The organism is Streptomyces longwoodensis (assembly GCF_001514125.1).
Taxonomy (GTDB): Bacteria; Actinomycetota; Actinomycetes; order Streptomycetales; family Streptomycetaceae; genus Streptomyces; species Streptomyces longwoodensis.
In genome coordinates, this window is the sequence record NZ_KQ948555.1 from 169571 (window position 1) to 225512 (window position 55942).

Below are 55942 nucleotides of genomic sequence, written 5' to 3' on the forward strand. Positions count from 1 at the left end.
AGGCCACCACCGAGATCCCCGTCCACCTGCTCTTCCGTGACGAGCCCGACCCCCGGCCCGTGCCGCTCGCCCCGACCGTGGTGTCCCGGCGGCAGGGCACCGGTGAGCAGCCCCGCCTGCGTCGCCCGGCACCGGCCGCGCCCCGCCCGCCCGCTCCCGTCGACACCGCCCTGGCCGAGCGGCCGGCGCGGGTGCTGCCGGGGGCGGTGGGGGTGCTGGCCGGGATCTGCGGCGCGGCCGGCTGCGCGGCCGCCTCCTGGTGGGCCGGTGTGCTGCCGGCGCCGGTGGAGGGGGCGCTGCGGCTGCCGGCGTACGCGGGGACCGGGCTCGGTCCGGCGCAGTGGGCGGCGTACGCCGGGTCGGCGGCGCTCGCGCTGTTCGGCTTCGGCGGTCTGGGGCGCGGCCGGACCGGTGGGGCCTCGGTGCTGGGCCTGTTCGGCCGCTACCGGGGGACGGTCCGCCGCACCGGCCTGCTGTGGGTGAACCCGCTGTTGCTGCGCCGCCGGGTGGACGTGCGCTTGCGGCACTGGCGCAGCGAGCCGATGCAGGCCGCCGACGGCAGCGGGGTCCCGCTGCGCGTGGTCGTGCTGGTGGTGTGGCGGGTGCGGGACACCGCGCGGGCGGCGCTGGGCGTCGACGACCACGAGGCGTACCTGCGCGCGTGCGTGGAGGCGGCCGTGGTGCGGGTGCCGGTGGAGGCGCCGGGTCCCGGGCGCGCTTCGGCCGAGGCGGCGGGGGAGCGGCTGACCCGGCTGGTGGCGCGGGACGCGGAGGCGGTCGGCGTGGAGGTGTTCTCGGTGCGGCCGGTGCGGGTGGAGTACGCGCCGGAGGTGGCCGCCGCGATGCACCGCCGCCGGATCGCCGCGCTGGACGCCCAGCAGCGGGCGAGCGTGCTCACCTCGGTCGTGGACTCGGTGGAGGACACGGTGACCCGGCTGACCATGCGGGGGCTGGTGGACCTCGACGACTACGAGCGCAAGGCGCTGGTGAAGGACCTGACGGTGGCGTTCTGCTCCGGGCGCGGTGAGCAGGGACCCTGACGTCGCGTCAGGACGACCGGCGGGACGAGGCGCGAGGTTCCGCGGTTGGTATGGACATGTTCAACCAACGGTCATAACCTCGAACTTGGTCTAGACCTGCACGGCTCACTGCATCTCCCCACGTCTCATCAGGAGCGGCCGTATGCGCACCAGGACCAAGCTGTCCGCCGCCGCGGTGGGACTGGCCGCCACCGGAGCCCTCGTGCTCTCCTCCGGTGGCGCCAGCGGCCACGGCTACACCGATCTCCCCATCAGCAGGCAGAAGCTCTGTCAGAACGGCACCGTCAGCAACTGCGGCGACATCCAGTGGGAACCGCAGAGCGTCGAGGGCCCCAAGGGGTTCCCGGCGGCGGGACCGGCCGACGGACAACTGTGCAGCGGCGGCAACAGCCGCTTCGCGCAGCTCAGTTCACCGCGCACACCGTCGGGCGGGGCCTGGCCCACGACCCGGGTGACGGGTGGTCAGAGCTACACGTTCCGCTGGCAGTTCACCGCCATGCACGCCACGACGGACTTCAAGTACTACGTCACCCGGCAGGGCTGGAACCAGGATCACAACCTGTCCCGCTCCGACCTCAACCTCACCCCGTTCCTGACGGTGCCCTACGGCGGCCAGCGACCGCCGTCCACCCTCTCCCACAGCGGCACCCTGCCGTCCGGGCTGAGCGGGCACCACGTCGTCCTCGCGGTGTGGACGGTCGCCGACACGGGCAACGCGTTCTACGCCTGCTCGGACGTCACGTTCTGAGGTTCCCTTGAGCCGTCCGGGCGGCCGGTGTGGGTAGGTTCCCCCCACGCCGGCCGCCCGGACCGGCGCGGACCACGGGGGAACGCACGATGGACGAGATCTTCTACCTCTTTCCCGGCCTGATCGCGGCAGGTGCCCTGTTCGCCGCGTACCGGGTGGTGCACCGCTCGGCGCAGCTGCGGCGGGCCTGGAACAGCGGACTGACCGCCGAGGGACGCTGCCTGCGGACGTTCACCACCACCCACGGCGGCCACGACACCGCGGTCCGCACGACGCTGCACCACGTCTACGAGTTCCGCACCCCCGACGGCCGCGGCGTCCGCTTCGAGGAGCAGGGCGGTCCCGCGACCGTGGTCGAGGGGGACGTCGTCACCGTGCACTACGCGCCGGGCCCGGACGTCGTCGCCACCGCCCGGCGGCCCGACCCGGCCGGGGCCGCGGCCACGGCGCTGGGCTCACTGGTGCTCCTCGGCGCGGTCGTGGCCTTCTGCGTCGTCTTCGTGGTGACCTACACGACGGAATTCCGCGCCTGAGGGGTGAGGCTGTCCCGGCCCGGGAATGCCGAAGGGCCCCTCGCTCCCACGAGAGGCCCTTTCAGGGTGCGCCGCCAGGGACTCGAACCCCGGACCCGCTGATTAAGAGTCAGCTGCTCTAACCAACTGAGCTAGCGGCGCATGACCCTCGCCTTCCGCTTACCGCGGCCGGCGACGAAGAAAATACTACCTGGTCCGCGCGGGTGCTCGTGACCACCGCGTCCCGCGGTCAGGGGTGGCCGCAGACCCTAGATCGCCAGCGACAGCAGCACCGGTGCCGCGTTCCGGTTGAGGGCCTCGGCCGCCCGGCGGAGCCGGTGCGCGTGGGCCACCGGGAGGGACACGGCGAGGCAGCCCACGGACGACCCGGCGGTGATCGGGACGGCCGCGCACACCGTGCCGACCGCGTACTCCTCGAGGTCGAGCACCGGCACCGTCGGCGGCTGGGCCTCCAGCCGGGACAGCAGCAGCTTGTCGCTGGTGATGGTGCGCGAGGTGAGGCGGGCCATCCGGTGCCGGGACAGGTGGTCGCGCCGGCCGTCGTGGTCCAGCTGGGTCAGCAGGCTCTTGCCGACCGCGGTGGCGTGCGCCGAGCAGCGGAAGTCAACCCACTCGTGGACCGCGGGCGTGGCCGGGCCGTCGGCGTACTGGGTGACCCGGACCTCACCGTCGACGTACCGGCTGATGTAGACGGCGGCGCCCACCGCGTCGCGCAGCCGGTCCAGGGTCTGCTGGAGCTTCTCCCGCAGGGCCTCCTCGCGGCCGCGCGCGGAGCCGAGGCGGGCGAGCGCGTCACCGGTGACGTACGCCCCGTCGGCGGTCTGCTCGACGTACCCCTCGCGGCGCAGCATCAGCAGGAGCGGGGTCAGTCGCTCCTGGCCGAGACCGGTCTCGCGGGCGAGCTCGGCGTGGGTGACGCCGGCGGTGTGCCGTGCCACGCCCTCCAGGACGCGCAGCGCGTCCTGGGCCGAGTGGTAGGGCGCGGTCGGCTCGTTCCTCAGCGCCACGGTGTCCCCCTGCGGTCGCTCGGTGGCCTGGTCCGGGCGGCGGATCACGTCCACGATACGGGCCCGGGGCGGTCTCCGGAGGGGGTGTGGACAAGATTCCTGCCCGGTCGGCACCGCCCCCAACTGGGGCGTTGATCCCTCGGCATATGCCTCAAGCATGACCCGCCATCGGGACCTGGGGTGTTCACGCGCACACGGCGCGTAGTCACCGCACGGCGCTGAGGAATTCCCGGGTCCTGGCCTGTTCCGGATCGCCGAAGATCTGCTCCGGCGGCCCCGCCTCGACGATCCGCCCGGCGTCGAACATCAGCACCTGGTCCGAGATGTCCCGGGCGAAGTTCATCTCGTGGGTCACGCACAGCATGGTGATGTCGGTGCTGCGCGCGATGTCCCGGAGCAGGTCGAGGACGCCCGCGACCAGCTCCGGGTCGAGCGCCGAGGTCACCTCGTCCAGCAGCAGCACCTTCGGCCGCATCGCCAGCGCCCGGGCGATCGCCACCCGCTGCTGCTGCCCGCCGGACAGCCGCGGCGGCCGGACGTCGCACTTGTCGGACAGGCCGACCAGCTCGAGCAGCTCGCGGGCCCGCTCCTCCGCCTCGTCCCGGGACAGGCCGAGCACGGTGACCGGGGCCTCGGTGAGGTTGCGCAGCACGGTCATGTTCGGGAACAGGTTGAACTGCTGGAACACCATCCCGATGTTCTTCCTGGCCTCCCGCACCTGTTTCTCCGGCGCCGGGAACAGCCGCTGCCCGGCCACGGTGATCGTGCCCTCGTCGGGCCGGGTCAGGGTCATCAGCATCCGCAAGATCGTCGTCTTGCCGGAGCCGGACGGCCCGATCAGGGTGACGTGCCGGCCGGCCTCGACGGCGAAGTCGAGCCGGTCGAGGACGGTGTGCTCCCCGAACCGCTTGGTCACCTGCTCCAGGCGGACGAGCGGCTCGGCGGCCGGGGCGGTGCCGGTCGGCCGGTTGCTGGTCTGGGTCTCAACGGACAAGGCGTCGCTCCAGGGTGCGCAGGAGGAGGGAGGCGAGGTAGGACACGACGACGAAGGCCACGCCGATCACCGTGAGGGGCTCGGTGAACTGGAAGCGCTCCTGCGAGAACAGGCGCGCCTGGCCCAGCATCTCCAGCACGGTGATCGCCATGAGCAGCGGCGTGTCCTTGAGCATCGACAGGACGTAGTTGCCGAGGGCCGGCACGACCCGGCGCAAAGCCTGCGGCAGGATCACCGCCCGCCAGGTGCGGCCCCTCGGCAGGTTCAGTGCCGTCGCCGCCTCCCACTGGCCGGCGGGCACCGCCTCGATGCCGGCCCGGTAGACCTGCATCGTGTACGTCGAGTAGTGCAGCCCGATCGCGACCACACCGGTGGCCGGCGCCGAGAAGGCCAGTCCCCACTCGGGCAGCACGTAGAAGAGGAAGAACAGCTGCACCAGCAGCGGGGTGTTGCGGACGAACTCGGTGACCACCCCCACCGGCCACTGCACCCACCGGGTCGGCACGCGGCACAGCAGCGCCCACACCAGGCCGAGGCTGAAGGAGATCAGCGACCCGAGGGCGAGGACCTGGAGGGTGACGAGCAGCCCCTTCCAGAAGTACGGCAGGAAGTCACCGACGGCGGACCAGTCCCAGTTCATCGCACACCCGCTTTCAGGTGGTGTTCGAGCCCGCGCATCAGCCGCGTCAGCAGGAAGGCGATCACGAAGTAGACGAGCAGCACGTACGTGTAGATGTGCGCGCTCTCTTGCAGCGCGAGCCGCACCAGGTTGCCGCTGAACGCCAGGTCGCCCATGCCCATGACCGACACCAGGGCGGTGCCCTTGAGCAGTTCGACCAGCAGGTTGGAGAACGGCGGGACCATCTCCGGCACCGCCTGCGGCAGCAGGATCTTGCGCAGCCGCTGCCCGGGGGTGAAGCCCAGGGCCACCCCGCCCTCCTGCTGGGCCGGGTCGACGGCGGCCAGGGCGCCGCGCACGATCTCCGTGCCGTAGGCGCCGTAGGTCAGGCCGAGGGCCAGGGTGCCCGCCCACAGCGGGACGAGCTGCCAGCCGAACGCGGGCGGCAGCACGAAGAACACCCAGAAGATCATCACCAGCGCGGAGGTCCCGCGGAACACCTCGGTGTACAGACCCGCGAGGAAGCGGACCACCCACAGCCGGTGGGTGCGCGCGATGCCGACGGCGAACGACACGGCCGCCGCGAGCAGCGCGCTCAGGACGAGCAGCTGGATCGTCGTCCAGGTGCCCTTCAGTACGAGTTCCCACAGTCCGGAGGTCATCCGCCGCACAGCTCCTTCGCGGTGAGGTCGGTCATCTCCGCCTCGGTGAACCCGAACGGGCGCAGCACGCGCAGCAGTTCGCCGCTCTCCCTGAGCTTCCGCAGCTCGGCGTCGAAGGCGTCCCGCAGCCGGGTCTCGGTCCGGCGGAACGCGAACGCGCCCCCGTCGACCTGGGGTTTCCCGTCGACGAGCGGGGCGAACGGCGCGGTGGCCTCCGCCGCGCGGGAGGAGCGGACGACGCTGCGGGCGGTGACGGCGGTGGCCGCGAACACGTCGACGCGTCCGGCCTCGACGGCGTTCAGCCCGGCCACCTGGTCCGGCACGATCAGCAGGTCGCTCTCCCGGTACCCCGCCGCGACGGCGTGCTGGATCTGCGCGTACCCCGTCCCGGTCGCGCACCGCGCCTTCTCGCGGACCACGTCCCGGTAGCCGCGCAGGCCCTTCGGGTTGCCCTTGCGCACGACGAAGGCGTCCTTCATCTGGTAATCCGGGTCTGCGAAGATCACCTGCTCGCAGCGGTCGGGCGTCACGTACATCCCGGCGGCCACGACGTCGAACTGCTGGGAGTTCAGTCCCGGGATCAGCGAGCCGAACTCGGTCGGCACGGGCTGCACCCGGTCCACCCCGAGCCGCTTGAAGACCACCCGCGCCAGCTCGGGCGCCTCGCCCGTCAGCTCGCCATTGCGGTCGATGTAGCCGAACGGGATCTCGCCGGCGATGCCGAGGCGCGCCACGCCCTGCGCCCGCAGCCGGTCCAGCAGCTCACCGCCGCCGGTGGACGCGGTGGCCACGCGGGAGCAGCCCGCGGCGCCGAGCGCGCCGGCCGCCGCGAGTCCCGCGAGCAGCGACCGGCGGGTGGTTCCCGGCGCGGGGGTGCGGCGGCCTTCGTGTCTGCTGTGCCTGAGGTGCCTGTTCGGTGGGGCCATGGCGGCGCTGCTACCCGAGCGCCGAAACGGGCATGCCAGGGCGGATGAACAGGGCTCGTGAAGGTCCCCGGTACGCGCTGCGACGGCCACCTGGTGCTTCCGTGAACGGAATTCGGCCGTGCTGACCTGGTGCTTTCCGGCCGACCGGGTGCACGGTGGGGGCGCGACGGCGCCCACGGGGTACCCGGACGACGGGGGCGTCGTCGGGAACGGCCTCCGCACCGCACGCGACCCGTCACGAGCGACAGCAGGAAAGGCTGGCTGATGACCGCACTCGGACTCCTCCACACGGGCCACTCCGCCGAGGACGACTTCCCCCGCATCGAGCAGCTCCTGGGCAGCGACGTCCGGGTCGACCTGGTCCGCGTCGAGCCCGACCCGCACGCGGCCGACCCGGCGGGCCGGCTGGGCGCGCCGGACGCGCTCGCCCGCGCCACCGAGCAACTGCGGCTCTCGGGCGCCGAGGCCGTCGTCTGGGTGTCGACCGGCGGCAGCTTCGCCTACGGCTGGGAGGGCGCCCAGGCCCAGGTCAGCGCCCTGGCCCGGACCGCGGGCCTGCCCGCCTCGTCGACGTCGGTGGCCTTCGCGCACGCCGTACGGGAGCTGGACGTGCGCCGGGTCGCGGTCGCGGCGCCCTACCAGCCCGAGGAGACGGCCCGGTTCGCGGACTTCCTCACGGCGGGCGGCGTACGGGTGGTCGTCACCCACGCGGCGGGCGCACCGCCCGCGACCGCCTGGGACGAGGCCGAACTGCTCGCCCTGGTCCGGGCCGCCGACCACGCCGACGCGCAGGCGGTCCTGGTGCCCGACACCGCGCTGAGCACGGCGGCACACATCCCGGCCCTGGAGAAGCACCTGGGCAAGCCCGTCCTCACCGCCAACCAGGTCACCGTCTGGCAGGCCCTGCGCCTGACCGACCGCCGGGTGAACGCCCCGGCCCTGGGCGCCCTGTTCACCCGGGAGCCGGTGGTACAGGTCTGAGGGGCGCCGGCACGGGCCGGGGCGACCGGGAACGGGGCCGGGACCGGGGGTGCTTGTCCCGGGTTCCCGGCCCGCCGCCCGGGCCCCCGCCCCCGCCGCCGCCCCGAGCCCCGGGCCCCGGGCCGGTCCCCGGGAATAACCGGGGACCGTCTCCTGTTGTGGCCTCGGCAGACGCGACGTACCGCACGAGCAGGAGGCACCCGGTGAGCGGACACCCGGCAGACACCCACCCGGACGACGGGATCCGCGGTCCGGTCCTGGGCAGCGCGCCCGTGCCGCTGTCCGTGCTGGACCTGGTCACCGTGGGCAGCGGCAGCACCGCCACCGACGCCCTGCGCACCAGCGTGGACCTGGCCCGGGCCACCGAGGCACGCGGCTTCCACCGCTACTGGGTGGCCGAGCACCACTCCATGCCGGGCGTGGCCTCGTCGTCCCCCGCCGTGATCCTCGCCCACCTCGCCGCCCACACCGACCGCATCCGGCTCGGCTCGGGCGGCGTGATGCTGCCCAACCACGCACCCCTGGTGATCGCCGAGCAGTTCGGCACCCTGGAGGCCCTCGCCCCGCACCGCGTCGACCTGGGCCTCGGCCGCGCGCCCGGCACCGACGGGGCCACCGCGGCCGCCCTGCGCCGCACCGACACCCTCGACGAGGGCGCCGACGACTTCCCCCAGCAGCTCGCCGAGCTCACCCGGTTCCTCGACGACGACTTCCCCGACGGCCACCCCTACCGCCGCATCCACGCCGTGCCCGGCCCCGTGCAGGCCACCTCGCCGGGCGGGGTGCAGTCCCGGCACCGGCCGCCGGTGTGGCTGCTCGGCTCCTCCGGGTTCAGCGCGCGGCTGGCCGGACTGCTCGGCCTGCCGTTCGCCTTCGCGCACCACTTCTCGGCGCAGAACACGGTCCCGGCGCTCGACCTGTACCGGGAGTCCTTCCGGCCCTCGGCGCTCCTGGACGCCCCGTACGCCCTGATCGGCGTCTCGGCCCTGGCCGCCGACGACCCCGAGGAGGCCCGCCGCCAGGTCCTCGCCACGGGACTCAACATGGTGCGGCTGCGCACCGGACGGCCCGGGCTGTTCCCGGACCCGCGCGAGGCGGAGGCGTACGAGTTCAGCCCGATGGAGCGGGAGTTCCTCACGTCCTGGACCGCGAACATCGTGCACGGCACGGCCGACGAGGTCCGCGCCGGCCTCGACGACCTGCAGAAGCGCACCGGCGCCGACGAGCTGATGCTCACCACGCACGCCCACCGCGGCGAGCTGCGCCTGCGCTCCTACGAACTCATCGCGGACGCCTACGGGCTGCCCACCGCCTGACCCCTCCCGGGCCGCTCAGGTGCAGGCCCGGGTGGTGCGCAGCGCGGCGATGCGCTCCGGTGTCACCGGGCGGGAGTACAGCCAGCCCTGCCCGGTGTCACAGCCGATGCGCCGCAGCCGGTCGGCCTGCGCCGCCGTCTCCACGCACTCGGCGGTGACCGTCAGTCCCAGCCGGTGCGCCAGGTCGATCATCGCCTCGACGATCACCTCGTCCGCCGGGTTGGGCGGCGCGGCCTCGTCGCCGCGGCCCTCGTACTGGAAGCCCCGCACGAACGAGCCGTCCAGCTTCAGCACCGACACCGGGAGCCGGGAGAGGTAGGCGAGGTTGGAGTAGCCGGTGCCGAAGTCGTCGATGGCGATCTGCACGCCCATGTCGCTGAGCGCCTGGAGCGCCTGGAGCGGCCGGCCGGCCGAGCCCATCACCGCGGACTCGGTCAGCTCCAGCTGGAGCAGGTGCGCGGGCAGCCCGGTCTCCGCGAGGATCGCCGCCACGTCCGCCACCAGGTCGGAGTCCCACACCTGGCGCACGGCGACGTTGACGCTCACGAACAGCGGCGGCTCGTCGGGGTTCTCCAGCTGCCAGCGCCGGGCCTGCCGGCACGCGGTGGCCAGGACCCAGCGGCCGAGCGGCACGATCGAGCCGTCCTCCTCGGCCAGCGCGACGAACCGATTCGGCGGCAGCAGCCCGAACCGGGGGTGGTCCCAGCGCACCAGCGCCTCCACGCCCCGCAGCCGCCCGTCCGCCATGCCGACCAGCGGCTGGTACTCCAGCACGAACTCCCCGCGCTCGATCGCGGGCCGCAGCGTCGAGGCGAGCGCCTGACGCGTCATCAGGTGCGCGTTGCGCTCCGGGTCGAACAGCGTCCAGCGGGCCTTGCCGTCCACCTTCGCCCAGTACAGCGTGGTGTCGGCGGCCTGCATCAGCCCGGTCGCCGTCGTCCCGGCCGCGTGCCGCTCGACCACCCCGATCGACGCCGACAGGCTCAGCCGCTGCGCGTCCAGGTCGAACGGCGCCTGGAGCGCCTTCAGCACGGCCTCGGCGAGCTCCGACAGCTGGTCGGTGCCGGTGGAGTCCTCCACCAGCAGGGCGAACTCGTCGCCGCCGAGCCGCGCCACCAGCGGCGTGCCGGGCCGGGACCTGCCGACCTCCTCCGCGCAGGCCGTCAGCCGCTCGGCCACCGCCGCGAGCAGCCGGTCGCCGACGCGGTGCCCCAGGGTGTCGTTGACCGCCTTGAAGCCGTCGACGTCCAGGTAGCACAGGCCGATCCGCCCGGTGCCGCCGTGTTCGAGGGAGTCCGCCTCCAGGGCGGCGGTCAGCCGCTCGAAGAACAGGGTGCGGTTGGGCAGCCGGGTGACCGGGTCGTGCATCTGCAGGTGCCGCAGCCGGGCCTGGAGGTCGCGGCGGGCGCTGATGTCGGCCACCGACAGCAGCACGCCCGGCGTCCGGCCGTCCAGCGGGGCCACGGTCACCTGCGCCCACAGGGAGCGCCCGTCGGGCTGCTTCAGCCGCCGGGTGCAGCGCAGCCGCGCCTGCCGGCCGCGCAGCACCTCGCGGTAGGCGTGCCAGGTCCGCGCGTCCGAGGCCAGGTCGAGCAGGTCGGCGGCCACCCGCCCGACCAGTGCACCGGGCTCGCCCCCGAGCAGCGCGCCCAGGGCGTTGTTGACGCCGACGACCAGGCCCTCGCGGTCCACGACGGCCATGGCCAGCGGGGCGGTTGCGAAGACGGACCGGTAGGGAACGGGATCGCTGATGCCACCAGGGTCACCAGGGCCGTCGGGGTCGTCCGGCTCGCGCGGGACACCCGCGTCGCCCGGCACGACCGGACAGGGGTCGAGGAGCACCGTGGTCCCCGTGTCGATGACCTCCCCGGTACCGGGAGGTGCCGTGCTGTCACGCTCCGTGACGGCGGACCCGTCGAGGTCTGCCGCGGGCGTCGGCCCTTCGGACGTTCCGCTCACCGCTCGCTCCCGCAGTGCACTCGATCTCTGTCCGCGCAGCAAAGTGTGCCGATCATAGAGGCTGGCCGCGGAGTTGCGCAGCCACTGCCCAGTGTCCCCGAAGCGGTGGCCCTTCTGACAGATCGTTTCTGCCCGCACTGGACCGGTTCTGCGGCCCCCCGACCGCTTGTGACGTTCCGTGAGTGGTCCGGGGGTGTCGCGCGATCCGCTCCGGACCTGGCCCTCACTCGTCTGGGGCAGACAAACAGGGCGCAGTATGACAAATAAGCACAGGCTGGGTGGCGGTGTCCCGTGAACCGCTCCCGGAGGTCCTCGTGCCGCGTCGTCCGCTCCCGCGTCCCCGACTGCGCAGCGCGGCGGCCGTGTTCACCACCCTCTCGGCGCTCGCCGCGACCTCGCTGGTCACCGGCCCCTCGGTGGCGGAGCCCTTCTCGCCCGAGCCCTGCGCGCTCCAGCGCACCGCCGCCCACCACTCCGAGGGCCTGGACACCTGGAACGACGCCTACCCCCGGCCCACCCGGTCCCTCGACGCCGTGATGGTGTTCCTGTCGTTCCCGGACTGGACCCCGATGAGCACCCCGGCCGAGCTGACGGCCGACCACTTCCCGGCCACCACCGACTTCTTCCGCCGGGCCTCCTACGGCCGGTTCACCCTGCGCCCGCACCCCCTGCGCCGCTGGATCCGGATGCCGAAGCCGTCCACGGCGTACGCCATACAGCGCGACTGGAGCCCCGGGCGCCGCGCCGCCTACCTGCGCGACGCGCTCGCCGTGGCCGACCCCCAGGTCGACTTCTCCCGCTACGACCTCGTCTACTTCGTCGCCGACCCGGACGCGCCCGGGGTCGACTCCGACGCCACCAAGGTCGTCAACCTGGTGACCCCGCTGCACGCGGACGGCACCGCCATCCGCCGGGTCGTCACCGTCTTCGAGCAGCACCCGCCGGACCGGCTGGTCCTCGCCCACGAGACCGGTCACGTGTTCGACCTGCCCGACCTCTACCACCGGCCCGCCGACGGCAAGGGCGACTGGGACACCTACGTCGGCGACTGGGACCTGATGGGCAGCCAGTTCTCGCTCGCCCCCGACCTGTTCGCCTGGCACAAGTGGAAGCTCGGCTGGCTGCGGCCCCGCCAGGTGGTGTGCGTCCGGGGTCCCGGCACGACCCGGCTTGCGCTGGAGCCCGTCGCCGCCGGCCCGGGCGTGCCGCTCGCCGGTGCGGCGGGGTCCGAGCCGGCCGTCGCGGGGCCGCCGGCGTTCGGCGCGCCGGGCTTCCGCACGCCGGGCCTCGCGCCGGGGGCCGGCGTGAAGCTCGCCGTGGTGCGGACCGGCGCGGACAGTGCCCTCGCCGTGGAGGCGCGTGAGCCCATCGGCAACGACCGCTCCGTGTGCCGCTCCGGCGTCCTCGTCTACCGCGTCCACGGCCGTGCCGAGTCCGGCCGCGGGCCCGTCGAGGTGGTCGACGCCCACCCGCACACGGAGGCCTGCTGGGAGGACTCGGTCTACCCGCCCCTCGCGGACGCGCCGGTCGCGGCGGGGGAGAGCTTCACGGTGCCGGGGGAGGACGGCGGGCACGGGGTCCGGGTGGACGTGGAGGGCCGCACGGCGTCGGGGACGTGGACGGTGCGGATCACGCCGGGGGTGTGACGCCGGGCGTGGGACGGGGGTGCGGCGGGGGGCGCTTTTCGGCCATGCGAAAAGCCCTCCGCTCGCGCGAAGGGCTTTTCCGTCGTGTGCGCCGCCAGGGACTCGAACCCCGGACCCGCTGATTAAGAGTCAGCTGCTCTAACCAACTGAGCTAGCGGCGCCTGCTGACGTCGTAGACCTTAGCATCAGGGTCCGGGGAGGGCGAAATCGATATCCGCACGGCCGAGCGGGCCGCCCGTACGGCCGCCCAGAGCAGCACCTCCGGGCCCGGCAGCCAGGGATGACGCGTGTCCGGGGCGACCAGCCAGCGGGCCCCGGCCGGGGCCGTGGCGGTGAGCGGCGGGACCGTCACGGCGTCGCCGGTGCCGTGGCACAGCAGGGGCGGCACGGCCGCGGTACGGCAGTCGCGGGCGTCCCGTCCGCCCCACTCCTCCCACGCCAGCAGGGACGGCAGGCGCTGGGCCGTGCCGGGGGCGGCGAACAGCAGGACCCGGCCACGGAAGACGGCCACCGGGCCGGTGCCGGCGCCCTCGTCCCACAGCCGGTCCAGCATCCGGCGGCCGAACAGGGCCGGGACGTTGACCACGTCGAAGACCGAGCCACAGGGCAGGACGACCGGGGCGTCCGGCTGCTCCTCCCAGAGGGCGAGCGTGCTGCGCGGGTGTGCGCCGGCCGAGGCCAGCCAGGCGGCGCCGTCCGTGGTGACGCCCGAGATGTCGGAGAACTCGTCCCATACGCTGCTCATGGGTCCTACGTCTACCGCCCGTGAGCGGCCGGTTCCGGTGAGTTGCGGAAACCGGGGACGCGGCGGTGGGTCGGCGGGTATGGTGCCCGCCTGGCATATGCCGGGGTGGCGTGGCCCTGGCGCGCCGGTGCCGTCGGTGGGTGCGGGGGCGTCCGGCCGGTCAGGCCGGGTCGACCGGGCTCCCGCCCTCCCCGCCGCGCATGAGGTCCCGCCCGAACTCCACCATCTTCTTGGCGTAGTCCTCGGTCCACTCCGCCCGCTCGGCGATGTCCGCCGTGGTCAGCCGGTCGAAGCGGCGGGGGTCGGCGAGCTGGGCCGCGGCCATGGCCTGGAACTCCGTCGCCCGGTCGGCCGCCGCCCGGAACGCCACCGTCAGCTCGGTCGCCCGCGCGAGCAGCGCCCGGGGGTCGTCGATGGACTCCAGGTCGAAGAAGTGCTCCGGGTCGCCGGTGGCCTCGGCGGGCTCGAAGAGCAGGGGCGCGGGGCGTAGCCGCGGTTCGTTGCGACGCGGCGTGGGCTCCGCCATGTCGTGACCTCCTCCTAGGGTCGGTGCGGTCCGCCCGGCGCTTCCGCACGGACCGCCCTCCATTGTCTCGCGCCCCCGCAAGGGGGCCCCGCCGCACTCTCAAGCCCCACACGCGCCGCGATGTTCCCCTCCGGATGCCCCCGCACTACGGCTTCCAGGCCACCCGGTGCTCCCCGAGGTGCTCCCGTCAGGGGCGCCAGGCCACCCGGTGCTCCGCCAAGTGCGCCAGCACCGCGTGGTTCGCCTCCCAGCCGTCCGGGAACTTCACGACCGTGCCCAGCTGGACCGGTTCCGTCGAGGGGTAGTCGTCGAGGAGGTCGCCCACGCCCGCACGGCAGACCACGATGCACGCGTGGCGGTGCCGGGAGGCCAGCACGCACAGGCGTCCGGTCTCCAGGTGGAACGCCGTCGCGTCGGGGCGGCCGGACAGCGGGTGCAGGACGACCGTGACGTCGAACTCCATGCCCTGGAGCCGGTTGGCCGTGTCGACCGTGACGTCCCGCACGCCCAGCTCGGCGAGCGCCGCGCGGACCGCGGCCGCCTGGTCCCGGTGCGCCGTGCCGACGGCGACCCGGTCAGCGGTCAGCGGCGTGGGCTCCGGCGAGCGCTCCGACGTCGCCGCCCCGCCCCGGTCCAGCAGCCGCCGTACGACGGCCGCGACCGCGCGGACCGCCTCGGGGTCCGTGCGCGGGGTGTGCCGGGCGGGCAGCTCCAGCAGGCCCCAGCCGGACGCGGCCGCCTCGTCGATCACCCGGTCCGGGCCGGAGCCGTCGGAGGGCACGGCGAAGGACAGGCGGCGGTCGCCGGGGCCGGTGCCGCTGCGGAAGCGGGTGTACGGGTAGAACGCGTCCGACACGAGCCGCGCCGCCGACGCCGGGAGCCGCCAGGACACCGGCAGCCGGTGCTGCGGCAGGTCCGGGTTGTGGGCCAGCAGCGTCGTCACCGCGGAGGCGGAGGGGTCGTACGACAGGCCCGCCCACTGCTCGCTGCCCACGATGGCGAACGGGTCCAGCTGTCCCGGGTCGCCCACGAACAGCGCCCGCTCGAACAGGCCCGCCACGGCCAGCAGCCCGTCCGAGCGCATCTGGTACGCCTCGTCCACGATCGCGTGCCGCCACGGCTCGTCGACCTTCACGTGCGCCCACTTCGCCGCCGTGGAGATCACCACCGGCAGCCCGGCGAGGTCGCCCGCCTTCGCCGACTTGCGCACGTTCGGCAGGTCGTCCAGCGCCTTGTCGTAGGCGTCGGCGTCGCTGCTGTGCAGACGGCCCACCGGCAGCTCGGGGTCCTTCTCGGCCAGGCGCAGCACCAGGTCGTCGACCTGGGCGTTGGTCTGCGCCACCACCATCAGCGGGCGGCCCGCCCCGGCCAGTTCCAGCGCGGTGCGCACCACCAGCGTGGACTTGCCGGCGCCGGGCGGGGAGTCGACGACGACCCCGCGCGCGTCGCCGTGCAGCGTGTCGTGCAGGATCGCCGCGGTGGCCCGCGCGGCGGCCGTACCGGGGTCGACGTCGGCCTCGGTGCTCACAGGACGTCCTCCTGGGTGACGGGATCGGCGGCTTCGAGCGCCGGCTCCCCGGGCGGCCCGCCGTGCGTCCACGGGGTCTGCTCCGGGTCGGGCAGCTTGGCGCCGCCGCGCTGCTCGTGCTCGAACAGCGTGAAGCACACCAGGTCGCCCTTCTCCGGCACCGACCCGGGCTCCGGCTCCTTGCCGCGGCCCATCTTGTCGAGCACGCGCAGCACCACCAGGCCGTCGGCGTCGACGCCCACGCACTCCGCCGACTGCGGCTTGCCGCCCAGCGAGCGGTAGACCTTCGCGCGCTCGCCCAGGTGCGGCCGGTCGTCCGTGCGCACCGTCACCAGCGGGCGCGGGCTGGGCCGCTTGCCCTCGCTGTACGCCATGACGACCTCGGTGACCTCGCCCGCGAACGCCTCCCCGGCCAGCCGCCGGCCCGCCATCACCAGCGGGTCGTCCAGCGCCTCCTGCGCGTCCAGGCGGGCCTGCTCGCGCTCGCGCGTGGCGAGTTTGTTGGCCGCGGTCACCGCGTCGTCGCGGCGCGGCTGCGGGGGCTCGCCCGCCAGGACCCGGTCGCGGTGGCCGGTGAACGACCAGCGGTCGCGCGTCCACCGCTCCTCGACGTGCGCCCCCTCGGGCAGCTCCCGCAGCAGGTCCAGGCCCCGCCACACCGCGTCCCAGGTCGGCCGGGTGCGACTGAGGACCAGCTCGCGGACCTCCCGCTCGGCGGCGGTCAGGATGCCGAGCCGGGTGTCGGCCTCCAGGCCGTCCTCGGCGGCGGCGAACGCGGTGCGCGCCCGGTCGTAGCGCTCGATGGCCGGGGCGAGCAGCTTGTTGTCGAACGCCGGGTCGGTGGCCGGGCCGGCCGGCGGGCACAGGAGCTGCCCCTGCTCGTCCCGCGCCAGCTCCGCGCGCAGCGCCGCCTCGGCGCCCGACTCGCCCTCGGGCGGGTCGATCCAGGCCAGCAGCGCGCCCAGGTGCTGGTCCTCCAGGGTGGACTGCCCGGTGGCCCAGTGCCGGCCCAGCACCTCGGTGAGCGCCAGCAGCAGCGAGGATCCGGGCACCCGGGCCCGCTCGCCGTAGTGGGTCAGCCAGCGGCCGAGCAGCGGCACGCGCGGGGGCGCGGGGTGCGGTGCCTCCGGGTCCTGCTCCGCCGTGCGGCGGAAGCGCATCGAGCGGCCGAGCAGCCGCACGAACTCCACGCCCGCGCGGCTCGGCACGACGAGTTGCGGCGCGTCCGCGCACAGCTCGACCTCGACCTTGACCCGCTTGCCGGTCTCCGGGTCGGTCTCGGTGCGCTCGGCCGCCTCGACGACGTCGGCGTAGGAGTCGACGTACGGCAGGACCACGTCGGCCAGCTCGGCGAGGAACGCGAACCGCAGGTCGCGGTCGCGCGGCTGCGGGACGACCAGCAGGCGCGGCGCGTCCCGGTCGGTGCCGACCAGCGCGCCGAGCGGGGCACCGGCCTCACCGGCGGTGGTCAGCGGCACGAACACCAGCGGCCGCTCGGACAGGCGCCGGTGACGGACCGTCGCGAGGCGCTGCGCCCGGCCGGTGGTGACGGCCTCGAGCCGGGACAGGGTGGCGATCAGCGACACGGCGCGGCCTCCCGGGCGGATCCCGGCGCCCCGGCACCCTGCGCCCGGGCCGGACCGTCGGCCGCCGCGGGCCCGTCCGCCGCGAGCGGCTCCCGGGCGGCCGGGAGCGCCGCGCCGGCCAGTGCCTCGGCGCGCAGCCGGGCCGCCCGGCGCAGGGCGGCGACCGCCGGGTCCCGCGGGTCGCCCGCCTCGCCGCGCGCGGCGGCGAGCACGTCCTCGACCGTCGTCAGCCCGCCCAGCTCCGCGCGGACCGAGCGGCCCAGCGTGGTCACCGCGCCGGCCGAGCGGGAGCGGCCACGGCAGTGGAACGCCAGCTCGCACGCGGCCAGGCACTCGGGCGCGTACGTCGCCGGCACCGATTCGACGGACTCGGCCAGCCGCTCGGCGGGCAGGTCCGGGGCGAAGCACACGCCCTCGGGGAGCGCGCCCGCGATGTCCTCGATGCGGGTGAGGCGGGTCAGCTGGCGGCGGGTGACGGCGCGCTGCTTGCGGATGTCCACGGCGGACGCGGTGGCCAGGTTGGAGAAGTCCTTGGGGCACACCAGCAGCACGCGGTCGCGCACGCGCGGGGTGCTCTCGAGGCGCGCGGCGACCTCCTCCAGCGCCAGCACGTACACCGCGGCCTGACGGGCGGCCGCGCCGACCTTCGCCGGGTCCGCCGAACCGTCCAGCATCGGGAAGGACTTGATCTCCACGACGGTCCAGCTGCCGTCGGGGTGCACCACGACCGCGTCCGGCTCCAGGAAGGCCGGGGAGCCCGCGACGTCCAGCGCGAGCATCGGGTGGTCCAGCAGCGTCCAGGTGCCGGCCGCCTCCGTGGCCTCGCGCAGCGCCAGCGCCGTGCGCGCCGTGCGCCCCTCGGGGCCGGCCGCCGTCAGGTCGGGCGTGGCCGCGTCCACGGGCGGCTCGGCGGCCGGGTCCAGCCGGCGGTGCACCAGGCCCAGCAGCTCGGCCCCGCCGTCGGCCTTCACCCGGGCCTCGAACGCGTTGCCCCGGGTCAGCGCGAACTGGGACTGCCCGAAGGCCGCGGGGGAGCCGAGACGGTCCGCCAGCACCGCCTTGTCCACCCCGGCGCCGTCGAGGATCGCGCGCCGCCGGCACCCCGGGTTCGCGGCGAGTGCCGCGAGGGCGCGGGCGTCCAGCGCCTTGGCCGGTACCTCGGGGCCGCGCAGCTCAGCGAGCCGCTGCCGGAGCCCCGTCCCCCGCGTCGGTGGGAGAGGCCTCCGGCTCGGCTCCCGGTCCGAACCGTGACGTGCGCTGCCGTGGAAATCGTTCACCCGGGGAAGTCTGGCATCCTCCACTGACAATCGTGGCGGGTGTGGCCCCGGAGTTCAGCGAGAACACCGGCACGCGCGCGACGACCCACCCGCGCGCCCGGTCCAGACCGCGCGTCACGAACGGCGTCAACAGCAGGCCGACGCCCATCGCGGCCGCGCCGGCGGCGGCGTCGAGGAAGTAGTGGTTCGCGGTGCCCATCACCACGATCGTGGTCAGCAGCGGGTAGGCCACGCCGAGCACCTTCGCCGTCCGCGTGCCGCCGTGGCGCCACAGCATCACGCCGCACCACAGCGCCCAGCCCACGTGCAGGCTGGGCATCGCCGCGTACTGGTTGGTCATGCCGCCCAGTCCGCGCGGCGCGCTCGCCTCGCCGCCCCACCAGCCGTACGAGCTGTACTGGGCCATCGTGTCCACGAAGCCGTGGTCCGCCGACAGCAGCCGGGGCGGGCAGGTCGGCAGCAGCGTGAAGCCGATCAGGCCGATGAACGTGGACGTCATCAGCCAGGTGCGGGCCGCCCGGTAGACCTCCGCCCGCCGGCGGAACAGCCAGACCAGCAGCACCGGGGTGACCAGGTAGTGCAGCGAGGCGTACCAGAAGTCCGCCGGGACGCCGAGCCACGCCTCGCGCGTGAACAGCCGGTTGAGCGGGTGCTCGGCGTTCAGGCGCAGCGCCTTCTCGATGCGCAGGATCGCCAGCCCGTGGTCCACGGCCGACGACACGTCGCCCCGCGCGAGCAGCCGGCCCGCCGAGTAGCAGGCGTACACCAGCACGATCAGCGGCAGCTCCGTCCACCAGCGCAGCCGGGTCCGCGAGGTCGCCCCGGTGCCCGGTGTCTCGGTGTGGGGCATCCGATCGCCTCCCCCTTCAGTCTGTGCACGGTGGTCGTGGTCGTGCGGCCGGCGGTGCCGGTCCCCCGTCGGGCACGGGCGTGCACCGGCCGCGGCACGGGCGTGTCACTTTACGGCGTATGTACGCGCCCGTCCTGGGCGCCCCGGCCCACAAGACGCCGGGATCGCCCGCCGGGTTGCCCCACCTCGGGGTGCGCGATGATGGAGGGGTCCGGCCCGTCGATTTCCTGCTGTTCCCCCGCACGTCCTCCACACGTCCTCCCGCGGACGTCCCCCCACCCGTCCGTACCCGCTCGGAAAGGTCTTCTCCCCATGGCACCGCGCATCCTGCTGGCCCGGCACGGACAGACCGAGTGGTCGCTGTCCGGAAAGCACACCGGCAGGACCGACGTACCGCTCCTGGAGGAGGGCCGCCGGGGCGCCAAGCTGCTCGGCGAGCGGCTCCACCGGCCCCCGTTCGACTCCCTGCCGGGCGTCGAGGTCCGCACGAGTCCGCTGGCACGCGCGCGCGAGACGTGCGAGCTGGCCGGCTTCGCGGAGCGCGCCACCGTGTGGGACACGCTGATGGAATGGGACTACGGGACGTACGAGGGCATGACCCCGGCGGAGATACAGGCGGTCCGCCCCGGCTGGCTCATCTGGCGCGACGGCGTCCCCGGCGGCGAGAGCCTGGCCGAGGTCACGGCCCGCGCCGACGAGGTCGTCGCCTGGGCCCGCTCGGCCGACCGGGACGTCCTGGTCTTCGCCCACGGCCACATCCTGCGCTCCATCGGCGCCCGCTGGCTGGGCCTGCCGCTGGACTTCGCGGCCCGCATCCGCCTCAACCCGACGTCCCTGTCCGTCCTGGGCTGGGCCTATGGGGAACCGGCCGTCGAGAGCTGGAACGACCAGGGGCACCTGGCCGCGTAGCGCGGGGACGCCGCCGGGGCGGCCCGCCCGGGCGGGGACGCCGCCGGGGCTGCCCGCCCGGGCGGGGACGCCGCCGGGGCTGCCCGCCCGCTCACACCGCCCGGGGCCGGGACGCGTGGCGGTCCAGGAAGTCGGCCACGCCGCCGGCCCGCCGGTGCGGCAGCAGTACCCGGGCCGTGCCCGCCAGCATCGCCTGGATGCGCGAGGACTGCACCTGGTCGAGCAGGTCCAGTACGCGCGTGCCGGCCACCGCGGCCTCGTCGGGACGGCCGCCGCGCGCGAGGTCGTCGGCCAGTTCGGCCGTGTACAGCGCGATGTTCCGGGTGAAGTGCGGGTCCTGCAGCCGCGCCGCACGCCGCGCGTGCCGGGCCGCGCGCGGCCAGTCGCCGAGCGTGGACCAGCACTGCGCCTCCAGGCCCTCCAGTTCCGCCTCGCCGTAGAAGCTCATCCACTCGGGGTCGTCGTCCGAGGGGCCCCGCCCGAAGAGGGCCTGGGCGCGCACCAGGGCCTGCTCGCAGCCCGCACGGTCGGCGAGCCCGGCCCAGCCGCCCGCCTCGCGCAGCGCGAGCAGCGACATCAGCCGCGGCGAACCGAGGGGCCGCGCCGCCCGCTGGGCGGCCTGTGCGGCCCGCACCGCCTCGCGCGGGCGGCCGGCGTCGCGCGCGAGGAACGCCGTGTTGCAGAACGCGTGCGCCTCCAGCGCCGGGTCGCCCGTCAGGCGGGCGGTGGCGAGCGCCTCCGCGTAGTGCGAGCGGGCGTCGTCGAAGCGGCCCGAGTCGTGGGCCAGCCAGCCCACGGAGATGGCGAGTTCGCCGGCTCCCGCGTGCAGCCGGTCGGCGGTCGCCTGCCGGGTCGCCCCGGCGTCCAGCAGGGCGTAGGCGGCGCGCAGCGGGGCGGTCGCGCGCCGGTAGAGGCCGTCGGCGCCGTGCCGGTCGTCGAGCAGCCGGATCCTGCGGACCGCCTCCTCCAGGGCGCTCACCTGCCCGGCCCCCGCGCGGCGCGGGCGCGGCGCGGGCGACGCGTCGAGGGAGAGGCCGAGGGGCCCCAGGGAGGCGGCGGCCACGGTGGCGCTCCCGCCGGTCATGAATGCGCGACGCAGCACGTCGCTCTCCTCGTCGTCGTGGTGCCTGTCGTCCGGGTCGTACGGGTCCTGCGTGTCATACGGCTCGTGCGCCCCGTCCGTCTCAGCCGTGCCCGGCGCGTCCCCGGCGGTGCGCGCCGCACGTCCGCGGACGGACGAGCGGGGCGCGAAGCCCAGGTCGGTGAGCGTGCGGCCGGGGAACATGTGCAGGAAGACGCGCTCGTAGGCGTAGTTGGGGCAGCGGATCTCGCCCGCCTCGACCCGGCCGACGTAGCGCGCGTCGCAGCTGACCCGCTCCCCGATCTCGCGCGCGGCGCGGCGGACCAACGCCGCGAACTCGGCGGGCGAGCGCGGCCCGCGCAGGCGCCGGAAGGCGACGTTGGGCAGGGGTGGCCGGTGGGGCCGGGGTGCGGGCACCGATGACGACGCCATGGCCGGGTCCTCTCGTGCGAACCGTCGAACCATGCCGGGGACCGGGCGGGTCGGTCCGGATCTGCCGGGGTCTTCGTGAACTCCCCGGATCCTCCCGGGACTTTCCCGGACGCCCCGGCGTCCCGCCCTGTTTCCGGCGGGCTAGAACGTACCGGCTGTGGTCGGGCCGCCACACAGCATTTGGCCACAAATCGGATATCTCCCCCGCGATCTGCCATGAACTGCCATCCTTTGCGGCGCACTTCCGCCGTAGCCGTTGACGGACCCGCGCGTTGAACCCCACAGACCGCAGTGGGTTCCGTTCCGTCGTGGAGGCCGGCGTGGAGACCAGCCAGAGCAACGTTCCGTGTGAGCCGTGCGACGTGGTGAGCGTGCCGGCGCGGCAGGGCCTGGAGGCGGTGGACATCCTGCGTCGCGCTCCCGGCGACGGCGTGGGGCCGGTGCTGCACGTCGAGGGCGGCGGGACGCTCGTGTTCGTGGTCCCGGCGGGCACCGCGGCCGGGTGGGACGTACCGGGCAGCACCTGCACCGGGACCGACGGGCGCGGACTGCGGCTGGACCCGCGCACGATGCCGGACCCGGACGGGTCGGACCCGGACGGGTCGCAGGAGGAGGCGCCGGCCGTGAAGGGACAGGACGTCGCCCTGCCCGCGCCGCCCGCGGAGGGCTGCGACTGGCTGCTGCCGCCCGGCGAGGCGGACCTGGCGACCGACCCGGCGGTACTGCGCCGCGCCCTGGGCGAGGCGGCACGGCTCATCGAGGCGGCCGACAGCTGCCGGTGAGACCGGCCGGTCCCCACGTCTGACCTCCGGGTCCCCGGGACAGGCACGGTCCCCGCGCCTGGGACACTGTCCCCATGGGAAAGGCCAGGAACCCCCGGCGGCGCGGCGGGGCCGACGAGGTCGCCGAGGACGTCGACGGCGGGCTCGCCCGGCTCGTCCCGGACCGGGACCGCGCCCGCGGCTGGACCCTGCTGGTGGACGGGGCGCCGCAGTCGCACGTCGACCTGGACGACCCCGCGCACCTGTCCTTCGAGTACCAGCGGCGCCTCGGCCACGTGATCGACCTGGTCGCGCCGCCCGGCCGGCCGCTGCGCGCCGTCCACCTCGGCGGCGGCGCCCTGACCCTCGCCCGGTACGTGGCCGCCACCCGGCCCAGGTCCACCCAGCAGGTCGTCGAGCGGGACGGCGCGCTGGTCGCCCTGGTCCGGCGCGAGCTGCCGTGGGACCCGGGCGCGCGGATCCGGGTGCGGACGGCCGACGCCCGCGAAGCCCTGGCCAAGGTGGCCGACGGCTGGGCGGACCTGGTGATCGCCGACGTGTTCGCCGGCGCCCGCACCCCCGCCCACCTCACCTCCACGGAGTTCCTCGGCGAGGTGCGCCGCGCGCTGGCGCCCGGCGGGGTCTACGCCGCCAACCTCGCCGACGGACCGCCCCTGACCCACCTGCGCGGCCAGATCGCCACCGCCGCCGCCCGGTTCGCGGAACTCGCCCTGGTCGCCGACCCGGCGGTGCTGCGCGGCAAGCGCTTCGGCAACGCGGTCCTGGTCGCCTCCGACCGCCCGCTCCCGGTGGCCGAGCTGACCCGCCGGGCCGCCTCCGACCCGCAGCCCGCCCGGCTCGAACACGGCCGCGCGCTGGTCGACTTCACCGGCGGGGCGGCCCCTGTGAGCGACGCCTCGGCGACCGCCTCGCCGGTCCCGCCGCCCTCCGTCTTCCGCTGACCCGGGACGGACCGGCCCACGGGACGGACCGGCCCGGGACCGGTCAGTAGGTGCCCACCTCCACGCGCGGCGGCCCGTCGTGCCAGGTGCAGAACACCGACACGCGGTCCGCGCCCGAGGCGAACTCCACCCGGATCCAGGACGCGGTCGTCCAGGTCTGCATCGACCAGCCGGCCCCGGGCGTCGCGGAGACGAGCGTCGCGGAGGACGCCCCGATGTCGAAGACCACCCGGCCGCCGTCGGTGTCGTAGCTCTTGATCCGGCCGGACGCCGTGGGGGAGGGGGACGGCGACGACGAGGGCGACGTCCGCGGGGCGGACGGGGCCGGCGACGGCATCCGGGACCTGCGCGGCGAGGGGTCGGGCGACGGGGAGGGCGCCGGGCGGGACGTCGCCGGCACCAGCGGCTCCGCCTCCTGCGCCGTGGCCCCGCCGGCCGTCAACGGCAGGGCGCGGGGCGGGTCGTAGGCGGTGCCGGCCATCACGGTGTGGACGCCCCACCACGACAGCGTGACCGCCGCGCCCGTGGCGAGCGACCACGCGAGTACGTGTACGAGTCCTCTGCGCATCGCGGCCATCCTGCCTCAGGAGCACCACAGTTCGCACAGGGGGCGAGTTGTCCACAGGTCCGGACCGGGTCGTGCGGCATGGCGTACGGTGCGGCGCATGGCAAGTGTGCTCGTGGTCGAGGACGACCAGTTCGTACGTTCGGCGCTGATCCGGCACCTCACCGACGCCTCGCACACCGTGCGCAGCGTCGGCACGGCGCTGGAGGCGCTGCGCGAGGTCGCCCACGTCCCCTTCGACCTGGTCATCCTGGACCTCGGACTGCCCGACCTGGACGGGTCCGAGGCGCTGAAGATGCTGCGCGGGATCACCGACGTGCCGGTGATCGTCGCGACCGCCCGGGACGACGAGACGGAGATCGTGCGGCTGCTGAACGCCGGCGCGGACGACTACCTCACCAAGCCGTTCTCCGTGGAGCACCTGGCCGCCCGGATGGCCGCCGTGCTGCGGCGCGCCCGGTCCGGCGCCGGTGAGGCCCCCACGGCCGGGGTGCTGCGCGTCGGCGGTCTGACGGTGGACCCGCTGCGCCGCCAGGCCGAGCTGGACGGCGTCCGACTCGACCTGACCCGGCGGGAGTTCGACCTGCTGGCCTTCCTCGCCGGGCGCCCGGGCGTGGTGGTCCCGCGCCGGGAACTGCTGGCCGAGGTGTGGCAGCAGTCCTACGGCGACGACCAGACCATCGACGTCCACCTGTCCTGGCTGCGCCGGAAGCTGGGGGAGACGGCCGCCCGCCCGCGCTACCTGCACACCCTGCGCGGGGTGGGCGTGAAGCTGGAGCCGCCCGGTGAGGGCTCCCGGGGCCTGGAGCAGGCGCGATGAGATGGGCGCTGGTCAAGGTCTGCCTGGCGGTCACCGCCATGGTGGTGGTGGCGTTCGCCGTGCCGCTCGGGCTGGTGGTGCGGGAGATGGCCCGCGACCGTGCCTTCTCCAACGCCGAGCGGGAGGCCGCCGTCCTGGTGCCCGCGCTGTCCATCACCACCGACCGCGAGGAGCTGGAGCGGGTCCTCGCCTCCGCCGGCGCCGGTGACGGCCTCGCCGTGCACCTGCCGGCCGGGGACGGCCGGGCCGCCGTCGACCTGGGCCGGCGGCGCGCCGCCGAGGAGGACGTCGCCGCCGTGCGCCGGCTCGGCCGCGCCTCCACCGCCGAGGTGCCCGGCGGCTCCGCGCTGCTGCAGCCCGTCGCGCTCGGCTCCGGGACCGTGGTGATCGAGGTGTTCGTGCCCGAGGCGGAGGTCACCAACGGCGTCGGCACGGCCTGGGCGGTGCTCGCCGCCGTCGGTGCCGCGCTGGTGGTGGGCTCGGTCGCGGTCGCCGACCGGCTGGGCGTGCGCATGGTGCAGCCCGCGCAGCGGCTGGCCGAGGGGGCGCACGAGCTGGGGGAGGGACAGCTCGGGGTGCGGGTGCCGGAGGAGGGACCGACCGAACTGCGGCGCGCGGCCGTGGCGTTCAACTCCATGGCCGACCAGGTCGTCCAGCTCCTCGCCAACGAGCGCGAGCTGGCCGCCGACCTGTCCCACCGGCTGCGCACCCCGCTGACCGTGCTGCGGCTCAACGCGGCCTCGCTCGGCGACTCGCCCGCCGCCGAGCAGACCCGGGCCGCGGTCGCCCAGCTCGAGCGCGAGGTCGACACCATCATCCGCACCGCCCGCGAGGCCAAGCCGCAGACCGCGGCGGCCGGTCCGGGCGCCGGGTGCGACGCCGCCGAGGTGGTCCGGGAGCGGATGGCGTTCTGGTCGGCGCTCGCCGAGGACGAGGACCGCAAGGTGCGGGTGGCCGGAGTGGAGCGGCCGGTGCGCATACCCGTGGCCCGCGCCGACCTCGCCGCCGCGCTGGACGCCCTGCTGGGCAACGTCTTCCGGCACACCCCCGAGGGCACCGCCTTCGCGGTCGACGTGCACAACGGCGACGACGCGGTGATCGTGCTGGTGTCCGACGCGGGGCCCGGCATCGCCGACCCCGAGGCCGCGATGGCCCGCGGCCGGGGCTCGGGCAGCGACGGCTCGACCGGGCTGGGCCTGGACATCGTGCGCCGGCTCGCCGAGTCCACCGGCGGGGACGTGCGCATCGGCTCGTCGGTGCTCGGCGGCACCGAGGTGCGCCTCTGGATCCAGCTCGACGGACGGGAGAGCACCCCGTCCCGGCGCGGTCACCGGGGCTCCGTGCGGCGCCGCCGCACCCGCCGGTCGGCCTCGCCCTTTAATCGCTCCCGATCCCATCCTTAAGCGCACCCTAAGATCCTCCGCCCGCGTCCGGCTCAGGCGGTTTGCCCGATTCCGGATCGCTAGCGTGCTGCCGCGTCCCCGTTCCGGGACCCGCGCACTCCCCCCGTGAACCACGAAGGCAGGCAGGCACGCCATGAGCACGCACCGGCGCAGGATCAGTGGCAGGAACAAGGTGATCGGCGGCGTCGTCGCCGCGGCGGTCATAGGCGGCGGTGTCGTCCTGCTCACCAGCACCGCGCAGGCCGCCGGCATCGGCGCCGCGTACACCAGGACCAGCGACTGGTCGACCGGGTACACCGCGCAGTACGTCGTGACCAACAACAGCGGGCAGCAGAAGGCCGACTGGGCGCTGGAGTTCGACCTGCCGTCCGGCGCGCGGCTGAGCTCGCTGTGGAACGGCGAGTCGAGCGTGAGCGGGCAGCACGTCACCGTCAAGCCCCCGAAGTGGGACGGCGACGGGCTGAAGGCCGGTGAGTCGGTCACGATCGGCTTCGTCGTCAACGGCAGCGCAGACCCCACCGGTTGTCGCATCGACGGCGCGAGCTGCTCCACCGACAGCGGCCCGACCCCCGAGCCCAGCGGCCGCCCGACCCAGACCCCCGCCCCGACGCCGAGCGCGACCACCCCGACGGCCACCCCCTCCCAGTCGACCGCCCCGGCCACGCCGACCCCCACCGCGAGCCCCTCGCAGTCCACCGGCACCGGCACCACCGCGAGCGCCGGCTTCGCGCCGTACGTCGACACCTCGCTCTACCCGGCCTTCGACCTGATCGGCGCGGCGAACGCCACCGGCGTGAAGAACTACAACCTCGCCTTCGTCACCGACGGCGGCGGCTGCACCCCGAAGTGGGGCGGCGTCACCGACCTCGCGAGCGACGCCGTGGCGTCCCAGATCGGCGCGCTGCGCGCCAAGGGCGGGGACGTCCGGGTCTCCTTCGGCGGGGCCTCCGGTTCCGAGCTGGGCACCACCTGCGGCTCGGCGGACGCACTGGCGGCGGCGTACGGCAAGGCCGTGGACGCCTACAAGCTCACCAAGGTCGACTTCGACGTCGAGGGCGGTGCGCTGCCCAACACCGCGGCCAACACCCGCCGCGCCCAGGCGATCGCCACGCTCCAGCGCCAGCACCCGGGCCTGGACGTGTCGTTCACCCTGCCGGTGATGCCGGAGGGCCTGACGCAGGACGGCGTGAACCTGCTGGCGGACGCCAAGAAGAACGGCGTGAAGATCTCCGCCGTCAACATCATGGCGATGGACTACGGACCCGCCTACAGCGGTGACATGGGCACCTACGCCGAGCAGGCCGCCACGGCCACCCAGGCGCAGATCAAGAGCGTCCTGCAGCTCAGCGACAGCGCCGCGTGGAAGACCGTCGCGGTCACCCCGATGATCGGTGTGAACGACGTCGCCTCCGAGATCTTCACGGTGGACGACGCCGCCCAGCTCGTCACCTTCGCCAAGGCCAAGGGCCTGGGCTGGCTGTCGATGTGGTCGGCGACCCGCGACAAGCAGTGTGCGGGCGGCGCGAAGGGCACGGCCGACGCCACGTGCAGCTCGATCGTCCAGCAGCCGTCCGCCTTCTCCAAGGCCTTCGCCGCCTTCAACTGACGCGGGCCCAACAGGAACGAACACCGCCGAACGGAGACATCCAGACCGGGTGTCTCCGTTCGGCATTGTCGATTACGTTTCGACAACTGCGCACACCAACCCTTGACGCTGACCGGACATACGACTGTTATTGCGCCACGCCGTGTTCGGTCGAGTTGGTTTCTGATTGGTTGAGACCAAGTGTGGCCGAATGTGGTGTGGTCCTCCCTGACTCACACCCTCCCAGGAGTCGTCAATGCAGCCGACCTCGCCGACCTTCGCCGCCCCCGCCCGCCGGACCCTGCTGCGCGGGATAGCCGGCGCCGCCGCACTCGGGGCGGGCGTCCCCCTGCTGAGCGCGTGCGGCGGCAGCGGCTCGTCGTCCGACCCCAAGACCGTGACGCTGGGCTCGAACGGGTCCGACGCGGTGCCGAAGAAGGCGTACGGGGACGTCTACACGGCGTTCACGAAGCAGTCCGGGATCACGGTGAAGGTCAACACCAAGGACCACAACACGTTCCAGGAGCAGATCAACTCGTACCTGCAGGGCACTCCGGACGACGTGTTCAACTGGTTCGCGGGCTACCGCATGCAGTTCTTCGCGAAGAAGGGGCTGGCGTCCCCGGTCGACGACGTGTGGCAGAAGATCGCGGGCAACTTCCCCGAGGCCATGCGGAAGCTCAGCAAGGGCGAGGACGGCAAGTACTACTTCGTGCCGCTGACCACGTACCCGTGGGCGGTCTTCTACCGCAAGAGCGTCTTCCGGCAGCACGGCTACCAGGTGCCCACGACGTGGGACGCCTTCGTGGCGCTGTGCAAGCAGATGAAGAAGGACGGCCTGGTGCCGATCGCGTTCGGCGACAAGGACGCCTGGCCGGCGATGGGCACGTTCGACCAGATCAACTTCCGGGTCAACGGCTACGACTTCCACGTGCAGCTGATGGCCGGCAAGGCGTCCTGGACCGACGCCAAGGTCAAGGCGGTCTTCGACCACTGGTCGGAGATCCTGCCCTACCACCAGGACGGGTTCATGGGCCGTACCTGGCAGGACGCGGCGCAGACGCTGGTGGCGAAGAAGGCCGGCATGTACCTGCTCGGCTCGTTCGTCGGCCAGCAGTTCACGGACAAGGCGGACCTGGACGACCTGGACTTCTTCGCCTTCCCGGAGATCAACCCGGCCTACGGCCAGGAGACCGTGGAGGCCCCCACCGACGGGTTCATGGTGTCGAAGTCGCCGAAGAACCACGACGGCGTCGTCAGGCTGCTGGAGTTCCTCGGCACCCCCGCGGCCGAGGAGACCTACCTCAAGGGCGACCCGAGCGTGGTGGCCGCCTCCGTCAAGGCCTCGACCGCCTCCTACACGCCGCTGCAGAAGAAGGCGTTCGAGATGATCTCCGGCGCCAAGAACCTCACCCAGTTCATGGACCGCGACTCGCGCCCCGACTTCACCTCCACGGTGATGCAGCCCGGTCTGCAGAAGTTCCTGCAGAATCCCAAGGGCGTGGACGGTCTGCTCTCGTCGATCGAGCGGCAGAAGAAGACCATCTTCGCGTCCGAGTGAGCGCGCGCGAGATGGCGACCGACACCCCCATGAAGTCCCCGGAGGCGGCCGCCGTGCCGCCCCCGCGGCGCGCGTCCGGCACCGGGCGGGACCGGCAGGGGCACCAGCGCCTGCTGACCCGCCGCGACCGCATCACCCTGGGCCTGATGGCCGGGGTCCCGACCCTGCTGCACGTGGCCCTGGTCTGGGTGACCGCGATCGCGTCGGTCCTCCTGGCGTTCACCACCTGGGACGGCATCGGCTTCGACTCCATCACGTGGGTCGGCCTGCAGAACTTCACGCAGCTGTTCCAGGACAACCCGCAGTTCTGGCCGGCCGTCCAGCACAACGTCGTCTGGTTCGTGGTGCTCATCCTCGTCCCGACCCCGCTCGGGCTGTTCCTCGCGGTCCAGCTGGACAAGCGGATCCGCTTCAGCCGGGTCTACCAGACGGCGTTCTTCCTGCCCGTGGTCATCTCCATGGCCTGCATCGGCTTCGTCTGGCAGCTCGTCTACAACCCCGACACCGGGCTGATCAACAGCATCATCGGGGCCAACGAGCCGGGCCACTACATCGACTGGATCGGCGACCCCGACCTCAACCTGTGGGCGGTGCTGGTCGCGGCCTCCTGGCGGCACACCGGCTACATGATGATCCTCTACCTGGCCGGCCTGAAGAGCGTCGACCCCTCGCTGCGGGAGGCCTCCGCACTGGACGGCGCGAACGAGTGGCAGACGTTCAGGAGCGTCATCTTCCCGACCCTGCGCCCGACCAACACCGTCGTGCTGGTCGTGACGATCATCGAGGCCCTGCGCGCCTTCGACCTCGTCTTCGTGTTCAACAAGGGCGCCCAGGGCACCGAGCTGCTGTCGATCCTGGTCACCAACAACATCATCGGCGAGTCCAGCCGCATCGGGTACGGCTCGGCGATCGCGGTGGTGCTGCTGGTGATCTCGCTGATCGTGATCATCCCCTACCTGATCGCGACCTTCCGGAAGGAGCGGCGCGCATGAGCACCCTGAGCACGCCGGCCGGCGCCCCGCCCGCCCAGCGGCGCGCCCCCGTGCGCCCCGCCCGCGTCCTGCTGCACGTCTTCCTGGCCGGCACCGCGCTGGCCTGGCTGGCACCGCTGCTGTGGGCCGTCTTCTCCGCGCTGCGCCCCTACGGCGAGACCAGCGCCAAGGGGTACGTCTCCTGGCCCGACACGCTGACCCTGGACAACTTCACCAACGCCTTCGAACAGTCGGACATGCTGCACTACTTCGGCAACACGCTGCTCATCGCGGTGCCGGCCGTGCTGCTGACGCTGTTCCTGTCGTCGATGGTCGCCTTCTACGTCAGCCGCTTCGACTTCCGGCTCAACCTGGCGCTGCTGCTGGTGTTCACCGCCGGCAACCTGCTGCCGCAGCAGGTCATCATCACCCCGCTGTACCGGATGTACCTGCTGACCGACCTGCCGGGGATCACCGCCAGCGGCAAGCTGTACGACTCGGCGCTCGGCCTGGTGCTGATCCACGTCGCGTTCCAGTCCGGGTTCTGCGCCTTCGTGCTGTCGAACTACATGCGCTCCCTGCCGCACGAGCTGACCGAGGCCGCGCTGGTGGACGGGGCGTCGGCGTGGCGCCTGTACTGGCAGATCACGCTGCCGCTGTGCAAGCCCGCGATGGCCGCCCTGGCGACCCTGCTGTCCATCTGGATCTACAACGACTTCTTCTGGGCGCTGGTGCTGATCTCCACCGGCGACAACATGCCGATCACCTCGGCGCTGAACAACCTGTCCGGCCAGTACTTCACCGACCCCAACCTCGTCGCTGCGGGCGCCCTGCTCACCGCGATCCCCACCCTGATCGTGTACTTCCTGCTCCAGCGGCAGTTCGTCAGCGGCCTCACCCTCGGCTCCGCCAAGGGCTGACGCGCCCGCACCCCCGGGAGGGACCCCCGTGAAGCGCACCCTGTCCGTGTCCGGCATCGCCTACGGCGGCGACTACAACCCCGAACAGTGGCCCGAGGAGGTGTGGGCCGAGGACATGCGCCTGATGCGCGAGGCCGGGGTGAACCTGGTCAGCGTCGGCATCTTCGCCTGGGCCCTGCTCGAACCGTCCGAGGGCGTGTACGACTTCTCGCGCCTGGACCGGGTCCTGGACCTCCTGCACGAGAACGGCATCGCGGCCGACCTCGCCACGCCCACCGCGGCACCGCCCGCCTGGTTCTTCCGCGCCCACCCCGAGGCGCTGCCCGTCGACCGGGACGGCCGCACCCTGTCCTACGGCAGCCGCCAGACGTTCTGCCCGTCCAGCCCCGCCTACCGGCAAGCCGCGCTGCGCATCGCGGGCGCTCTCGCCGAGCGGTACGCCGACCACCCCGCGGTCCGCATGTGGCACGTCCACAACGAGTACGGCTGCCACAACGCCGAGTGCTACTGCGACACCAGCGCGGCCGCCTTCCGCACCTGGCTGCGGACCCGGTACGGCGACGACCTGGAGGCCCTCAACACCGCCTGGGGCACCACCTTCTGGAGCCAGTGGTACTACGACTGGGAGGAGGTCCTGCCGCCCCGCGCGACGGGCGCGGTGCCCAACCCCACCCACCGCCTGGACTGGCGCCGCTTCTGCTCCGACGCGCTGCTCTCCCTGTGCCGGGCCGAGGTGGCGGTGCTGCGCGGGGCGGCCCCGGAGGTCCCCGCCACCACCAACTTCATGGTGATGCCCGCCTTCGACGCCCTCGACTACTGGCGCTGGGCACCGGAGCTGGACGTGGTGTCCAACGACCACTACCTGTTCTCCACCGACCCCGAGCCGTACGTCGACCTCGCGCTCAGCGGCGACCTGGTGCGCTCCCTGGCGGGCGGTGGACCGTGGCTGCTGATGGAGCACTCCACCGGCGCTGTGAACTGGCAGCCGGTCAACCGTGCCAAGAAACCAGGTGAGTTGCGGCGCAACGCCCTCGCGCACGTGGCCCGGGGCGCGGACGGCATCGCCTACTTCCAGTGGCGGGCCGCCCTGGCGGGCGCCGAGCAATGGCACTCGGCGATGCTGCCCCACGCGGGCACCGACAGCCGCATCTGGCAGGACGTGGTCCGCCTCGGCGCCGACCTGGCGGCGCTCGCCGAGGTCAAGGGCAGCCGCAGCCCCGCCGACGTCGCCGTCGTCTGGGACTGGGACGCCCGCTGGGCCGTGGAGCTGCCGTCCCAGCCCAGCGCGGAGGTCCGCTTCCTCGACCGGGTCCGCTCCTGGTACGAGCCGCTGTGGCGGGCCGGTGTCGCGGTGGACTTCGTCCGCCCGGACGCCGACCTGTCCGCGTACCGCCTGGTGCTGGCGCCCAGCCTGTACCTGGTGGACGACGCGGGCGCCGCCAACCTCACCGCCCACGCCGCCCGGGGCGGCACCCTCGCGGTCGGCTTCCACAGCGGCATGGTGGACGCCTCCTGCCACGTCCGGCCGGGCGGCTACCCGGGCGCCTTCCGCGAGGCCCTGGGCGTGCGCACCGACGAGCTCTTCCCGCTGCTGCCGGGCGAGACGCGCGCCCTGACCGGCGGCGGCACGGCCACCCTCTGGTCGGAGCGGGTGCGCCTGGCCGGGGCGCGGGCGGTCACGGCGTACGCGGACGGCCCGCTGGCCGGGGTCCCCGCGGTGACCCGCCACGCCCACGGCGAGGGCACCGCCTGGTACGTGGCGACGCACCCGGACGCGGCCACCCTCGGTGAGCTGCTGCTCGGCATGTGCGCCGAGGCCGGCGTACGGCCCGTCCTCGACGGGGTGCCCGAGGGCGTGGAAGCCGTCCGGCGGCGCGGCGAGGACGCCGACTACTTCTTCCTCATCGACCACGGCGGCGACGGCGCCCGCGTCCGGGTCCCGGAGAAGGCGACCGAACTCCTCACCGGCACCCCGCTGCCCGACGGCCTGGTCGAGATCGGCGCCGGCGAGGTCGCCGTGGTCCGCGTCCCGCGCTGAGCCGGGGAACAGCGGAGCGCGGCACGCCCCCACGACGTGCCGCGCCCCGTCCCCCGTCCTCCCCGGACTCCGCCACCCTCAGGCGGGCCCGGGGGGTTCTCGTGCCGGCCCGGACCCGCCCTACCGCGCGTCGACCTCCGGCAGGACGCCCGTGCGGGCCGCCCGCTCGTACCAGCGCGCGCTGGACTTCGGGGTCCGCTCCAGCGTCGTGTAGTCCACGTACACCGCGCCGAACCGCTTCTCGTAGCCGTACGCCCACTCGAAGTTGTCCATCAGCGACCACAGGAAGTAGCCGCGCACGTCGGCGCCGTCGGTGATGGCCCGGCGGACCGCCGCGAGGTGGCCGCGCAGGTAGGCGATGCGCTCCGGGTCGTGCACGGTGCCGTCGGCGGCGGGCTTGTCGTCGTAGGCCGCGCCGTTCTCGGTGATGTAGATCGGCAGGCCGGGGGCCTCGCGCGTGTAGCGCATGATCAGCTCGTGCAGCCCGGACGGATCGACCGACCAGCCCATCTCCGTGCGGTCGCCCGGCGTCTGGTGGAACGCCACATCGGCCGAGGCCGGCCAGGGCGAGTGCTCGCTGGCCCCGTGGCCGTCCGCCCGCGGACCGCCCAGCTTCGGGTCCGCCGCCGACACCAGGGTGGGCGTGTAGTAGTTCAGGCCCAGCGCGTTCAGCGGCTGGTGGATGACCTCCAGGTCGCCGTCCTGGACGTACGACCAGTCGGTCACCGAACGGGTCGCCTCGAACAGCGACTTGGGGTAGGCGCCGTGCAGGATCGGGCCGTGGAACACGCCGTTGGCCAGGTCGTCGATCTTGCGGGCCGCGGCCACGTCGGCCGGGTCCTGCGAAAGGGGCCGCACGACCGAGGAGTTGAGGCTGATCGCCACCTCGTTGCGGGTCGGCATCACCGAGCGCAGCGCCGACGTGCCGAGCCCGTGCGCCAGGTTGAGGTGGTGGGCGGCGCGCAGCGAGGCCGCCGGGTCGGTACGGCCGGGCGCGTGCACCCCGGAGCCGTAGCCCAGGAAGGCGCTGCACCACGGCTCGTTGAGGGTGATCCAGTGCTCCACCCGGTCGCCGAGCGCCTCGCCGACGATCTGCGCGTACTCGGCGAAGCGGTAGGCGGTGTCGCGCTCCGGCCAGCCGCCCGCGTCCTCCAGCTCCTGCGGCAGGTCCCAGTGGTACAGCGTGATGGCGGGGGTGATGCCGTGCTGCAGCAGCTCGTCCACCAGGCGCCGGTAGAAGTCCAGGCCCACCTGGACGGCCGGCCCGCGGCCCGTCGGCTGCACCCGCGACCAGGACACCGAGAAGCGGTACGCCGTCAGGCCGAGGTCCGCCATCATCGCCACGTCCTCGCGGTAGCGGTGGTAGTGGTCGACAGCGATGTCACCGGTCTCGCCGCCCGCGGTCTTGCCGGGCGTGTGGCTGAACGTGTCCCAGATCGACGGCGTACGGCCGTCCTCCCGCACCGCGCCCTCGATCTGGTAGGCGGACGTCGCCGCGCCCCAGAGGAAGGCGGGAGGGAAGGTCACCGGGCTCTCCGGTGCTGCCGGGCTCACCAGGATCGGGGTCTCCGGCTGTGCGGACTCAGGCATGGAAGCGCTCCCAAAGTGGTCGTCTGGACCTACGGAGGACGAAGGGGAAGGAGAAGGGGGTGGGGAAGAGGGGAGGGGCGGCGAAGGGAAAAGGGGCCGGGGCGACGGTGACCCGGCCCCCTGGGAATCGGCGCACGGCACGGGCGGCGGTTCAGCCCTTCACGGCGCCCTGCATGATCCCGCCCACGATCTGCTTGCCGAAGATCGCGAAGACCAGCAGCAGCGGCAGCGTGCCCAGCAGCGCGCCCGCCATGATCAGCGACTGGTCGGGCGTGTAGCCACGGCCCAGCCCCGCCACCGCGACCTGCACGGTCGGGTTGCCGGTCTGGGTCAGCACCAGGAAGGGCCACAGGAAGTCGTTCCAGGTCTGCACGAACATCAGCATGCCCAGCACCGCCATCGCGGGCCGCGCCGCCGGGAAGACGATGTGCCACACCACGCGCCAGCTGCTCGCGCCGTCCATCCGGGCCGCCTCGATCAGCTCGTCCGGCAGCGCCTGGATCAGGTACTGGCGCATGAAGAACACACCGAACGCGCTCACCAGCGACGGGAAGATGACCGCCTGGAGCTGGTCGGTCCAGTCGAGCTTGGCGACCATCATGTACAGCGGGATCACACTGAGCTGCGGCGGCACCATCATCGTGCCGATCACCAGCAGCATCAGCGCGCCACGGCCGCGGAAGCGCAGTTTGGCGAAGGCGAAGCCGGCGATCGTCGACAGGAAGACGATGGTCACCGCGGACACGCCCGCCACGAAGGTGGTGTTGACGAACGCCTCGCCCAGGTTCGCGTCGGTCCAGGCCACGTCCAGGTTGTGGAAGAGGTTGGAGCCGAACCAGAACGGCGGCGGGGTCTGCGCCAGCCGGTTGTTGTCCCGGGAGGCGGCGATCGCCGTCCACACCAGCGGGAAGAGCGAGCCGATGGAGAACAGGATGAGGATCGCGTAGGCGATCGGCCCCCCGTGCATGTGCCCGCCGGCCCGGGCGGCACGGGGCTTGCGGGACTTGCGCACGGGCGGCGCGGCGTCCTCGGGTTTCGTCAGGGTCGTCGTCACGGCCGTACTCCTTAACTACTGGCGCGCAGCCGGCGCGAGATGACGTAGTTGACGATCCCGATCACGATGAGGATCAGGAACATCGTCCAGGCGATCGCCGAGGCCCGGCCGAGGTGCTGGTTCACCCAGCCCTGCTCGTACAGGTACAGGCCCAGCGTCTGGAACTGGTGCTCCGCGCCGCCCGACGCGCCCTTGTTCGCGTCGAACAGCAGCGGCTCGCCGAAGACCTGGCTCGCGCCGATCGTCGAGACGACCGCCGTGAACAGGATGGTGGGCCGCAGCGACGGCAGCGTCACGTGCAGGAACTGCTGCCAGCGGCTGGCGCCGTCCAGCGCCGCCGACTCGTACAGGTCCTGCGGGATCGCCTGCATCGCCGCCAGGTAGATCAGCGCGTTGTAGCCGGTCCAGCGCCAGATGACGATCGAGGAGACCGCGATCTGCGAGGCCCACTTCTCGTTCTGCCAGTCGACCTTGCCGATGCCGACCTGGTCGAGCGCCCAGTTGATCATGCCGTAGTCGCGCCCGAAGAGCAGCACGAACACCAGGGAGGCGGCGGCGATCGAGGTGGCGTACGGCGCCAGCATCACGACCCGGTAGAAGGTCGAGGCGCGCAGCTTGTAGTTGAGGATGTGGGCGATGCCCATCGCCATCAGCAGCTGCGGGACCGTGGAGATGATCCCGATGGTCAGGGTGTTCTTCGCCGCGTTCCAGAAGAAGTCGTCGTCGAAGATCCGCGTGTAGTTGCGCAGCCCCACCCACGTCATGTCGGTGGGCGCGGTCAGTTCCACCTGGTGCAGCGACGCCCAGCCGGTGTAGATCAGCGGGAACAGGCCGAAGGCCAGGAACAGCACGAAGAACGGCGAGACGAACGCGTAGGGACTCCAGCGGAGGTCCCGCTGCCAGCGGCGGGAGAGCCGGGCACGCCGGCGCCTGTCCGCCTCCGTCGGCCCGGTGCCCGGGGCCGGGCGGCCCGGGGCCGCGCCCCCCTCGGTGGGGGGCGCGGCGATGTCGTGACGGGTGGACATACGGGTCACTTGTCCAGGTTGTTGTCGATGGTCTTGGTGGCCGTCTTCCAGGCCTCCTCGGGCGACTTGCCCTTGGTGACGAGGATGACGCCGTTGTCGGTCAGACCCTGCTGGATGATCTGGTCCTTCGGGCCGATCACCTGCACGGGGATCTGCTTGGCGGCCGCACCGAAGATCTCACCGATCGGGGTGTCACCGGTCATGTCGTTCTTGGCGCTGGTCACCTCCGACATGGTGTACGTGCTCGGCGCGCTCGGGAAGGAGCCCTGCACGGCGAACAGCTTCGCCTGCTGCGCCGGCGCGGTCAGCCAGGCCACCAGCTCCTGGGCCTCCTTGGCGTGCTTGGCGCTCTTGGGCACCGTCAGGAAGGAGCCGCCCCAGTTGCCGGACTTCGGCGCCACGGCGACGTCCCACTTGCCGGCCGCGTCGGGCTTCGACTTGCCCTTGATGTAGCCGAGCATCCAGGGCGGACAGGCCATCGCGGCGAACTTGGTGTTGGCGATGGTCTGGTCCCAGGTGGGCTGGAACTGGGTCTGGGCGCCCACCAGGCCCTCCTGGGCGGCCTTCGCGGTGAGGTTGAAGGCGGACCGCACGGCCGGGTTCGTCTTGTAGATGACGTTGCCGGACTCGTCGTAGAACTTCTTCTCCTCACTGCTGAGGATGGCGTTGATCAGGCCGCCGGGGGAGTCCCAGAAGGTGGTGCCCTTGGGGGCCTTCTTCTTGTAGGTCTCACCGGCGGTGACCAGCTTGTTCCAGTCGCCGGCCCACAGCTTGGCGACCTCGTTGCGGTCGGTGGGCAGACCGGCCTGCTGGAAGAGGTCCTTGCGGTAGCAGACGGCCATCGGGCCGATGTCGGTGCCGAGGCCGACGGTCTGGCCGTCCTTGGCGGTGGCCTGCTCCCACTTCCAGGGCAGCCAGTTGCTCTTGTTCACGCCCGAAACCTTGGACAGGTCGGTGAGCTTGCCCGCCTGGGTGGAGACGATCTCGGCGATGTTGCCCACCTCGACGGCCTGGACGTCCTGCAGGCCGCTGTTGGTGGTGAGGTGGTTGAGGAGCGCGGGGTAGTAGTTCTCGTTGCGCTCGACGACGTTCTCGGCGATCTTGATGTTCGGGTGCAGCTTCTCGTACTCGGTGTAGAGTCCGGCTTCCTTGAAGCCGAACGTACCGAAAAGGCCCAGCGTGACCGTGGTCTTGCCCTTGCCGCCGCCGGACGACGACCCGTCCGAGTCGCTGTCGCCGCTGTCGTCGGCACAGCCGGCCAGCAACCCGGCGCCGAGCGACGCCACCGCCGCCAGGACTACCGCCCGGCGGGCGGTACGGGTGAATGCTCGCATTGCGTCCTCCTGTTGCCCTGACGTGCCGACCCCCCGGCCAACTGCATTGTTGGGCCCGTTAGTTCACGCTTGCGGCTCGGGCGGGGAACGTGCGGGATATGTATGTGCCAGGTACTGTGGGAGCGCTCCCACAAGTGATGTGTTGAAGAGTCGTCGGTTCGGGCGGGGGTGTCAAGGGTGGTGACGCGCGAAGGTGCGTTCAGTTATCGGCCTGTTAACTAATGCGGCGAGCGGTACGTTTCGTACGGGGCCGCCGGACCCATCATCCGCCCAGGTGACGGTGGTGCCCATGGACGCGGCTGTTAGATTCCAGGCCAGCGCGTTGACGACGGCGGGAAGGCGGAGCCCATGGCAGGCCACGGAGCGCGGGGGCGGAGCGGCGGCAGGCCGACCCTGGAAGAGGTCGCCGCGCGCGCCGGCGTGGGCCGCGGCACGGTCTCCCGGGTGATCAACGGCTCCCCGCGGGTCAGTGACACCACGCGCGCCGCCGTCGAGGCGGCCGTCGCCGAGCTCGGCTACGTGCCGAACACCGCGGCCCGCGCGCTCGCCGCCAACCGCACGGACGCGATCGCGCTGGTCGTGCCCGAGCCGGAGACCCGGTTCTTCGCCGAGCCGTACTTCTCCGACATGCTGCGCGGTGTGGGCGCCGAACTGTCCGAGACCGAGATGCAGTTGCTGCTGATCTTCGCGGGCAGCGACCGGGAGCGGCAGCGCCTCGCGCAGTACCTCGCGGCCCACCGCGTCGACGGGGTGCTGCTGGTCTCCGTGCACGCCGACGACCCGCTGCCGGACCTGCTGTCCCAGCTGGAGATCCCCGCGGTGATCTCCGGCCCGAGGTCCGAGGCGGAGACCCTGCCCTCGGTCGACTCGGACAACTACGGCGGCGGCCGCTCGGCCGTGGAACACCTGCTGTCCCGGGGGCGCACCCTCATCGCCCACATCACCGGCCGCCTGGACGTCTACGGCGCCCAGCGCCGCGTCGACGGCTACCGCGACGCCCTGCGCGACGCCGGGCACGAGGTGCGGGAGTCCCTGGTGGAGCAGGGTGACTTCACCGAGGAGGGCGGCCGCCGCGCGATGACCGAGCTGCTCGCCCGCCACCCCGACCTGGACGCGGTCTTCGCCGGCTCGGACGTGATGGCGGCGGGCGCCCGGCAGGTGCTGCGCGAGGTCGGCCGGCGCATCCCCGAGGACGTCGCCCTCGTCGGCTACGACGACTCGGCCATCGCCCGCCACATGGACCCGCCGCTGACCAGCGTGCGCCAGCCGATCGAGGAGATGGGCCGCCGCATGCTGGACCTGCTCCTCACCGAGATCGCGGACCGCCGCCCGGCGGTGTCACGGGGGCTGGAGCGCCGCCGGGTCGTGCTCGCGACGGAGCTGGAGGTACGGGCCTCGTCCTGAAGGTCCCGGACCGGCCGGCGCCGTACCCGGTGCCCCGGCCGCTCCTCGAGGCCCACCCCCTACGGCAGGTCCAGGCGCCAGCGGGTCTCGCCGTCCTGCTGTTCGTCGGTGGGGGTCAGGCCCGCCGCCCGGGCGACCGCGGCCGACGCGTGGTGCCCCGGGTGGACGTGGGCGACGACGCCCCGCACGCCCCGCTCGCGCAGCCGGCCGACCAGGGCCCGGGCGGCCTCGGCGACGTACCCGCGCCCCTGCCAGGGCGTCCCCAGCACCCAGGCGACCTCGGCCCGTCCGGCACCCGGGGTGACCGTGGCCTGGACGGTGCCCACCAGAACCCCTTCGTCCCGCGCCCGTACGACCCAGTTGCACCAGGACACGGCCGGGTCGGGGGAACCGGCGGCCAGCCGCTCCTAGGGGGTGTCTTGCCGATCAGGCCGGGCTCGCGGCGCCTGGCACCGCGCCTCGCCGCGTTGTCGTCGGTTGGCGATGCTCCGCATCGCCGCCCTCCTCCGCCTTGCGATGCACGGCACCAGACGTCGCTCCCTGATCCGGCCTGATCGACAAGACACCCCCTAGCGCCGGCGCAGTTCCTCGGGCGTGGCGGGGGAGCCGCCGATGAAGGCGTGCAGCGCGGGGTCGGCGAGCACGACGGCCATCTCGGCGGCGTGACCGGGGCGCAGCGGCAGGAGGTCCAGACGGGCGGTGACGATCGGCTCGGGGCGCATCCGGCGAGGGTACGGGGGCGGGCTCGGGTCGGGGTGCGTGTTTTTTCACGGGGCGGAGTCCGCATGCTGCGGCTCCGTGAGCGCCGCGAGGGCCGGGCACAGTCGCCTCCTCGCGCGCCAGGCTCCTCGGTACGATCCGTCCACTGATTGAGGAGGGGGCGTCATGGTGGCGTTCAACGTGCGCCCGGACATCGACGCGGCGGCCGAGAAGCTGTCGAGTGCGTTCGGGGCGAAGCGGGAGATACAGCGGCTGCCCGAGGTGCTGTGGGAGGGCGAGACGGTCGACATGCTCGCCACGGGTGTCTACGGCAAGGGCAACGGGCTGCTGGCGATGACGAACCAGAGGCTGGTGTTCTACTTCCACGGTGTGATGTCGCAGAAGATCGAGGACTTCCCGTACAACCGGATCAGCTCGATCCAGTGGGCCGGCGGGATGCTGATGGGCACTCTCACGGTGTTCGCGTCGGGCAACAAGGCAGAGATCAAGCAGGTCCCGAAGGACCAGGGGAAGGCGCTCGCGGACGCCCTGCGCCAGCGGATCGCGGGCGGAGGAGCACCGGCCGCGGTGACCGCTCCGACGGCGGCGCCTGCTCCGGCGGTCACGCCGGTCCAGGACGTGGCTTCGCGTCTGCAGACGCTGGACCAGCTGAGGGCGGTCGGGGCGATCACGGACGAGGAGTACCGGGACCGTCGCGCCAAGATTCTGGACAGCCTGTAGGGCCAGGTACGACGAAGCCCTCGGTCGGCTGTCAGGAGATGACGGGTGGCTGAGGGCTTGTGGGGACTGCCCAGGCACGTGTCACCGCCGCTCCACTCTGCCCACCATGGGGTAAGACGGGCGCCCGGAGAACGAAGCGGAGCGGAAAACGCATCAGCCGGTGACCTCCACGAGAGGTCACCGGCTGATGACTGAGGGTGAGTGACGGGACTCGAACCCGCGGCATCCTGGACCACAACCAGGTGCTCTACCAGCTGAGCTACACCCACCATGACCGGCGGTTCGACTTCGTCGTTTCCCCGACCGGCCGAGAAAAAGTGTACAGGGTCCGAAGGGGTGCTCGCGCCCGGCTTTCGCGGGGCCTCCTGCGGGGGGCCGGTCAGCCGTGCTGAGCAGGCAGGACGTGCTTGGCGGCGATGGTCCGGGCGGTGTCGGAGTCGGGTCCCGGCTGGGGCACGAAGACGGCCTCGCGGTAGTACCGGAGTTCGGCGATGGACTCGCGGATGTCGGCGAGTGCGCGGTGGTTGCCGTTCTTCTCCGGGCTGTTGAAGTACGCCCGGGGGTACCAGCGGCGGGCCAGCTCCTTGACGGAGGAGACGTCGACGATGCGGTAGTGGAGGTAGCCCTCCAGGGTCGGCATGTCGCGCAGCAGGAAGCCGCGGTCGGTGCCGACGGAGTTGCCGCACAGGGGCGCCTTGCCGGGCTCCTTGACGTGTTCGCGGATGTAGGCGAGGACCTGCTCCTCGGCGTCCGCCAGCGTCGTGCCGCCGGGCAGCTCGGCGAGCAGGCCGGACGTGGTGTGCATCTGACGCACGACCTCCGGCATCGTCTCCAGCGCCGCGTCGGGCGGCCGGATGACGATGTCCACCCCGTCGCCGAGGATGTTCAGCTCGGAGTCGGTGACGAGGGCGGCAACCTCGATGAGCGCGTCGTCGGACAGCGAGAGGCCGGTCATCTCGCAGTCGATCCACACCATGCGATCGTTCATGCGACCACCCTAAGGCTGACGCCGCGCTTTGCCGACGTCCCGTGCGCGCGCACCCCGTGCAGCGCGCGGCCGGGCAGCCGGACGGGACCGGGGGCGGACGGCCCCCGGTCCCTCAGGGCGTGCGCCCCCGGTCCTCGTGCGTCAGGCTCCGCTGCGCTGCCCCGGCAGGCTCGCCTGCGGCAGGCCGGAGCCGACCCCGGCCGCCGTGCGGCGGGTCTGCATCGGGACCGCGGAGTCCGGGTGCAGGCCCGGGGCCGGGCCGATCGGGGAGGGCGCCACGTGCTGCGGCGGGGCGGACGGGGACGGCGACGGGGCCTCGGGCTCCGGCGTGCGTTCCCCCTGCGGCCGGCGCGCCCGGTACGCCGCCCGGTAGGCGGCCGGGGACGAACCCAGCTGACGGCGGAAGTGGCCGCGCAGCGCGACCGGTGAGCGGAAGCCGCACCGGCCCGCCACCTCGTCCACCGAGTAGTCCGACGTCTCCAGCAGGCGCTGTGCCTGCAGGACGCGCTGCGTGATCAGCCACTGGAGCGGGGCGCTGCCCGTCAGTGACCGGAAGCGGCGGTCGAAGGTCCGCCGGCTCATGTACGCGCGCGCGGCGAGCGTCTCCACGTCGAACTGTTCGTGGAGGTGCTCCAGCGCCCAGGCGACGACCTCGGCCAGCGGGTCGGCGCCGATCTCCTCGGGTAAAGACCTGTCGAGGTAGCGCTCCTGACCGCCCGACCGGCGCGGCGGCACCACCAGGCGCCGGGCCAGGGCGCCGGCCGCCTCGTTGCCGTGGTCCGTGCGCACGATGTGGAGGCACAGGTCGATGCCGGCCGCCGTACCGGCGGAGGTCAGCACGTCCCCGTCGTCCACGAACAGTTCTCGCGGATCCACGTGCACCGACGGGTAGCGCTTGGCCAGCGTCGGTGCGTACATCCAGTGTGTCGTCGCGGGACGGCCGTCCAGCAGGCCCGCCGCCGCCAGCACGAAGGCGCCGGTGCACAGTCCGACGATGCGGGCGCCCTCCTCGTGCGCGCGGCGCAGCGCGTCGAGCGCCTCCTCCGGCGGCGGGGACGTTATCGACCGCCAGGCCGGCACCACGACGGTGCCCGCCCGCGAGATCGCTTCCAGGCCATGTGGTGCGGTGAGTTCCAGGCCCCCTGTGGTCCGCAGCGGGCCTTCCTCGCCGGCACACACCAGAAGGCGGTAGCGCGGCACGCCGGCGTCCTGGCGGTCAATCCCGAACACCGACAGCGGAATGGAACTCTCGAAGATGGGGCCGCCGCTGAACAGCAGCACCGCGACGATCTCCTTGCGGCGTCGCCCGGAGAGTTTCCGGGCCGCGGCTTCCGGCGCGGCAGTGGAGTCGTGGCTCATACTGCTAAGCCCCCCTCGGTGGTCGCGGCTCCTCGGTTGTGTCGCTCCTGCACGTTTCCCCTCGGTCCTGCACGAGTCCCCCGCCGTAGACAGTCAAGATCGAATCTACTGTGTCGCGTCGTGCCGGGGTGACCAGGTTCGCCACCCGGCACATTGTCGACATGGCAACTTGGCGTGAAGCATTCGATCACGAAGCGTTGCACTCCCGGGTCGTGCAGGGAAGTGCGCCTCGTGGCAGTGGCCAATCTCCATAGGGTGCACAGGGCATCCAGAGGGCCCTTTGCGCAGGTCGAACGGGGTGAAGGGGGTCTTCCCCACCCGGGACACGCGGGGGCCGGAAGTTGGCTGAAAAGGAGCGTTCGCGTGCGCGGAAACCGGTCAGCCGACCGGTGTGCTCCCACCAGTGTGACGTGTGCCTCGGTGTGCTCCGGTCCCGCCCCGCGCACGGTGTCCCGGAGGGGGCGCGGGTGCCGGGTGGTGCTCCTGGTGGTGTGCGCGGTCCTGCGGGTGCTCCGATGGCGTGCGGGCCGCGCCCCGTTCGGACCGGCGCAGCAGCAGCCGGCACACCGCTGTGACGGCGGCGAGGCCCAGGGCGGTTCCCGTCGCCCCGGCCAGCGAACTCCCGTACCAGAGGAGGACGACGGGGACGAGGGCACAGCTGAAGGCCGCCCAGCGGATGAGCTCGGTCGTCCGGTCGTCGCCGGGCGGTGCGGTCATGGCGGGCCTCCCTGGGGGCACGGATCACCGGGTTCAACGCCCGTCCGACCGGCCGGTCACCCACCGGAATCCCGGCAGGCAGGTGAATGCCGCCCAAACCGCCTGTACGGGGCAGCAACCATTGCGTGACGGGCACCCCCTCGTGCATGCTCCCTGGAACCCCGCGCACGGTGTGCGGGGACCCCCCACCTCCGGTGCGCGGGATCTGGGCCGAGGAGGCGTGGCGCCGTACCCTTGGGGGTATGGGGTCGGGAAGATGATTCCCGGACACAGCTCCGCCGCTCAGTGTCGTCCCACCCACTAAGGATCATTCGCCGAGACAGCCATGGCCGGTCACGAATTCTTCGAACCCGCGGACCGCAAGCGGCCGGTCGCCGACCCGACGGCGGCCGATCCCCTGGCGGCGGAAGAGACGCGCCCCACCTGCGACCCGGCGTTCCAGCACGGGGTCGTGGTGGGCTTCGACGGCTCCACCTCCAGTGAGCGTGCCCTCGCGTACGCCATCGGCATGGCCCACCGCTCCCGTGCGGGCCTGATCATCGTCCACGTGGCCAACCGGCTGCCCACCACGGTGTGGGCGGGCTGCGAGCCGCCGGTCTTCGTCGACGTGCCGGACCACCGCACCGAGGTGCTCGGCCTGGAGCTGGCCTGCGCGGACTACCTCTCCGAAGTGCCCTGGATCCTGGTCGAGCGCGGCGGCGACATCTGCCACGAGCTCGAGGAGGTCGGCCGCGAGTACGAGGCGGACGCCATCGTGGTCGGCTCCACGCACGGCCTCGTGGGGCGCATGTTCGGCTCCGTCGCCGGGCGCCTCGCCAAGCGGGCCAAGCGCCCGGTCGTCGTCATCCCGTAGTCCTCGCCGTCCGCCGGCGCGCAGGTCCCCGACGACGCGGCGGGCCCGTTCCTGCTGCTGCTCGCCCTCGTGGTCCTCTCCCTGACGGTGACGGGCGGGGTCCAACTCGACCGTCAGACCTACGGGTTGTCAGCCGACGCCTAGTGGTCGGGCGCACCTGGCACGCAGAGCGGGCCCCCGCGTGCGCACCGGCACGCGGGGGCCCGCTCCCGTCGTCCCCGGGCGCCGGGGCGCCTCGCGGAGTCCTGCCCGCCCGGGGTCCTGCTCGATCCGGGGGTCCTACTCGACCGTCACCGACTTCGCCAGGTTGCGCGGCTTGTCGATGTCGCGGCCCAGGGCTTTCGCCGTGTAGTAGGCGAGGAGCTGGAGCGGGATGCCCATCAGGATGGGGTCGAGCTCGTCCTCGTTCTTCGGCACGACGATCGTGCGGTCGGCCTTCTCCTGGTGCTGGTGGGCGACGGCCAGGATCTGGCCGTGGCGGGCCTTGATCTCCTCAAGCGCCGCGCGGTTCTTCTCCAGCAGGTCGTCGTCGGGGACGATCGCGACCGTCGGCAGCGCCGGCTCGATCAGGGCCAGCGGGCCGTGCTTGAGCTCGGAGGCGGGGTAGGCCTCGGCGTGGATGTAGGAGACCTCCTTGAGCTTCAGGGACGCCTCGCGGGCCACCGGGTAGCCCCGGACGCGGCCGATGAAGAGCATCGAGCGGGCCTCGGCGAACTCGTCGGCCAGCTTCTTGATCTCCTCCTCCTGGGAGAGGATCTCGGCGATCTGCCCGGGCAGCTTGCGCAGCCCCTCGATGATCCGCTTGCCGTCGCGCACCGACAGGTCACGGGTACGGCCCAGGTGCAGGGCGAGCAGGGCGAAGGCGACCGTGGTGTTGGTGAAGCACTTGGTGGACACCACGCACACCTCGGGGCCGGCGTGCACGTAGACGCCGCCGTCCGCCTCGCGGGCGATCGCCGAGCCGACCACGTTGACCACGCCGAGGACGCGGGCGCCCTTGCGCTTGAGCTCCTGCACGGCGGCGAGGACGTCGTAGGTCTCACCGGACTGCGAGACGGCGATGTACAGCGTGTCGGGGTCGACGACCGCGTTGCGGTAGCGGAACTCCGAGGCGGGCTCGGCGTCCGCGGGGATGCGGGCCAGCTCCTCGATCATCTGGGCGCCGATCATGCCCGCGTGGTAGGAGGTGCCGCAGCCGAGGATCTTCACCCGGCGGATCTGGCGCGCCTCGCGGGCGTCCAGGTTGAGGCCGCCGAGGTGCACGGTGGAGAAGCGGTCGTCGATGCGGCCGCGCAGCACGCGGTCCACGGCGTCGGCCTGCTCGTGGATCTCCTTGTGCATGTAGGTGTCGTGGCCGCCCATGTCGTAGGAGGCGGCCTCCCACTCCACGGTGGTGGGCTCCGCGGTGGTGCGGGTGCCCTCGGTGGTGTAGGTGCGGAAGTCGTCGGCCTTGAGGGTGGCCATCTCGCCGTCGTCCAGCGTCACTATCTGCCGGGTGTGGGCGACCAGCGCGGCGATGTCGGAGGCGACGAACATCTCCTTCTCGCCGATGCCGAGGACCACCGGGGAGCCGTTGCGGGCGACGACGATGCGGTCCGGGAAGTCGGCGTGCATCACGGCGATGCCGTAGGTGCCCTCGACCACGTGCAGCGCCTGGCGGACCTTGTCCTCCAGCTTGTCGGCCTGCGCGCGGGCGATCAGGTGGGTGAGCACCTCGGTGTCGGTCTCGGAGAGGAACTCCACGCCGTCCGCCTCGAGCTTGCGGCGCAGGTCGGAGGCGTTGTCGATGATGCCGTTGTGCACCACGGCGACCTTGCTGTCGGCCGACAGGTGCGGGTGGGCGTTCACGTCGGAGGGGGCGCCATGGGTGGCCCAGCGGGTGTGGGCGATGCCGGTGGTGCCCTTGAAGCGGGCGGGCACCTTCGCCTCGAGGTCGCGCACCCGGCCCTTGGCCTTGACCATCTTCAGGGCCGGCGTCTTCGGGGAGCTGACGACGATGCCCGCCGAGTCGTAGCCGCGGTACTCCAGGCGCTGCAGGCCCTCCAGCAGCAGGGGGGCGACGTCACGCTTCCCGATGTATCCGACGATTCCGCACATGTAGGGGTGTTCCTCTTCAGTTCTCGGCTCGGTCCCGGCCGCCCGGTGGGGCGGCCCACGGCTGCGGCTCAGCCGTAGACGATGCGCCGCAGCTGACGGAGCGTGAGCTCCGGCGGCGCCACCGCGCGGTACTTCAGGTCCGCCTCGATCCGTTCGAAGATCGTCGCGTTCACCAGGCCCTGGGCCTGGAGTTCGCGGTGGCGGCGACGGACGTATTGCTCGGTCGTCTCGTCGAAATAGGCCAGCACGTCCTGGACCACCCGCAGCGCCTCGCCCCTGCTGAGGGGCGTGGTGCGGGTCAGGTGATCAAGAAGCTCGTCGTGCACCCGGTAGATCCTGGGGTACCGGCGCGACTTTCGCAAGGAACCTGCCCGATTTCGGGCAAGCGCCCGGGGGCGGGTCTTGGTCGAACATTGGAACTCTCATGAGCCCCTGTTCGGCGCCCGTCCACCCGGCGTCCCGCGAACGGTCGCCTGGGGGGACGATTTTCAGTCGTCATGGACATTCCTCGCATGGGCGTACCCGACCAGCTCGCCGACCGCATGAGCATGGCCGAGCAGCACGAGTACCTGCGCTCCCGCTTCTCCCGGCGCACGATGATGCGCGGCGGCGCGGTCACCCTCGGTGCCGTCGTCGGCGGCGCCTTCGTCCCTGGCGCCACCGCCCGGGCCGCCGTGCCCACTCGCTCCACCGCGCCCTCGGCCCAGAAGGTCGACGGCCGCCTCGTCGCCCCCTTCGGCCGCCACCTCGCCTACGGCAACGACGCGCGCACCGAGATGACCGTCTCCTGGCAGGTGCCGGTCGCCGTCGACAAGCCCTTCATCCGCATCGGCGCCCACCCCTGGGACCTCTCCCACCGGATCGGCGCCGAGATCCGCACCCTGTACACCCCGGCCGGCGTGGGCGCGAGCGCCGACCACACCCAGTACTACGTCCACGCCAAGCTGGCCGGCCTCAAGCCCGGCCGCACCTACTACTACGGCGTCGGCCACGCGGGCTTCGACCCGGCCGAGCCCCACCTGCTGGGCACCCTCGGCACGTTCACCACCGCCCCCGCCCACAAGGCGCCGTTCACCTTCACCGCCTTCGGCGACCAGGGCGTCAGCTACCACGGCCTCGCCAACGACGCCCTGATCCTCGGCCAGAACCCGGCCTTCCACCTGCACGCCGGCGACATCGCCTACGCCGACCCGGCCGGCGCCGGCAAGACCGCCGACACCGGCTTCGACGCGCGCACCTGGGACCAGTTCCTCGCCCAGACCGAGTCGGTCGCCAAGTCCGTGCCCTGGATGGTCTCCTACGGCAACCACGACATGGAGGCCTGGTACTCGCCCAACGGCTACGGCGGCGAGGAGGCCCGCTTGACCCTCCCCGACAACGGGCCCGACAAGAAGAACCTGCCGGGCGTCTACTCCTTCGTCCACGGCAACACCGCGGTCATCTCCCTCGACCCCAACGACGTCTCCTTCGAGATCCCGGCCAACCTGGGCATCTCCGGCGGCACCCAGACCACGTGGTTCGAGGGCCAGCTGAAGAAGTACCGCGCCGCCAAGGACATCGACTTCATCGTGGTCTTCTTCCACCACTGCGCCTACTGCACCTCCACCGCCCACGCCTCCGAGGGCGGCGTGCGCCAGGAGTGGGTGCCGCTGTTCGAGAAGTACCAGGTCGACCTCGTCATCAACGGCCACAACCACCAGTACGAGCGCACCGACGTCATCAAGGGCAATACGGTCACCAAGAAGCTCCCCATCGGCGGCACCGCCTACCCCGAGACCGAGGGCGTCGTCTACGTCACCGCCGGCGCCGCGGGCCGCAGCCTGTACGCCTTCACCGCCCCCGACTCCTACGAGGGCCACGAGCACGAGGTCGACGCGGTCGCCTCGTTCGTCAACACCAAGGACGGCAAGGTCAACGAGACCGTCGCCTGGTCCCGGGTGCGCTACCTCGACTACTCGTTCCTGCGCGTGGACGTCACCCCCGCGCCCAAGGGCCACTACACCACCCTGAAGGTCCAGGGCATCGCCGAGACCGGCGACCGCATCGACCACTTCACGGTGGCCCGCCGGGCCAAGTAGCCCCCGGCGCGGGCCCGCACCGGGCGGGCGGTCCTCACATCCGGTCGAGGACCGCCCGCTTGGCCCGGGTGAACTCCTCGTCGGTCAGCACGCCCGAGCGGTGCAGCTCACCCAGCTCGCGCAGCCGCCGCAGCAGCACGTCGTGGTCCCCGTCGTCCGGGGCCGGGGCCGGGGCCGTGGCCGTGCCCGCGGCCACGAGGGGCGCCGGCTCCGCCCGCACCGCCGCGGCCGGGTGCGGCAGCCGCGCCTGCACGGCCGCCGCCACCAGCGCCATCAGCGGGTCCTTGCGGAACCCCCACCCCGGCAGCAGGTAGGCGTCCACCGGGTCGGCGGGCACCCGGTCCAGGGTCAGCGCCGTGCGCACCTCGTCCACCAGGTACTCGGCGACGCCGTACCGGTCCGGCTCCACGACCAGCCGGTACGGGTCGTGCGGCTCGGCCAGCCGGCCGTCCGTCGCGAGCAGGTGGGGGTTCCCTTATGTCCTTGAGTGGGGGAGGGTCGGCGCCGTCGCGGAGCCACAGCCGCAGCCGGCCGGCCCTGCGGCCCCGCTCGAACGAGATCCCCGCCAACACCCCTAGCGGGACGCCCAGTTCGATCAGTACCCGGCGATCGGGTTCTCCACGGTGCCGACCAGCTGGAGCGCGCCGGACGGGTCCGCCAGGTCCACCATCTGCCGGTTGTCGCGCAGTTGCAGCCGGTTCAGGCAGGACAGCGCGAACTCGGGCGCGAACAGGTCGTACCGGGCGAACTTCTCGGCGAGCTGCGGCGTCGCCTCCTGGTACTCCCGGGTGACCTCGGCGACCGTGCGCCAGAAGCCGTCCTCCGTTAGCACGCCCTCGGCGGCGAGCTGGGCCGCGAGGAAGCGGAAGAAGCAGTCGAAGACGTCCGTGAAGACCGACAGCAGCTTCTGGTCCTCGGGCACCTCCACCCGGATCCGCCGCACCTCCGGCGGCAGCACCGCGTCCGGGTCCAGCACCGCGATCTCCTCGGCGATGTCCTTGTAGACCGCCCGCTGCACCACCCCGTCCCGCAGCACCAGGATCACGTTCTCGCCGTGCGGCATGTACACCAGGTCGTAGGCGTAGAAGCTGTGCAGCAACGGCGTGTAGTACGCCCGCAGGTAGCGCCGCAGCCACTCCTGCGGCTCCAGCCCCGAGCGCTCGACCAGCGCGGCCGCGAAGGACGCCCCCGCGTGGTCCACGTGCAGCAGCGAGGCCATCGTCGCCAGCGACTCGCCCTCCGCGAGCGACGGCACCGGGCTCTCCCGCCACAGCGCCGCCAGCATCTTGCGGTACGGCGAGTAGCGGTCCGTCGCCTGCTCGTACTCCAGGTGCCGGTAGCCGACCGCCGCCCGCTCCCGGATGATCGTCAGGCCCGTCGCCTTCAGCACCGGGTCGCCCTCGACGAGCCGGGCCAGCCAGTCGTTGATGGCGGGCGTCGCCTCCATGTACGCGGCCGACAGACCGCGCATGAAGCCCATGTTGAGCACGGACAGCGCCGTCTTCACGTAGTGCTTCTCGGGGTGCGAGGTGTTGAAGAACGTCCGGATGGACTGCTGGGCCAGGTACGCGTCCTCGCCCTCGCCCAGGCACACCAGGTGGCGCCGGGCGACCTCCGCGGCGAAGGTCACCGACAGCTTGTTCCACCACTGCCAGGGGTGCACCGGGATCAGCAGGTAGTCGGCCGGGTCCAGGCCCTGCGCGGCCAGCTGCCCGTGGAACCGCTCGACGGTCCCCTCGCCGAGCTCCTGCCGCAGGAACGACTCGTACTCGATGCCCGCCCCCGCCGTGAACGCGGCCCGCGACCGGTGCGCCGCCAGCCACACCAGCCGCACCGGGCTCGCCGTCTCCGGCGCGTACGACAGGTACTCGTGGACGCCGAAGCCCAGCCGCCCGTTGTTCGCCACGAAACAGGGGTGGCCCTCGGTCATCCCCGTCTCGATCGCCTGGAACCCGGCGTCGACCAGCTCCGCGACCGGCACCTGCGGCTTGGTGAGCTTGTAGCAGGTCCCCGACAGCGTCGAGGAGATCTCCTCCAGGTACACCGGCAGGATCTCGTCGCTCAGCCCCAGGGACTGCCGCAGCTCGATGCAGAAGTCCAGCGCGGCGAGCGGCAGTTCCGCCCCGCCGCGGGTCCGGGTGATCGAGCCGGCGTCGACCTGCCAGTGGTCCAGCGCCCGGCGCACGGCGGTGAACCGGTACGCGGTCAGCCCGTCGTCGCTGCGCACGACGTACCCCTCGCCCTCCGGCTCGGGCGTGATCAGCCGCTCGTGCGCGAACTCGGCGAGCGCCTTGCGCACCAGCAGGCGGTTGGCCTGCTCCCAGCGCTCGGGGGAGAGGTGGGCCACGGCGTCGGCGGGGGTCATGCGGACACCCCCGTCGCCGCGAGGAACTGCTCCCGGGTGCAGAAGCTCAGCAGCGCCCGCTTCTCCGGCTTGCGCACCTCCCGCTCGGGCACGAACCCGACGGCCTCGTTGAGGGCGTGCACGGCCGTGTTGGCCACGTCCGGCTCGACGACCACCCGCCGTACCGCCGGGTCCGCGAAGAGGTACGCCATCACCGCGGTGATGACGGCCCGCGTGAACCCGTGCTCCGGCCGGTCGGTCGCCGGCGTCAGGAAGTGCATCCCGACGTCCCCCGGCCGCGCCTCGTACAGCCCGACCAGTTCCCGGTGCGCCGGGTCGTACCGCTCCATCAGGAACGCCGGCACCCCGTCCCGCAGCCCGAGGAACGCGTCGTGGTGCTCGTCGGCCGCGATCTCCATGTAGGCCCGCTCGACGTCCTCCAGCCGGGCGTCCTGCATCATCCAGAACGCGGCCTTGGGATGCGTCACCCAGGAGTGCACGAGCCGTCCGTCGCTCAGGGGGTCCAGGGGGCGGAAGGTGAAGGTGTGGGGGGTGGTCATACGGAGAACTCCTGGAAGGCGATCGTCTTCTCGACCGGGTAGTACTCGGTGCCGAGCAGTTCGCTGATGATGTAGCTGTTGCGGTACGCGCCCATGCCCAGGTCGGGGGACGTGATGCTGTGGGTGTGGACGCCGGCGTTCTGGAGGAAGACGCCCCGGCCGGTGACGTCGATCGCGTAGTTGCGGGCGACGTCGAAGTTGCCGTGGGAGTCGTACACCAGGCGGTCGCGGACGGGGTCGAGGAACGCGGGCTCGGTGTAGTGGTAGCCGGTGGCGAGGACCAGGCCGTCGCTGGACAGCTCGAAGTCCTTGCCCTGCTCCTCCTGGCGGAAGGTGAGGGTGTAGGTGCCGTTCTCGTGGCGGGCCCCGGTGAGCGCGGAGTTGGTGAGCAGGCGGGTGGGGACCGGGCCGGCCAGGTTCTTCTGGTAGAGCAGGTCGAAGATGTCGTTGATCAGGTCGCCGTCGATGCCCTTGAACAGGCCCTTGTGCTGCTGGGTGAGGCGGTAGCGGGTGGCCTCGGGCAGGGCGCGGTAGTAGTCGACGTACTCGGGGGAGGTCATCTCCAGCGTGAGCTTGGTGTACTCCAGCGGGAAGAAGCGCGGGGAGCGGGTCACCCAGTTCAGGCGGTAGCCGTGCACGTCGATCTCACCGAGCAGGTCGTGGTAGATCTCGGCGGCGGACTGGCCGGAGCCGACCAGGGTGATCGACTCCTTCTGCCGGAGCGCGTCGCGGTGCTGCACGTAGCGGGAGTTGTGCAGGAAGTCGCCGCCCAGTCCGCGCACGGCCTCGGGCAGGTGGGGGGAGGTGCCGGTGCCCAGCACCAGGTGGCGGCCGCGGTAGGTCTCGCCGCCCTGGGTGCGCACGGCGTACACCGCGTCGCCCTCGTCGTACGTCACCTCGGTGACCGTCGTGCCGAAGCGGATGCTGCCGAGCTGGTGGGCGGCCCAGCGGCAGTAGTCGTCGTACTCGACCCGCAGCGGGTAGAAGTTCTCGCGGATGTAGAACGAGTACAGCCGGCCCTTGTCCTTCAGGTAGTTGAGGAAGGAGTAGGGCGAGGTCGGGTCGGCGAGGGTGACCAGGTCGGACATGAACGGCGTCTGGAGGTGGGCGCCGTCCAGGAACATGCCGGCGTGCCACTCGAAGTCGGGCTTGGACTCCAGGAAGACGCCGTCGAGTTCGGCGATGGGCTCGGTGAGGCAGGCGAGGCCCAGGTTGAACGGGCCGAGCCCGATGCCCACGAAGTCGTAGGTCTTCCCCGTGGCGTCGGTGGACTCAGGAAGCGCGGTCAAGGGACTCTCCCAGGTACTGCTCGGCGTGGCCGGCGATCAGGTCGAGGACGGCGGCGATGTCGCCGGTCGTCGTCTCGGGGTTGAGCAGGGTGAACTTCAGGTAGTGGCGGCCGCCGACCTTGGTGCCCGCGACCACGGCGTCACCGGAGGCGAACAGGGCCTTGCGGGCGTGGAGGTTGGCGCGGTCGATCCCGGCGGGGTCGGTGACGGCGGCGGGGACGTAGCGGAAGACCAGGGTGGACAGCGAGGGGGCGACGACGACGTCGAAGCGCGGGTCGGCGGCGAGCAGTTCCCAGCCCTGGGCGGCGAGGTCGCACACCTCGTCGAAGAGCTGTCCGATGCCGTCGGCGCCCATGACGCGCAGGGTCATCCACAGCTTGAGGGCGTCGAAGCGGCGGGTGGTCTGCAGGGACTTGTCCACCTGGTTGGGGATGCGCTCGTGCACCGTGCGGCGGGGGTTGAGGTACTCGGCGTGGTAGGTGGCGTGCCGCAGGGTGGCGGCGTCGCGGACCAGGACGGCCGAGGAACTCACCGGCTGGAAGAAGGACTTGTGGTAGTCGACGGTGACCGAGTCGGCGTGCTCGATGCCGTCGATGCGGTCCCGGTACTTCAGGGAGGCGAGCAGTCCGCAGCCGTAGGCGGCGTCGACGTGCATCCAGGTGCCGTACCGGGCGCACAGGTCGGCGATCTCGGGCAGCGGGTCGATGGAGCCGAAGTCGGTGGTGCCGGCGGTGGCGACGACGGCCATGGGGACGAGTCCGTCGCGGCGGCAGCGCTCGAGTTCGCGGGCGAGGGCGACGGTGTGCAGCCGCTTGTCGTGGTCGACGGGGAGGGTGACGACGGCGTCCGGTCCGAGGCCCAGCAGTTTCGCGGACTTCTGCACGCTGAAGTGGCTGACCTCGGAGGCGAAGACGCGCAGGGACGCGAGGTCGTCGGTCTTGGCCTCCTCGCGGGCCAGCAGCAGGGCCTGGAGGTTGGACTGGGTGCCGCCGGAGGTGAAGACGCCATCGGCGGCGGGGCCGAGGCCGATGCGGGCGGCCGTCCAGTCGATGAGCTTGCGCTCGATGAGGGTGCCGCCGGCCGACTGGTCCCAGGTGTCGAGGGAGGAGTTGATGGCCGTGAGGACCGCTTCGCCGAGGACGGCCGGGATGACGACCGGGCAGTTGAGGTGGGCGAGGTAGCGGGGGTGGTGGAAGTGGACGGCGTCGCGGAGGTAGACCTCCTCCAGCTCGTCGAGCACCGCTGCGGTGTCGTGCAGGGGCCGGTCGAGGTCGATGCGGTCGATGCGCGGCGCGAGGGCGTCGACGGCGATGCCGGTGAACGGCCGTTCGGTGGCGGCGAGGTGGGCGGCCACCCGCTCGACTCCTTCGGTCACGGTGCGGCGGTACCGCTCCGCGGTCGTGTCATTGAGCAGGTGCGAGCGCATGGTGGGGGTCCTCCGGGGGTGGGGACGGTCCGTTGGGGGACGGATCAGGGGCGGAGCCTCGGCTGAACTCAGGTAAGCCTAACCTAAGTTCCCTGGCCGGGGCACCGCCCCCGCGTGATCGTTCTCATGTTTTCAACGCCCCTTGCGCACACGGGAGTTGGTGTCCGTCACTCCACCTCGCGCAGCTGCTCCTCGGTGAGCCCCTCGCGCCAGTAACCGACGAAGGTGACCCGCCGCCGGTCGATCCCGCGCTCCGCGGTGAAGTGCCGGCGCAGCGCCTTGACGCAGCCCGACTCGCCCGCGATCCAGACGTACGGGCGGTTCGCCGGCGGCAGGCGGGCGGCCCGTACGGCGTCGACGGCCATGGGGGAGCCGTCGCGCCGTACGAGCCAGGTGACCTCGGCGTCCGCCGGGGTCGTCAGGTCCTGGACCGTCCCGCGGTCGCGCACCTCCAGCCAGGCGCGCACGCGCAGGCCGGGCGGCAGGGACTCCAGGATCGCGGCGACGGCGGGCAGCGCCGTCTCGTCGCCCCACAGCAGCACCAGGTCGGTGTCCTCGGGCGGCCGGAAGCGGATCGCCCGGTTGTCGGCGACCGCCGGCCCGAGCAGGACCACCGGGTCGCCGGCGCGCGCCCCCGCGGCCCACCGGGAGGCGTGCCCGGCGGGCTCGTGCAGGACGACGTCGACGTCGATCTCGTCGGGGTCGCGGCGCAGCGCCCGCAGGGTGTACGACCGCATCACGGCCCGTACGCCGTCGGGGAGTTCACGCCACGCCTGCCACCAGCCGTCGCCCAGCTCGACGGGGACGCGCGGGGCGTCCTGCCCCGGGTGCGGCAGGAACAGCGACAGCGACTGGTCGCGGCCGTCGGAGGCGAAGTGCCGCAGGTCCGCCCCGCCGAGGGTGACCCGGAGCAGGGACGGGCCGAGCCGCCTCGTCGTCACGACCCGCAGGGAGAAGAAACGGAACGGGGCGGCCACGGCTGTGGTCATCGGTGCTCCTCGGTCGGGAGGGGGAGGTGACCCGCGGGGGTGGTGCCAGGGGGGTGGTGCCAGGAGTGGTGCCTGGAGGAAGGGCTAGCTGACCTTCTTGGCCTTCTCCAGGGCCTCGGCGAGGGTGGTGAGCAGCGGCACGCACTTGTCGTAGGAGAGGATCGGCTCCGGCGAGCGGGCGATGACCTGGCCGGCCTTGACCGCGGGCAGCTGCTTCCAGGTCGCCTCGGTGATGTCGGCCGGCTGGATGGCCGAGGTGCGGTCGTCCATCATGATGATGTCCGCCGGGTACTTGTCGACGTTCTCCCAGCTCAGCGACTCGTACCAGCCGCCGCCCTGCTTCTTCGCGCTCTCCGGCGGCTCGACGAAGGTCACGCCGAGTGCCTTGAAGTACTCCAGGTCGATGGAGAGGTTGGTGCCGGAGACGTAGAAGAGCTCCTGGCT

At 72.8% G+C, this 55942-nt stretch carries 49 protein-coding genes, 3 tRNA genes and 3 pseudogenes (2 of these 55 cut by a window edge); 20 read left to right on the plus strand and 35 right to left on the minus strand.

Translation table 11 applies throughout. From position 1 onward, the window contains the following. From AQJ30_RS20625 to AQJ30_RS20635, 3 genes are all read left to right on the plus strand, one after another. Nucleotides 1-1040, plus strand: partial view of an SPFH domain-containing protein gene (locus AQJ30_RS20625; RefSeq protein WP_067236160.1) — the 3' portion only. The gene continues 82 nt to the left of window position 1, outside the view; only the last 1040 of its 1122 coding nucleotides appear in the window; the start codon falls outside the window, past its left edge; the stop codon is at nucleotides 1038-1040. Nucleotides 1041-1182: 142 nt separating this feature from the next. Further along, nucleotides 1183-1788, plus strand: coding sequence for a lytic polysaccharide monooxygenase auxiliary activity family 9 protein (locus AQJ30_RS20630; RefSeq protein WP_067236161.1), 606 nt, complete (start codon nucleotides 1183-1185; stop codon nucleotides 1786-1788). 89 nt (nucleotides 1789-1877) lie between these two features. Continuing rightward, entirely contained in the window at nucleotides 1878-2321 is a 444-nt protein-coding gene (locus AQJ30_RS20635; RefSeq protein WP_067236163.1) for a DUF3592 domain-containing protein, read from the plus strand. Nucleotides 2322-2388: 67 nt separating this feature from the next. Here AQJ30_RS20635 and AQJ30_RS20640 read toward each other — a convergent pair. From AQJ30_RS20640 to ehuB, 6 genes are all read right to left on the minus strand, one after another. Next, nucleotides 2389-2462 (minus strand) — tRNA-Lys (locus AQJ30_RS20640). A gap of 107 nt (nucleotides 2463-2569) precedes the next feature. Further along, complete coding sequence (locus AQJ30_RS20645; RefSeq protein ID WP_067236577.1) at nucleotides 2570-3328, minus strand: IclR family transcriptional regulator; 759 nt, start codon at nucleotides 3326-3328, stop codon at nucleotides 2570-2572. 205 nt (nucleotides 3329-3533) lie between these two features. Next, on the minus strand, nucleotides 3534-4322 hold the full coding sequence (locus AQJ30_RS20650; RefSeq protein ID WP_067236165.1) for an amino acid ABC transporter ATP-binding protein: 789 nt from the start codon (nucleotides 4320-4322) through the stop codon (nucleotides 3534-3536). Continuing rightward, nucleotides 4312-4962 (minus strand): ectoine/hydroxyectoine ABC transporter permease subunit EhuD, encoded by a 651-nt coding sequence (gene ehuD / locus AQJ30_RS20655; protein ID WP_067236166.1) that lies wholly within the window; start codon nucleotides 4960-4962, stop codon nucleotides 4312-4314. The genes AQJ30_RS20650 and ehuD overlap by 11 nt, the downstream gene beginning before the upstream one ends. Then, the gene (ehuC, locus tag AQJ30_RS20660) at nucleotides 4959-5603 is read right to left on the minus strand and encodes an ectoine/hydroxyectoine ABC transporter permease subunit EhuC (protein WP_067236167.1); all 645 of its coding nucleotides are present in this window, start codon (nucleotides 5601-5603) and stop codon (nucleotides 4959-4961) included. Before ehuC ends, ehuD begins: the two co-directional genes overlap by 4 nt. After that, nucleotides 5600-6529 carry an ectoine/hydroxyectoine ABC transporter substrate-binding protein EhuB gene (gene ehuB / locus AQJ30_RS20665; protein WP_067236168.1) on the minus strand — a complete coding sequence of 310 codons (930 nt, stop codon included), beginning with the start codon at nucleotides 6527-6529 and terminating at the stop codon, nucleotides 5600-5602. Before ehuB ends, ehuC begins: the two co-directional genes overlap by 4 nt. A gap of 264 nt (nucleotides 6530-6793) precedes the next feature. Between ehuB and AQJ30_RS20670 the strand changes: the two genes are divergently transcribed. Beyond that, nucleotides 6794-7510 (plus strand): maleate cis-trans isomerase family protein, encoded by a 717-nt coding sequence (locus AQJ30_RS20670; protein ID WP_067236169.1) that lies wholly within the window; start codon nucleotides 6794-6796, stop codon nucleotides 7508-7510. A 203-nt stretch (nucleotides 7511-7713) separates the two neighbouring features. Beyond that, nucleotides 7714-8826, plus strand: a complete 1113-nt coding sequence (locus AQJ30_RS20675) for an LLM class flavin-dependent oxidoreductase (RefSeq protein ID WP_067236175.1) — start codon at nucleotides 7714-7716, stop codon at nucleotides 8824-8826. Between the two features lie 15 nt (nucleotides 8827-8841). Here AQJ30_RS20675 and AQJ30_RS20680 read toward each other — a convergent pair whose 3' ends face one another. Beyond that, complete coding sequence (locus AQJ30_RS20680) at nucleotides 8842-10785, minus strand: putative bifunctional diguanylate cyclase/phosphodiesterase (protein ID WP_079084167.1); 1944 nt, start codon at nucleotides 10783-10785, stop codon at nucleotides 8842-8844. A gap of 284 nt (nucleotides 10786-11069) precedes the next feature. Here AQJ30_RS20680 and AQJ30_RS20685 point away from each other — a divergent pair, with 284 nt between their 5' ends. Beyond that, entirely contained in the window at nucleotides 11070-12431 is a 1362-nt protein-coding gene (locus tag AQJ30_RS20685; protein WP_245726997.1) for a M6 family metalloprotease domain-containing protein, read from the plus strand. An 87-nt stretch (nucleotides 12432-12518) separates the two neighbouring features. Here the strand turns inward: AQJ30_RS20685 and AQJ30_RS20690 are convergent. From AQJ30_RS20690 to AQJ30_RS20720, 7 genes are all read right to left on the minus strand, one after another. Further along, nucleotides 12519-12592: transfer RNA gene (locus AQJ30_RS20690), tRNA-Lys, on the minus strand. Continuing rightward, nucleotides 12583-13176: a bifunctional DNA primase/polymerase gene (locus AQJ30_RS20695; protein ID WP_067236177.1), complete on the minus strand. Its 594-nt coding sequence runs from the start codon at nucleotides 13174-13176 to the stop codon at nucleotides 12583-12585. The genes AQJ30_RS20690 and AQJ30_RS20695 overlap by 10 nt, the downstream gene beginning before the upstream one ends. Nucleotides 13177-13336: 160 nt before the next feature. After that, nucleotides 13337-13702 carry a hypothetical protein gene (locus AQJ30_RS20700; protein WP_067236179.1) on the minus strand — a complete coding sequence of 122 codons (366 nt, stop codon included), beginning with the start codon at nucleotides 13700-13702 and terminating at the stop codon, nucleotides 13337-13339. A gap of 187 nt (nucleotides 13703-13889) precedes the next feature. Beyond that, nucleotides 13890-15230, minus strand: a complete 1341-nt coding sequence (locus tag AQJ30_RS20705; protein WP_067236183.1) for an AAA domain-containing protein — start codon at nucleotides 15228-15230, stop codon at nucleotides 13890-13892. Continuing rightward, nucleotides 15227-16816 carry a hypothetical protein gene (locus AQJ30_RS20710; RefSeq protein ID WP_067236185.1) on the minus strand — a complete coding sequence of 530 codons (1590 nt, stop codon included), beginning with the start codon at nucleotides 16814-16816 and terminating at the stop codon, nucleotides 15227-15229. The genes AQJ30_RS20705 and AQJ30_RS20710 overlap by 4 nt, the downstream gene beginning before the upstream one ends. After that, entirely contained in the window at nucleotides 16807-18093 is a 1287-nt protein-coding gene (locus AQJ30_RS20715) for a hypothetical protein (RefSeq protein WP_079084168.1), read from the minus strand. Before AQJ30_RS20715 ends, AQJ30_RS20710 begins: the two co-directional genes overlap by 10 nt. Next, entirely contained in the window at nucleotides 17990-18943 is a 954-nt protein-coding gene (locus AQJ30_RS20720) for a phosphatase PAP2 family protein (RefSeq protein WP_067236194.1), read from the minus strand. The genes AQJ30_RS20715 and AQJ30_RS20720 overlap by 104 nt, the downstream gene beginning before the upstream one ends. A gap of 312 nt (nucleotides 18944-19255) precedes the next feature. On the opposite strand from AQJ30_RS20720, the gene AQJ30_RS20725 reads away from it, so the two are divergent. Further along, nucleotides 19256-19852, plus strand: a complete 597-nt coding sequence (locus tag AQJ30_RS20725) for a histidine phosphatase family protein (protein ID WP_067236197.1) — start codon at nucleotides 19256-19258, stop codon at nucleotides 19850-19852. Nucleotides 19853-19943: 91 nt separating this feature from the next. Here the strand turns inward: AQJ30_RS20725 and AQJ30_RS20730 are convergent, their stop codons facing one another. Continuing rightward, nucleotides 19944-21365, minus strand: a complete 1422-nt coding sequence (locus AQJ30_RS20730) for an NsdA family TPR-like regulatory protein (RefSeq protein WP_067236200.1) — start codon at nucleotides 21363-21365, stop codon at nucleotides 19944-19946. A 362-nt stretch (nucleotides 21366-21727) separates the two neighbouring features. On the opposite strand from AQJ30_RS20730, the gene AQJ30_RS20735 reads away from it, so the two are divergent. After that, on the plus strand, nucleotides 21728-22147 hold the full coding sequence (locus AQJ30_RS20735; RefSeq protein ID WP_067236585.1) for a hypothetical protein: 420 nt from the start codon (nucleotides 21728-21730) through the stop codon (nucleotides 22145-22147). Between the two features lie 74 nt (nucleotides 22148-22221). Continuing rightward, nucleotides 22222-23088 carry a spermidine synthase gene (locus tag AQJ30_RS20740; protein WP_067236202.1) on the plus strand — a complete coding sequence of 289 codons (867 nt, stop codon included), beginning with the start codon at nucleotides 22222-22224 and terminating at the stop codon, nucleotides 23086-23088. Nucleotides 23089-23131: 43 nt separating this feature from the next. Here the strand turns inward: AQJ30_RS20740 and AQJ30_RS20745 are convergent, their stop codons facing one another. Then, nucleotides 23132-23656: a hypothetical protein gene (locus AQJ30_RS20745; protein ID WP_067236588.1), complete on the minus strand. Its 525-nt coding sequence runs from the start codon at nucleotides 23654-23656 to the stop codon at nucleotides 23132-23134. A 97-nt stretch (nucleotides 23657-23753) separates the two neighbouring features. On the opposite strand from AQJ30_RS20745, the gene AQJ30_RS20750 reads away from it, so the two are divergent. From AQJ30_RS20750 to AQJ30_RS20780, 7 genes are all read left to right on the plus strand, one after another. Then, nucleotides 23754-24473: a response regulator transcription factor gene (locus AQJ30_RS20750; RefSeq protein WP_067236204.1), complete on the plus strand. Its 720-nt coding sequence runs from the start codon at nucleotides 23754-23756 to the stop codon at nucleotides 24471-24473. Further along, complete coding sequence (locus tag AQJ30_RS20755; RefSeq protein ID WP_067236207.1) at nucleotides 24470-25876, plus strand: HAMP domain-containing sensor histidine kinase; 1407 nt, start codon at nucleotides 24470-24472, stop codon at nucleotides 25874-25876. Before AQJ30_RS20750 ends, AQJ30_RS20755 begins: the two co-directional genes overlap by 4 nt. A 133-nt stretch (nucleotides 25877-26009) precedes the next feature. Next, nucleotides 26010-27482, plus strand: coding sequence for a glycoside hydrolase family 18 protein (locus AQJ30_RS20760; protein WP_067236209.1), 1473 nt, complete (start codon nucleotides 26010-26012; stop codon nucleotides 27480-27482). A gap of 235 nt (nucleotides 27483-27717) precedes the next feature. Next, nucleotides 27718-29022: an ABC transporter substrate-binding protein gene (locus AQJ30_RS20765; RefSeq protein WP_067236212.1), complete on the plus strand. Its 1305-nt coding sequence runs from the start codon at nucleotides 27718-27720 to the stop codon at nucleotides 29020-29022. 11 nt (nucleotides 29023-29033) lie between these two features. Beyond that, nucleotides 29034-30014, plus strand: coding sequence for a carbohydrate ABC transporter permease (locus tag AQJ30_RS20770; protein ID WP_067236214.1), 981 nt, complete (start codon nucleotides 29034-29036; stop codon nucleotides 30012-30014). After that, nucleotides 30011-30913: a carbohydrate ABC transporter permease gene (locus AQJ30_RS20775; protein ID WP_067236216.1), complete on the plus strand. Its 903-nt coding sequence runs from the start codon at nucleotides 30011-30013 to the stop codon at nucleotides 30911-30913. Before AQJ30_RS20770 ends, AQJ30_RS20775 begins: the two co-directional genes overlap by 4 nt. Before the next feature lie 28 nt (nucleotides 30914-30941). Further along, nucleotides 30942-32951 carry a beta-galactosidase gene (locus tag AQJ30_RS20780; protein ID WP_067236219.1) on the plus strand — a complete coding sequence of 670 codons (2010 nt, stop codon included), beginning with the start codon at nucleotides 30942-30944 and terminating at the stop codon, nucleotides 32949-32951. Between the two features lie 120 nt (nucleotides 32952-33071). Here the strand turns inward: AQJ30_RS20780 and AQJ30_RS20785 are convergent, their stop codons facing one another. The 4 genes from AQJ30_RS20785 to AQJ30_RS20800 all read right to left on the minus strand — a co-directional run bounded on the left by AQJ30_RS20785 (nucleotide 33072) and on the right by AQJ30_RS20800 (nucleotide 37954). Continuing rightward, nucleotides 33072-34541, minus strand: a complete 1470-nt coding sequence (locus AQJ30_RS20785) for a GH1 family beta-glucosidase (RefSeq protein WP_067236222.1) — start codon at nucleotides 34539-34541, stop codon at nucleotides 33072-33074. Nucleotides 34542-34692: 151 nt separating this feature from the next. Beyond that, nucleotides 34693-35595 (minus strand): carbohydrate ABC transporter permease, encoded by a 903-nt coding sequence (locus tag AQJ30_RS20790; RefSeq protein ID WP_067236223.1) that lies wholly within the window; start codon nucleotides 35593-35595, stop codon nucleotides 34693-34695. An 11-nt stretch (nucleotides 35596-35606) separates the two neighbouring features. Continuing rightward, nucleotides 35607-36620, minus strand: coding sequence for a carbohydrate ABC transporter permease (locus AQJ30_RS20795; RefSeq protein WP_067236226.1), 1014 nt, complete (start codon nucleotides 36618-36620; stop codon nucleotides 35607-35609). Nucleotides 36621-36625: 5 nt separating this feature from the next. Beyond that, on the minus strand, nucleotides 36626-37954 hold the full coding sequence (locus tag AQJ30_RS20800; RefSeq protein ID WP_067236228.1) for an ABC transporter substrate-binding protein: 1329 nt from the start codon (nucleotides 37952-37954) through the stop codon (nucleotides 36626-36628). A 348-nt stretch (nucleotides 37955-38302) separates the two neighbouring features. Here AQJ30_RS20800 and AQJ30_RS20805 point away from each other — a divergent pair, with 348 nt between their 5' ends. Continuing rightward, a complete protein-coding gene (locus AQJ30_RS20805; protein ID WP_067236229.1) occupies nucleotides 38303-39358 on the plus strand; it encodes a LacI family DNA-binding transcriptional regulator in 1056 nt (351 codons plus the stop codon). A gap of 59 nt (nucleotides 39359-39417) precedes the next feature. Here the strand turns inward: AQJ30_RS20805 and AQJ30_RS20810 are convergent. After that, nucleotides 39418-39762, minus strand: a pseudogene (locus AQJ30_RS20810) (GNAT family N-acetyltransferase); the annotation flags it as partial. Between the two features lie 168 nt (nucleotides 39763-39930). After that, nucleotides 39931-40080: pseudogene (locus AQJ30_RS37050) on the minus strand (GNAT family N-acetyltransferase); the annotation flags it as partial. 163 nt (nucleotides 40081-40243) lie between these two features. Here AQJ30_RS37050 and AQJ30_RS20815 point away from each other — a divergent pair. Next, on the plus strand, nucleotides 40244-40798 hold the full coding sequence (locus AQJ30_RS20815; protein ID WP_067236231.1) for a PH domain-containing protein: 555 nt from the start codon (nucleotides 40244-40246) through the stop codon (nucleotides 40796-40798). 196 nt (nucleotides 40799-40994) lie between these two features. On the opposite strand, the gene AQJ30_RS20820 is transcribed toward AQJ30_RS20815, so the two are convergent. The 4 genes from AQJ30_RS20820 to AQJ30_RS37055 form a co-directional block, all read right to left on the minus strand. After that, nucleotides 40995-41067 (minus strand) — tRNA-His (locus AQJ30_RS20820). A gap of 110 nt (nucleotides 41068-41177) precedes the next feature. Then, complete coding sequence (gene orn / locus AQJ30_RS20825; RefSeq protein WP_067236233.1) at nucleotides 41178-41786, minus strand: oligoribonuclease; 609 nt, start codon at nucleotides 41784-41786, stop codon at nucleotides 41178-41180. 141 nt (nucleotides 41787-41927) lie between these two features. After that, nucleotides 41928-43145: a helix-turn-helix domain-containing protein gene (locus AQJ30_RS20830; protein ID WP_067236236.1), complete on the minus strand. Its 1218-nt coding sequence runs from the start codon at nucleotides 43143-43145 to the stop codon at nucleotides 41928-41930. Between the two features lie 378 nt (nucleotides 43146-43523). Next, the gene (locus tag AQJ30_RS37055) at nucleotides 43524-43862 is read right to left on the minus strand and encodes a hypothetical protein (protein WP_079084170.1); all 339 of its coding nucleotides are present in this window, start codon (nucleotides 43860-43862) and stop codon (nucleotides 43524-43526) included. A gap of 325 nt (nucleotides 43863-44187) precedes the next feature. On the opposite strand from AQJ30_RS37055, the gene AQJ30_RS20835 reads away from it, so the two are divergent. Beyond that, nucleotides 44188-44715 carry a universal stress protein gene (locus AQJ30_RS20835; RefSeq protein WP_067236238.1) on the plus strand — a complete coding sequence of 176 codons (528 nt, stop codon included), beginning with the start codon at nucleotides 44188-44190 and terminating at the stop codon, nucleotides 44713-44715. Nucleotides 44716-44994: 279 nt separating this feature from the next. Here the strand turns inward: AQJ30_RS20835 and glmS are convergent, their stop codons facing one another. After that, a complete protein-coding gene (glmS, locus tag AQJ30_RS20840; RefSeq protein ID WP_067236241.1) occupies nucleotides 44995-46812 on the minus strand; it encodes a glutamine--fructose-6-phosphate transaminase (isomerizing) in 1818 nt (605 codons plus the stop codon). A gap of 68 nt (nucleotides 46813-46880) precedes the next feature. After that, nucleotides 46881-47138: a hypothetical protein gene (locus AQJ30_RS20845; RefSeq protein ID WP_067236243.1), complete on the minus strand. Its 258-nt coding sequence runs from the start codon at nucleotides 47136-47138 to the stop codon at nucleotides 46881-46883. A gap of 186 nt (nucleotides 47139-47324) precedes the next feature. Here AQJ30_RS20845 and AQJ30_RS20850 point away from each other — a divergent pair, with 186 nt between their 5' ends. Continuing rightward, entirely contained in the window at nucleotides 47325-48890 is a 1566-nt protein-coding gene (locus tag AQJ30_RS20850) for a purple acid phosphatase family protein (protein ID WP_067236245.1), read from the plus strand. 34 nt (nucleotides 48891-48924) lie between these two features. Here the strand turns inward: AQJ30_RS20850 and AQJ30_RS37060 are convergent. The 7 genes and pseudogenes from AQJ30_RS37060 to AQJ30_RS20885 form a co-directional block, all read right to left on the minus strand. After that, nucleotides 48925-49489, minus strand: a pseudogene (locus AQJ30_RS37060) (DUF4429 domain-containing protein). Continuing rightward, complete coding sequence (locus AQJ30_RS20860) at nucleotides 49486-51255, minus strand: IucA/IucC family protein (protein WP_067236251.1); 1770 nt, start codon at nucleotides 51253-51255, stop codon at nucleotides 49486-49488. The pseudogene AQJ30_RS37060 and the gene AQJ30_RS20860 overlap by 4 nt, the downstream one beginning before the upstream one ends. Beyond that, entirely contained in the window at nucleotides 51252-51794 is a 543-nt protein-coding gene (locus AQJ30_RS20865) for a GNAT family N-acetyltransferase (RefSeq protein ID WP_067236254.1), read from the minus strand. The genes AQJ30_RS20860 and AQJ30_RS20865 overlap by 4 nt, the downstream gene beginning before the upstream one ends. Beyond that, on the minus strand, nucleotides 51791-53083 hold the full coding sequence (locus AQJ30_RS20870; RefSeq protein WP_067236256.1) for a lysine N(6)-hydroxylase/L-ornithine N(5)-oxygenase family protein: 1293 nt from the start codon (nucleotides 53081-53083) through the stop codon (nucleotides 51791-51793). The genes AQJ30_RS20865 and AQJ30_RS20870 overlap by 4 nt, the downstream gene beginning before the upstream one ends. Continuing rightward, entirely contained in the window at nucleotides 53067-54509 is a 1443-nt protein-coding gene (desA, locus tag AQJ30_RS20875; protein WP_067236258.1) for a lysine decarboxylase DesA, read from the minus strand. Before desA ends, AQJ30_RS20870 begins: the two co-directional genes overlap by 17 nt. A 167-nt stretch (nucleotides 54510-54676) precedes the next feature. After that, nucleotides 54677-55498: a siderophore-interacting protein gene (locus tag AQJ30_RS20880; protein WP_067236261.1), complete on the minus strand. Its 822-nt coding sequence runs from the start codon at nucleotides 55496-55498 to the stop codon at nucleotides 54677-54679. An 84-nt stretch (nucleotides 55499-55582) separates the two neighbouring features. Then, nucleotides 55583-55942, minus strand: partial view of an ABC transporter substrate-binding protein gene (locus AQJ30_RS20885; RefSeq protein WP_067236262.1) — the 3' portion only. It continues 693 nt past the right edge of the window; 360 of the gene's 1053 nt are visible here — the last part of the coding sequence; the start codon falls outside the window, past its right edge — the gene reads right to left on this strand; the stop codon is at nucleotides 55583-55585.

What these genes read in the sequence shown, in the direction of transcription:
- ehuC (WP_067236167.1), bottom strand. Translation starts at nt 5,603, where the DNA reads ATGACCTCCGGACTGTGGGAACTCGTACTGAAGGGCACCTGGACGACG.
- AQJ30_RS20785 (WP_067236222.1), bottom strand. Translation starts at nt 34,541, where the DNA reads ATGCCTGAGTCCGCACAGCCGGAGACCCCGATCCTGGTGAGCCCGGCA.
- AQJ30_RS20860 (WP_067236251.1), bottom strand. Translation starts at nt 51,255, where the DNA reads ATGACCCCCGCCGACGCCGTGGCCCACCTCTCCCCCGAGCGCTGGGAG.
- AQJ30_RS20730 (WP_067236200.1), bottom strand. Translation starts at nt 21,365, where the DNA reads ATGGCGTCGTCATCGGTGCCCGCACCCCGGCCCCACCGGCCACCCCTG.
- AQJ30_RS20670 (WP_067236169.1), top strand. Translation starts at nt 6,794, where the DNA reads ATGACCGCACTCGGACTCCTCCACACGGGCCACTCCGCCGAGGACGAC.
- AQJ30_RS20775 (WP_067236216.1), top strand. Translation starts at nt 30,011, where the DNA reads ATGAGCACCCTGAGCACGCCGGCCGGCGCCCCGCCCGCCCAGCGGCGC.
- orn (WP_067236233.1), bottom strand. Translation starts at nt 41,786, where the DNA reads ATGAACGATCGCATGGTGTGGATCGACTGCGAGATGACCGGCCTCTCG.
- AQJ30_RS20765 (WP_067236212.1), top strand. Translation starts at nt 27,718, where the DNA reads ATGCAGCCGACCTCGCCGACCTTCGCCGCCCCCGCCCGCCGGACCCTG.
- AQJ30_RS20880 (WP_067236261.1), bottom strand. Translation starts at nt 55,498, where the DNA reads ATGACCACAGCCGTGGCCGCCCCGTTCCGTTTCTTCTCCCTGCGGGTC.
- AQJ30_RS20850 (WP_067236245.1), top strand. Translation starts at nt 47,325, where the DNA reads ATGGGCGTACCCGACCAGCTCGCCGACCGCATGAGCATGGCCGAGCAG.
- AQJ30_RS37055 (WP_079084170.1), bottom strand. Translation starts at nt 43,862, where the DNA reads ATGACCGCACCGCCCGGCGACGACCGGACGACCGAGCTCATCCGCTGG.
- AQJ30_RS20755 (WP_067236207.1), top strand. Translation starts at nt 24,470, where the DNA reads ATGAGATGGGCGCTGGTCAAGGTCTGCCTGGCGGTCACCGCCATGGTG.
- desA (WP_067236258.1), bottom strand. Translation starts at nt 54,509, where the DNA reads ATGCGCTCGCACCTGCTCAATGACACGACCGCGGAGCGGTACCGCCGC.
- AQJ30_RS20630 (WP_067236161.1), top strand. Translation starts at nt 1,183, where the DNA reads ATGCGCACCAGGACCAAGCTGTCCGCCGCCGCGGTGGGACTGGCCGCC.
- AQJ30_RS20745 (WP_067236588.1), bottom strand. Translation starts at nt 23,656, where the DNA reads ATGCGCAGAGGACTCGTACACGTACTCGCGTGGTCGCTCGCCACGGGC.
- ehuB (WP_067236168.1), bottom strand. Translation starts at nt 6,529, where the DNA reads ATGGCCCCACCGAACAGGCACCTCAGGCACAGCAGACACGAAGGCCGC.
- AQJ30_RS20750 (WP_067236204.1), top strand. Translation starts at nt 23,754, where the DNA reads ATGGCAAGTGTGCTCGTGGTCGAGGACGACCAGTTCGTACGTTCGGCG.
- AQJ30_RS20770 (WP_067236214.1), top strand. Translation starts at nt 29,034, where the DNA reads ATGGCGACCGACACCCCCATGAAGTCCCCGGAGGCGGCCGCCGTGCCG.
- AQJ30_RS20725 (WP_067236197.1), top strand. Translation starts at nt 19,256, where the DNA reads ATGGCACCGCGCATCCTGCTGGCCCGGCACGGACAGACCGAGTGGTCG.
- AQJ30_RS20695 (WP_067236177.1), bottom strand. Translation starts at nt 13,176, where the DNA reads ATGAGCAGCGTATGGGACGAGTTCTCCGACATCTCGGGCGTCACCACG.
- AQJ30_RS20720 (WP_067236194.1), bottom strand. Translation starts at nt 18,943, where the DNA reads ATGCCCCACACCGAGACACCGGGCACCGGGGCGACCTCGCGGACCCGG.
- AQJ30_RS20795 (WP_067236226.1), bottom strand. Translation starts at nt 36,620, where the DNA reads ATGTCCACCCGTCACGACATCGCCGCGCCCCCCACCGAGGGGGGCGCG.
- AQJ30_RS20760 (WP_067236209.1), top strand. Translation starts at nt 26,010, where the DNA reads ATGAGCACGCACCGGCGCAGGATCAGTGGCAGGAACAAGGTGATCGGC.
- AQJ30_RS20700 (WP_067236179.1), bottom strand. Translation starts at nt 13,702, where the DNA reads ATGGCGGAGCCCACGCCGCGTCGCAACGAACCGCGGCTACGCCCCGCG.
- AQJ30_RS20800 (WP_067236228.1), bottom strand. Translation starts at nt 37,954, where the DNA reads ATGCGAGCATTCACCCGTACCGCCCGCCGGGCGGTAGTCCTGGCGGCG.
- AQJ30_RS20835 (WP_067236238.1), top strand. Translation starts at nt 44,188, where the DNA reads ATGGCCGGTCACGAATTCTTCGAACCCGCGGACCGCAAGCGGCCGGTC.
- AQJ30_RS20830 (WP_067236236.1), bottom strand. Translation starts at nt 43,145, where the DNA reads ATGAGCCACGACTCCACTGCCGCGCCGGAAGCCGCGGCCCGGAAACTC.
- glmS (WP_067236241.1), bottom strand. Translation starts at nt 46,812, where the DNA reads ATGTGCGGAATCGTCGGATACATCGGGAAGCGTGACGTCGCCCCCCTG.
- ehuD (WP_067236166.1), bottom strand. Translation starts at nt 4,962, where the DNA reads ATGAACTGGGACTGGTCCGCCGTCGGTGACTTCCTGCCGTACTTCTGG.
- AQJ30_RS20635 (WP_067236163.1), top strand. Translation starts at nt 1,878, where the DNA reads ATGGACGAGATCTTCTACCTCTTTCCCGGCCTGATCGCGGCAGGTGCC.
- AQJ30_RS20865 (WP_067236254.1), bottom strand. Translation starts at nt 51,794, where the DNA reads ATGACCACCCCCCACACCTTCACCTTCCGCCCCCTGGACCCCCTGAGC.
- AQJ30_RS20815 (WP_067236231.1), top strand. Translation starts at nt 40,244, where the DNA reads ATGGTGGCGTTCAACGTGCGCCCGGACATCGACGCGGCGGCCGAGAAG.
- AQJ30_RS20740 (WP_067236202.1), top strand. Translation starts at nt 22,222, where the DNA reads ATGGGAAAGGCCAGGAACCCCCGGCGGCGCGGCGGGGCCGACGAGGTC.
- AQJ30_RS20805 (WP_067236229.1), top strand. Translation starts at nt 38,303, where the DNA reads ATGGCAGGCCACGGAGCGCGGGGGCGGAGCGGCGGCAGGCCGACCCTG.